Consider the following 57671-nt stretch of genomic DNA (forward strand, 5'->3'; position numbering starts at 1 on the left):
CATAACTAGCTGATTGATAGATATGTTTTAAAGCATATTTTTTAAAGGGAAAGGAAGGCAGGAAGGAAGGGGACACATTATATATATACGCGCGCGTACCGGAATATACTAAGTTCACCCCTTGACATAGACCACAGAACGGCCGGCACCACGCTTGCGAATCACGCCGGAATCGATAAATGTCTGCAAATCCCTCGAAGCCCGGCGGGCGGTGACATGGACAAGGCGGGAATATTCTGCACGAGTAATACAGACATTAGCCTCCAGAAAGTCCATCATGCTTTTTTCACGGGCAACCATGTCGCCCATTGCTTTCGGTTTATCCGGGAAAAAGCGTTTATCCGCACGTTCCAACTCCATCTTACCTGCCACATAACGTTTGAATTCGATGCCGGGACGGAATTTCACCGTGGACATCTTGACCGACTCCGCACGTACTTCTTTCTTATTCATCACCGGATGGGTACACTTCAGCGTGGTGCTGAAGAAGCCAAGTCCCTCTATCTCCACCGTATAGCCCTTTGCCAGCCAGTCTCCAAGCGTAGTGGTGATGGCTTGCACAATACCCACAACCATGGCGTGGGGCATATGTTCTTCACGAAAAACCCGTTCCATAAACTCTTTACCAGAAATGGTTCCCTTGGAACAGACACGGGCATGCAGCGACTTCGGTTCCTCGCCTTCGGGGACGGGCGTTTCATAAAGGTCATAATAAGCACTCATAAAATAATTTAAATTAATGGTTTATAGAGAATTGAGGGAAACTTGCAGCAAACTTGGGGAAGAAATGTTCTCGAAATCGGCAGAAGCTGGCAGTAAAGGTACTAATTATTTTTCTTGCCACAAGGATTTTACTTTCTTTCCACTGCCGTATTCTTTTCTTTCCACAGCTGTGGAAAGAAAAGAATACGGCAGTGGAAAGATTAGCATTTAGGATAGAAAAGGATAACTCCCAATGAGTCTGTCCTTAGTTCTTGGCAGGCAAAGAAACAGAAGCCTCCAATATCGGGGAGACAGACTCCCAAACCTGAGCATCGATACTCTGCATTCCTTGCACAGAAGGATGCCCCCATTGTTTATCAATGTCGTGCAAACGAATATTCTCGATGCCATAGTGCCGGCAAATTTCATCCATGGAATCAGTTACCTCTTCGGATAATTCTGAATTGGTAATATTATAAATCCTGGCCGCAGGATAGAGCTGCTTGAGAGATGCAAGCAGATAGCAAAAGGCAGGACGGAAGCTATACAAATCGGCTTTCGTCCAGCCATCATATTGGTATGCGCCAATGGGAGCACCTGCCCAACTGTCATTGGTACCGCCAAAAACAAGGATTATGTCGGGGGTGCCGAGGTTGTGAATACGGGTGATAAAAGAACGGTCGGAGTAATCGGCTTTCTCGTAACCGGTATGACAGACGGTGGAGCCGGAATAGGAATTGTTGCGTTCCAACTGAAAGCCGTGCTCATGGATGAAACGGTACCACCAGGTTTCCTCCACCTTTGTCACATCATTCTCTTTCTTTTCGCCGGGAACTCCATACCAGCAGAGATTGGCGGCAGGAGAGACATGACCGTAAAAAGTGGAATAGGAATCGCCAAGAATAGAAACTTTCTTTTGAGCAAACACCCCTGATATAAGGGTCAGGGAAAAAACAACCAGAAAAAACAAGGATTTGCAGTTCATAATAGATAGATTTTTATGTCGTATGCCGCAAAGTTATAAAGTTTGTTCCGGTTTGACGGCAAGAAACCGTAGTTTTTTTGCCATAGCCCGCTTATATGAAAGCCCCTCTACCATCGGATTCCCACAAAAAAAGGAAATGCCGGATTGATAGAGGGGCGAGAGAATGAAGATGAGAAAGAGTATATTTTACTCCCGCCCTCCACCAAGGGCTTGATAGAGGTTGATGATACCTTGTATTTCATCAAAGCGGTCGGCTACCTGTGTCAGTTGGGCAGAGAGTAGCCCCTGCTGGGCAGTGAGCACTTCCAAATAGGTGGAAGTGCCGTGTTGCATCAGTAACCGGGTGCTGCGGACGGTAGTTTCCAGTGAAGTTATCTGCCTTGCGCGGAGCTCCGTCTTTCCACGGGCTACCTGCACTTGGGTCAGAGCATTGTTCACTTCGCTACCGGCATTGAGCAAAGCTTGCTGAAAAGCGAGCCTGGCTTCTTCCTGCTGTGCTTTGGCTATCTTGAGCTGTGCCACGTTCAGCCCTTTGTTGAACAAGGGTTGTGTCAGCGAGCCGATGGCGGAGAAGAGTAGTTTTCCTGGATTGACAATCATGCTTCCTGCCGAGTTGGTCCAGCCAGCTGTACCGCTCAAGGTGATGGAGGGGTAGAAAGCAGAACGGGCGGCATTGGTGCTGTAGAAAGCGGATGCCAGCGAGAGTTCGGCACTTTTCACATCGGGACGGCGGGAAAGCAGTTGCAGAGGTACGCCCACCGCAAGTTCCTGCGGGAACTCCTGCCCCGCCAACCGGCCACGCTCAATGGTGCCCGGAACATCGTCCAACAGAATGGAGAGACTGTTCTCCACTTCCTTTACCTGCTGCCGGAGGTCGAGCAGCGAAGCTTCCACCTGACGACAGTTGGCTTCGGATTGCGAGACACTCGCCTCGTTCGTCATGCCTGCAGCCATCATGGCTCGCATGGTGCGTACACTTTCGCGCCAACTGGCGGCTGTTTCTTCGGAAATGCGGTATTGCTCGTCGAGCATCAGCAAGGTGTAGTACAGATTGGCCACATTAGCTATCAGCGAAGTGCTGACGGCTTGTTCGTACTCCAAGCTTTGAAGGTAGAGCGCTTTGGAACGGCGTTTGGCATTGGTCAACTTACCAAAAATATCGACTTCCCAACTTGCCGAGGCAATGCCGGAATAGGTCCACGAGCCTTTGGAATTGTCGAAACTGCTGACGCCACCCTGCGGAGTGAGCATAAACGAAGGCAGGTACGAAAGTTTGGCCGACATCAGCGTGGCTTCCGCCTCCTTGATACGTTGCCGGGCGGAAAGCAGGTCGGTGTTGCCTTGCAAGGCTTGCTCGATGAGCGACTGTAATTGCGGGTCCGTAAAAAGCTCGCGCCAGGAAAGGGAAGCGATGGAGGCAGTGTCTGATGCCACAAACAGACTCAGGCTATCCAGACTTTGCCCATCCAAATCGTGTCCATAAAGTCCATCGGTCGTGATGTCCTCCGGGCGCTGGTATTTGGTATAGATGCCGCAACTGGTCAGTACCAAGCCGACGACAGCTAATAATATGAATTGTTTCTTCATTATTTTTTTATGTTAGTTACGCGATAATGTACTAATGTGATTCTTCTATCTCCTTCCGGCTTACTTTCATCTCTTCCTCAATCTGCCAGTCGCTCGTCGGGACGGATTGGGCAGGACGAAGCCGCTCCTGCAACCACTGGAAACTGATGAACAAGACAGGAACAATGAACAGCAGCGCCAATGTGCCGATGAACATACCACCGACAACACCCGTACCCAATGAACGGTTACCGTTGGCTCCGACACCCGTGGCAACCACCAAGGGGAAAAGGCCGAAAATCATCGTCAGTACCGTCATCAGGATGGGACGGAAACGCGCCTTTGCCGCACTGACGGCAGAAGCAATCAGCCCCATTCCCGCTTTACGGCGCTCGGCGGCATACTCCGTCAACAGAATAGCAGTCTTTGCCAACAGACCTATCAGCATGATAAGTCCCGTCTGCAAATAGATATTATTCTCCAACCCGGCTATCCTGGCAAAAAGGAACGACCCCATCAGGCCCGCAGGAACGGCCAGGATAACGGCAAACGGAATCAGAAAGCTCTCGTAAAGCGCACTCAGAATCAAGTAAATCATCAAGATACAGATACCGAAGATGATGACTGTAGTACCACTCTGCTGGCTTTCCTCGCGGGTGATGCCACCAAAGTCATAGCCATATCCCTTCGGCAAGGCTATCTCCGCCGTTTCTTGTACGGCACGGATGGCGTCACCGGTACTGTATCCCTCAGCAGGCATGGCATTCACGGCAATGGAGTTGAACATGTTGAAGCGGCTCAAGGACTCGGCACCGTAGGAACGGGTCAGCGTAACGAACTGGCTCAACGGAGCCATCTCACCGTTGGACATGCGCACAAAGGCATTGTTCAGTGAAGCCTCATCCAAACGGAACTTCGGGTCGGCCTGAATCATTACCTTGTAAACTTTGGAGAAACGGTTGAAGTTGGAGACATATTGCCCGCCATAATAGCCCGACAGTGTGGACAACACCTGGTCGGGAGTAATCCCGGCACGTTTGCACTTGGAAGCATCCACCTCGACGGTCCACTGCGGATAGCGTACATCGAACGTGGAGTATGCCATCGAAATTTCCGGACGCTGGTTCAGTGCCGCCAGATACTGCTGGGTGGTCTGGAAGAAGGTGTTCATATCCCCTCCCTGCTTGTCCTGCACATTCAAGTCCAGCGCATTACCCATACCATAGCCCGGAATCATACCCGGAGCAATGGCAAAGACTGTAGCATCCTTAATATCCGCCGTGCGAGCGTATATCTGGTTGACGACTGCCTGCACCTGGTCTTCCTTTGCCGTACGCTCGTCCCAAGGTTTCAGCTTCACGATAATCATACCGAAAGAATTTCCCTGCCCGGACAGCAGACCATAACCGGCAACTTTCTGCAAGTGCAATTTCTGAGGAAGGTCTTCCAGACGCTTCTCCACGCGGTCTATAATGTCATTTGTCGTCTTGAGCGAGCTACCCGGAGCGGTGCTAACGTTGACAAACAACGTTCCTTGGTCCTCGTCGGGCACCAGTCCGGTCTTGGTGGTATTCATCAGGAATACCAGCAGCACCACCGAAAGTGCCAGCAACGACCATCCCAGCCAGCGGCGCTTGATGAACAGCAACACTATCTTCTTATACTTCTCGACCACCGCCTCGAAAGCCGTGTTGAATGCCTTGCGGAAGCGCGAAGCAAAATTATTCTTCTCCGTTCCGTCCTCATTGATATAAGGCTTCAGCAGCAAGGCACAAAGTGCGGGACTGAGTGTCAACGCATTAATCGCCGAAATACCAACGGCCACCGCCATCGTCAACCCAAACTGGGTATAGAACGTACCGGAAGTCCCTCCCATGAACGATACCGGAATAAACACCGCCATAAACACCAGTGAAGAAGTGATAACCGCGTTGCTGATGCCCTTCATCGCATCGATACTTGCCATATAGGAGGACTTATAGCCCACATCAAACCGTGCCTGCACCGCCTCCACCACGACAATGGCGTCATCCACCACCGTACCAATCACCAATACCAGCGCAAACAGCGTAATCAGGTTGATACTGAATCCGGCAACGGACATGAAAGCAAACGTACCAATCAGTGAAACAACGATACCTACCAGCGGAATCAGCGTAGAGCGGATGTCTTGCAAAAAGACATAAACCACCAGGATAACCAGGATAATAGCCTCAATCAGCGTTTTCACCACTTCGTGGATAGAGGCGAAGAGGAAATCGTTGCTGGACATCATCTGGGTAAGCTCCACGCCTTTCGGCAAGTCCTTGCGTGCTTCTTCAAGGAGCCGGTCAATCTGCCGGTTCACTTCCGTGGCATTGGAGCCCGCGGTCTGGAACACCATGCAGGAGATACCGGGATGTCCATCCATGGTACCTTTGTAGGCATAACTGTCCTTACCCAGCTCTATATCGGCGATGTCCTTCAGTTTCAGCACCTCGCCGTCTTCGGTAGAACGGATGACGATGTCGCCGAACTCCTCAGGAGTAATGAGGCGTCCCGTATATTTCATGGTATATTGATACGTCTCATCCGAGTTCTCACCAAACGACCCGGTGGCCGATTCGATATTCTGCTCTGCCAGCACAGCCGTCACATCCGAAGGTATCAGCTTGTACTGCGCCATGACATCCGGTTTCATCCAGATACGCATGCTGTAGTCACCACCCATAATCATCATATCGCCCACACCGGAGATACGGAGAATCTGCGGCTTCAGGTTGATACTGATATAGTTGGCAAGAAAGTTCTCGTCATAGCTGTCATCAGGGCTATATAAAGAGAACATCTGTAAGATACTGGTCTGCCGCTTGCTGGTGGTGACACCCACCTGGGTTACTTCGGCAGGAAGCTGCCCCGTAGCTTTGGACACACGGTTCTGCACATTGACCGCCGCCATGTCCGGGTCTGTACCCTGCTTGAAGTAAACAGTAATGGAAACCGACCCTGCATTGCTGGCGGTAGAAGTCATGTAAGTCATGTCCTCCACACCGTTGATGGCCTCTTCCAACGGAGCGATAACACTTTTCTGAAGGGTTTCCGCACTGGCACCATAGTAAGTGGTGCTCACCATGATGGTGGGCGGCGCAATGTCGGGATATTGCTCAACGGGCAAGGTGAACAATCCGATGATGCCCAGAATGACAATCGTAATGGAGATGACTGCCGAAAAAACGGGGCGTTCTATAAAAGTTCTGAGGTTCATATTCTATCGGTTAAAAATTATCATTCATTCGTTTTGGGTTGGACGGAGGTACCTTCACGCAGCAAACCCACGCCTTCGGCCACAATTGTGTCCCCCACTTTCAAGCCACTCTCTACGATATATTCCTGACCTCCATTCACACGGGTCACTTGCACGGGAACTGATTGCGCCTTGCCGTCAACTACCTTATATACATAGACCTTGTCCTGTACTTCGTAAGTGGCACTCTGGGGAACAACGATGCAGTTCTCTTTCCGTACCGGGATGATGACGTTGCCCGAACCGCCACTGGTCAGCAATCCCTCTTTATTGGGGAACACGGCACGCAGACTGACTGTACCCGTAGAGGTATCAATTACACCACTGATAGTTTCTATCTTACCTTCTTGCGGATAGACAGAACGGTCATTGAGCTGTAATTCGATAGAGTCCATCTCTGCCAGCGCCTTATCCTTGGAGCCGTAGCGGCGGGTGAGGTCAAGCAACTGATTCTCTGTCATGGAGAAATAGACATACATATTAGAATTATCGGATACGGTCGTCAGTGGTTTGGGCAAACTGGCGCTGACCAACGTCCCCACCCTATAAGGGAGCGTACCTACCATTCCATCTGCCGGACTCTTCACTTCTGTATAAGAGAGGTTATTGGCGGCATTCACCTGCTGCGCCTCGGCTTGGGCCAACTGGGCTTTCGCTGTCAGCAGGCTGTTGTAGGAAGTCTTTAAGTCAAACTCGGAAATCACCTTCTGGGCATAAAGCTCCTTCTTGCTGTCATATGTCAGTTGCGAAGTGGCCACGCCGGCACGGGCAGCTTCCACATTGGCTTCTGCTGTGCGCAAGGCTGCCAGATAGGGCACCTGGTCGATAATAAACAAGACTTGCCCCCGACGCACGGTCTGTCCTTCCTCCACACAAAGTTTGGTGAGTGTACCGGACACCTGCGGATAGATGTCAATGTCCTGCCGTCCGCGGATGGCTGCGGAATAAATTGTCTGCAGTTCTTTGTCGGTAGTCGAAATAGTCATCACCTGATATTCCGACTGGGGTTGCACGACAGGCGCGCTGCCGCAGGCTGCCAGTGTTGCACTACAGATGACGGTCATCATCTGTTTCATCATACTCTTTTTTGTTATCATACTTTTTATCTTAAAAAAATAATACGTCGGCTTTCTCTTTCATTTTTTAAGCCGGCAGCAAAGGTATGCCGTTTTTGAACAACCATTTGTTTCATTGAAGGTACACGACTGTTCATTTTCGGAACATGCCATTTAACAATCCAAAAAGAACTCGTACCTTTGTAACCGCAAATCATAAGCAATCTAACATATGAACCCATTACTGACTACCAAACAAGAAACGTTCAGAGCCGGAACAGACAAGCTGGAATTCTTCCGGGAACGTCTTCTGAAAATGAACAATGGAGCACTGATGTTCTGCACCCGTGGAGAAGCAAATATCACAATAGATTTAAGAAAATATCATATTGTACCCAATACGCACATTACGCTGCTTCCAAGTTCCATTATTTCACTGACAAGTGCGAGTAAAGATTTCCTGGTGGACTTCTTTGCCTATTCCGAGACAATGTTCAAGACGGCATGCTTCCGTTTAGAGCCGCCCTTCATACATTTTATAAAGGAGAATGCATGCTATACGCATACCGAAGACGAACCGGTTCGTGCTATCACAGGACTCATCACGGCAAGCAATGCCATCTACCGCGATTCTGAAAATCTGTATCGCGAAGCCATTGCACAAAACCTGCTGCAAATTTTCTTTCTCGACACCTACGACAAGGTTCAACGTTACTTTACGGAAGAGCAAATCAATGGCAGTAACCGGAAAGAAGAATTGTTCAAAAAGTTCATAAATCTGGTACATACGTACTGTACTACCCAGCGGGATGTCGCTTTTTATGCTGACCAACTCTGCATTTCGACCCGCTACCTATCTGCCATCACCAAACAAGTGGCAGAAGATTCTGCCAAAGAAATCATTGACGAAAACCTGATATTGGAACTGAAAATGGCACTGCAATCCACCGGCATGTCACTGAAAGAGATTGCCGACAAATATCGTTTTCCCGACCAGTCTTTCTTCGGACGATATTTCAAGAAACACACGGGAATGTCACCCAAGGAGTACAGAGCAAAGAAGAACTGAGGTATGAGCATGCATTTATCCCCTTCTCCTCTGCCTCTTTAGTATTTTTTTAGTATATTTGTCAGACACTAATTTAATCAGTTCAATACCATGAGAAAACTTACACACATGCTCCTTGCAGGCACTCTCATCCTGGCCTGCTCTTCATGCGGAGTAGAAACAACAGCCAACTATCAAGTCATTCCCCTGCCCCAGGAGGTTGCCTTGAGTCAGGAATCCCCCTTCAACCTGAATGACGGTACCATCATCGCCTACCCCGAACACAATGAACTTTTGAAACGCAATGCCGAGTTTTTGGCCGAATACATCAGCCAGTCCACCGGCCACACCCTCCAGACAGAAGCCCTTGCCCCGGGGAGCGAAGCGCCCAAAGGCGCCATCACATTGGGACTGGATCCGGCCATCAGCAACCGGGAAGGCTATGTGCTGACCGTCAAAGCCGACCGGGTGACCCTAAACGGACAGACCGAGAACGGGGTGTTCTACGGTATACAAACCCTGCGTAAATCAATCCCCGCCGAAACCAAAGCCACCTCTATCCTATTGCCTGCCGGCAGCATCCAGGATGAACCCCGCTTCAGCTACCGGGGCATGCACCTCGATGTGGGCCGCCACTTCTTTCCCATTGAGTTCGTAAAAAAATACATAGACTTGCTGGCACTTCACAATATGAATACCTTCCACTGGCACCTCACCGAAGACCAAGGCTGGAGAATAGAAATAAAGAAGTATCCCAAGCTGACGGAAATTGGCGCCTGGCGCGACCGTACCGTTATCGGCCGGAACACCGAAGAGTATGACAACACCCGGTATGGCGGTTTCTATACGCAGGAGCAAGCCAAAGAAATCGTAAAATATGCCGGGGAGCGCTATATCACGGTCATCCCCGAAGTAGACCTGCCCGGACACATGCTTGCCGCACTGGCCGCCTATCCCGAAATGGGATGTACCGGTGGACCGTATGAAGTGTGCCCACGTTGGGGCGTATTCGAAGATGTGCTGTGCATCGGCAACGAAAAGTCCATGCAGTTCCTCGAAGATGTCATGGCCGAAATCATTGACATATTCCCTTCCAAATACATCCACATCGGCGGTGACGAAGCTCCCCGCACCCGTTGGGAAAAGTGTCCCAAATGCCAGGCACGTATCAGAACCGAAAAATTGAAAGCCGACAAGAACCATACTGCCGAAGACCGTCTGCAGAGCTATTGTATGACACGTATCGAAAAGCTCCTCAATAGTAAAGGACGCCAGATTATCGGCTGGGATGAGATTCTGGAAGGCGACGTCGCCCCCAACGCAACTGTTATGTCATGGCGTGGCTCGGCAGGAGGAATCAAGGCGGCCCAACTGGGACACGACGTGATAATGACACCCAATGACTATTGCTACTTTGATTATTACCAAAGTGAGGATACCCGGCACGAACCATTTGCCATCGGAGGCTTTGTCCCATTGGAGAAAGTATACAGTCTGAATCCTACCGCCTCACTGACCGAAGAACAAGCCAAGCACATACTCGGCACACAAGCCAACCTTTGGACAGAATACATCCCGACCAGCGAACAGGTAGAGTATATGGTTCTCCCCCGTATGGCCGCCCTTGCCGAAGTACAATGGACACAACTGGAAAAGAAAGATTATACAAACTTCACTACCCGACTGGCCGGACTCATCGGCCTCTACCGGAGAGACGGGCTCAACTACCGGGAACCCTTCCGACAGCAGGCAGACTCCACAGCGACCGAGAAGAAGTAATCAGAACTGGAAATAGATAAACGGCTGTATCTCCGAACTTTTCATCTGAATGACCAGATAGATTACAGCAAGCATCAGTACCGCCTTTCCCAACAAGGGGAGGCGGATTACTGTTTTTGTGCAAGCACGTTCCCAACTGTCGGGCACAAAATGCAGCAGATAGCCCAATGCCATCAGTGCAAACACTTCCCAATAACCCTCTACCAGCTGCGGGAAGAGTTGCGGACGGAAAGTAGTGAATATCTGCTTCAGCATATCCATTGATGTGGAGAACTCCGCATTACGGAAGAATATCCAGCAGAAACAAACAAAATGGAAAGTGACAAGCACTCCGAAGAAGCGGTGGATGCCATGGCTCTCCGTCCCCTTCTTACGCCCGGTAAGCGTCATCCAGAACTTATGGGCTGCAAGCGCAACGCCATGCATCATTCCCCAAAGTACAAAATTCCACGAAGCGCCATGCCACAAGCCGCCCAGGAACATGGTAATGATGAGATTGGCATATTGGCGGATTTTCCCCTTCCGGTTGCCTCCCAAAGAAATATAAAGGTAATCGCGCAACCAGCTGGAAAGCGAAATATGCCACCGCCTCCAAAATTCCGTAATGGAAGCGGACTTATAAGGGGAATCGAAATTGATATTGAAATGGAAGCCCAGCAACAAGGCAATGCCGATAGCCATATCACTGTAACCGGAGAAGTCGCAATAAATCTGCAAGGCATAGCCATAAACACCTATCAGATTCTCCACCCCCGAATAAAGAGTAGGATTATCAAAAATACGCTCTACAAAGTTAACGCTGATATAGTCCGATATAACCGCTTTCTTGAAGAGCCCACTCACGATGAGGAAGATTCCACGTCCGAACATCTCATTGGAGACAAACAGCGGGCGGCGGATTTGCGGAATGAAATCACGGGCACGTACAATAGGACCCGCCACCAACTGGGGAAAGAAAGAAACATAAAAAGCATAATCCAACAAACTGGTCAGAGGCGTTATCTGGCGACGGTACACATCTATCGTATAGCTCAACGACTGAAAAGTGAAAAAAGAGATGCCCACCGGAAGGAAAATATCCATTGTCGTGAACGTGCCTCCCGTCAGCGAGGCAAAAGTTTCGCCCAGAAAATTGGTGTACTTGAAGTAACACAACAATCCCAAATTGATGAACAGACTCAACACAACCCATGCCTTACGTAGCCAGGGAATAGCCTCGCGTGCCATCAAGCGTGCAATGAAAAAGTCACAGACCGTCACCAGTCCAAGCAGGAAGAAATAAGTGCCACTACTTTTATAATAGAAGTAATAGGAAAACAAGGTGACAAACAGCAAACGCGCCGTCGTCCGGCGTTGCAACAACAGATAAACCAATATAAAAGCGACAAACAGCCAGAGGAAAATACCACTGCTGAATATCATCGGGGCTTGCGGGTCATAAGTGAAGACATCGCGCAAACGGTCCAAGTCTATATTCAATCCGGATAAAAATTCGTCAATATTCCACATAATCGTTATAAGCTTTTAACAAGGCCTGGTAGAACAGCTCGCCTTGCAGGCGGTAACCGTCCGGCAAATAGTGTACATGGTCCGGACGCATCAATCCGGCTTCCTGCCAGTTGAGGCAGGCACGGTGGGTACCGCCAAGTATTTCGTACATGTCCCATACCGCCAATCCGTTTTCATCGGCATAGCAGCGGATAGTCTGCACGGCAACGGCAGTACGCGGATTAATCTTATAGGTCCGACGACGGCGACGCTGCCGGAAACTCTCGTAAGAGCCCGGAGGAGTGGTCATCAACATCGGTACATTCGGCAGTTTCTCGCGAAGCATGCGTACAAGGTCGTCCATCTGGCGATAGTGCAGCATTGTATTGTAACGGCGGTTATGGCTTTCGTTCGTCCCGAAGGAAAGAATAAGCAGGTCGGGATGCAGAGCCGCAATATCAGCAATACGGTCCGGACGGGTGAAAGTAGTACAAAATGCACCGTTGATACCTACATCGGTATAAGAGACTGCCCCGAAAGTGTCCTGCATCAACGCACCGGTGGTACGGGGGAAGATATGGCCGCGTATATGGCTGTCGCCCACATGTACGATGCGAAGCGTATCAGCGGAAGCGCCCAGCCGAGACAGACGCAACTTCTCCCAGAAAGGATTAAGAATACCCAGACTGTCGGTAAGTACATTCTCCTTCATTTGCCGGAATGCGGCGGGAAAAGTTATCAAAGGGACAGACACCGTATCCGTACGTTGGGAATAGAGGCAGAGAGTATCACAATCCGCTCCACTGGCATGACACGAAAGGCTGCCTGGCAGTATGTCCTGTGCATGGAGCGGCCGTATCGCCGCAATCAGCACCAGCACCGCGCAGCAAATCGTACATCGTAAATCGTACAATCGTGAATCCTCCTTATGGCTCCTCTTCATAGTAGGCCCTCCTTCTGTCATACTGTTCCTTGCCATAAATCAAAGACTCATAAAGTAATCCCGCAAGATGCTTTCCACCACGGAAGTTGATGTGCGTATAATCATAATTGGCCAATGACGGCTTGGCATGCACCATGTCTGCCATACTGCCTTCCCCACCCATAGCCTCGAACATGTTCCAGAAAGCGACAGCCTCATCCGCCGCCAAATTCTGTTGATAACGAACCAGATTCTTGATGCCAGGCATGGTACGCAGCTCCCCTTCTTCGGTCTTATAGTCCCTATCGCCCACGCTGACTATGAGGATGGCTGCTTGCGGAAAGGCCTCCTTGAGATGCTGCACCGTTGTCTGCATGCCGGCAATGTACTTGTCGTAATTCCGTCCGCGCTCTGTAGCCACATTCAGTCCGTACTGCAGGATTATCAAATCGTAAGGACGCTGTTCATTGAACTCACGCATCATCCACACGGGAACAGAGCGGAGGGAAAGGCCGGAGCTGCCACGCAGTGAGAAGTTATCCAGCACAATGCCGGAAGTACCGTCCATGGCAAGGCCATAAAACAAGGTGGAGTCCGCACTTTCCACCGTCCAACGGACAGAACCGATATTTCCCTCTACCGTCATCTCCTGCAAATCATCAATCGGCTCAAAAGTCTCGGTAGTTGCTTCGCCACGATTGACGCGGACAGAAAGGGTGGTTGTGCCACGGTTATAGAAAAAAATACTGGCACGCTGGCAAGTATCCAGACGGGAGGCATAGTTCTTCTGCCCCCGCAGTTCCACATAAGCACCGGTATTCGGAATAAAGTAATGTCCGGAGACTCCCAGCTTGCTACGGTCAAAGAACACGGAGTCCATGACAGAATGACTCTGCCATCCGCTGAAGGAATGACGCACTGTAGGACGGAAGCCACTGGTCATGGACGTAATGGTGACAAAACCTACTCCGCAACCGCCATATTTCTGCTGAAGCATCTCGCGTAAATCAGCCGTCAGAATATCCGCTTCGATAAAGGAGTCGCCGAAGTAGGCGATACGAACCGGACGGGGTGCTTTGGCAAGCTCGTCGAGCGCCTGATAGAACCGCGTCATGCCACGCATGGTAGAATCGCTGTAATCTTCAATGCACGTCATGCCCGCACGGCAGGTGTCCACAAAGGCGGGCTTCACCTTCGGGGGCGGAGGCAGCAGGCTGTCCGGCTCACTCACCGGCTTGGAAGGACGACGCACGTCCCCCAAGATATCCACACGCCTCAGCACACGGCCACCCATCGTAATACTTGGCAACAGATGCATCAGCAACAATGCACCCCATACGATAAACGCCAACAGACCCGTATATTTCAATGAATTCTTTTCCATACCTAATGTGGCCGCAAAGATATAGATATAGGTTGAAAAAATCTCTCCGGACAAAAAAGAATTATCCCCAAAGAAACAAGATTTTTTCTCCAGGGATAACGGTTATAGACAGAGCAGACCCGATTAAATGGTCTGTTCGATATTCCAAACAAAAGCACGGAGTCCGAGTTGCTCGGTCTCCTTGTCCATCCGGTGGAGCGCTTCGAGCAACGGAGCCACCTTAGCCTCATCTATGATAGTGATGATGGCGGAACACATACTGGGCCAGGCATGGCTGCCATAGTGCGGTTCCCCCGTCTTACTGCCACGCCCCTGTACTTGCTGCCAATAGCTGAAGCCGCGGCAGTTGTGGCGGTCAAGCAATGCCATGATACGTTCAAAGAACGCTTGGTCGAATGTTATAAATACTGATTTCACGCTATATAATGTTTAGTGATTAATGTTTAATGATTAACGGATAATGATTAATCATTGTTTACGTGGTTTCGTCATCTTCTCCTTATGCAACTGGTAATAATCATTCAGCTCACGGTCTTTCTTAATCTTCTTACGCGTGCGGCGGATACCAACACCTGCAAACGAGCAATAGAGTACGGGGACAAGAATCAATGTCAGAATGGTAGATACCGTCAGACCGCCAATTACGGCAACACCCAACGGACGCCACATCTCGGCACCTTCACCCTGCCCTACAGCCATCGGCACCATACCGAGGATAGTGGTCAGTGTAGTCATTAATACCGGACGCAAACGGCTGCGGCCTGCCGTGACTACAGAGTGAAGCACCGCTTGACCACGTTCGCGGCAAAGCGTGATGTAGTCTATGAGTACGATACCGTTCTTCACCACAATACCAATCAACATGATTCCACCCAAAAGCGACATCACATTCAAATTGGTTCCCGTAAAGAATAATGCCATCAACACACCGCTGAATGCAAATGGAATGGAAAACATGATGATGAACGGATAACTCAAAGACTCAAACTGAGCTGCCATCACAATGAATACGAGAATAACAATCAATACAGCCAGCGTTCCCAAGTCGGAGAATGAATCCTGTTGGTCCTCATACGAACCCGAAATCTGGATAGAAACACCACTTGGTAGGTCCATCTTATCAATTATAGCATTACCATCGGCCACCACATCGCCCAAAGGTGCTCCCGAAATAACCGCAGATACAGTAACAATACGCTCACGGTCTTTACGTTCGATAGTAGGAGGAGCAGAACGCTCGACTACTTTGCCGAGGTCTTTCACGCGGATACCCTCACCGGAAGGCGTATAAATAAGGATGTTCTCCAAATCTTCAATCTTTGTACGGAATTCGGGAGCGTAACGCACACGGATGTCGTACTCGTCACCATCTTCGCGATAATAAGATGCCAAAGCACCATTTACACGATTACGCAGATAGTTGGAGGCAGTAGAAAGATTCAAGCCATGCAATGCCAGCTTCTCACGGTCAAAGTCCACCTGATATTCGGGCTGATAATCCTGACGGCTGATGTTCACTTCACTCACACCTTTCACCTGCAACAATTTCTCTTTCAGTTCGGCTGACACTTTGTCCGTAGCGGTGAAGTCGTAACCATAAACCTCAAAGTCGGCACTTGCCTGGGCGCTCATGCCGCCTGTGCTACCGCCCAGAATAACCTGCGCCTTGTCCAATTCGGGATACCCCTTCAAGTCCTCACGCATTTCGTCGCAAACGGTTTCCAGTGTCACGTCACGGTCTCCCGGACTCACCAGACTGATATTGAAACTAATGATATGACTACCGTTGTCCTGCATGGAAGCAAACGTATTGTCAGAGTCCGCCTGCCCCACAGTGTAGTTGCAAACTTTCATCATATCTCCGTAGCGCGTCATCCACTTGTTTGTCAGTTCCGAAGCCAATGCTTCCGCACGCTCCACACGGGCCCCGATGGGCAACTGAAGGTTGATACCGATGCGGCTATTGTCTGCTGCCGGGAAGAACTCGGTACCGATGTACTTGGCACAGAACAGACTTGCCACAAAGAATGCGGCACAGCCTGCCATAACCGTCAGACGATGGCGCACAGCCCAGTTCAACCGGTTCTGATACCACACGTCAAGACCGTCCAGCGCACGCTGAATCGGCGTATAGAGCGTAAGGAACATCTTACTCTGCTTTTTCTGCAAACGCAGAAGCTGCGCACACATCATCGGGGTGAATGACAAGGCTGAAACTGTGGAAACCGTCATAATCACACACATCATCCATCCCAACTGACGGAATAACACACCGGACATACCACTTACCATCGTCAATGGGAAGAATACCGCAATCATAGTCAGCGTAGATGCAATTACGGAGATGGCCACCTCGTTCGTGGCATGTATCGCTGCCTGCTTCGGTTCGGAACCCCGTTCAATATGGGTCGTTACATTCTCGAGTACCACAATGGCGTCGTCCACCACGTTACCAATAGCAATAGAGAGACAAGAGAGCGAGATGATATTCAGTGAACCGCCGTCGATGATACCCAGATAGATGAACGAGGCAACCAGTGACATCGGTATGGTGATACAGATGATGACCGTGGCACGCCAACGCCCCAAAAAAACGAACACCACCAAGATAACGAACAGCATAGCGTACATAATGGTTTCCTCCAAGCTGTCTATCGTATTCAAGATGTTATCGGAAGTATTGACAATGATCCCCAGCTTCACATCGCTCGGCAGTGACTTCTGCAACTGTGGCAACATATCAATTACCTTCTGCGAAATGGCTACAGAATTGGCACCCGATTGTTTCTGCACCACAATCATAGCGCCCTGCACACCGTTGCTATACGTCTTCTGTGCACGTTCCTCCACAGAGTCCACAACTTTTGCCACATCGCGCAGATAGACGGAAGCACCGTTGTGCGTACCTACCACGATGTTCTCCATCTCTTTGGGATCCTTGAACTCACCTTCCACACGCAGCGAATAGGTATTGCTACCCACATCAAACGTACCGCCCGGCGTATTCCGGTTTTCGGCACTGATAATAGAGCTGATAGTTTCTACAGAAAGGTTGTAGGCATCCAGTTTATTGGGGTCGCAATATACATTGACCTCACGCTTGGGGGCACCCGAAATGGACACCGTACCGACACCGGGCACACGCGCCAAGGGATTCGCCACGTTGTCATCCAATATTTTGTAAAGAGCCGGCTGGCTCTCCTCCGCCTGCACGGAGAGCAGCAGGATAGGAATCATGTCCGTACTGAACTTGAAGATGATGGGAGTTTCGACCTCATCGGGCAGCATGGAGCTCACCATGTCCAGTTTATCACGCACGTCGTTCGTCAGCACGTCTATGTCATACCCATACTCAAACTCCAGCGTAATCACGGAAATATTCTCCGACGAACGGGAAGTGATATGCTTCAAGTTGCTGACCGAATTCAGCACGTTTTCCAACGGACGGGTCACGTTATTCTCGATGTCCGAGGCACTGGCACCCTGATAGGTCGTCATCACCATAATGGTGTTGGTCTCGATGTCCGGATAAAGGTCTACCGGCAATTTCGACAGAGAGAACAGACCAAATATAGCCACTGCCAGGAAGCAGAGCGAGGTCATAATCGGTTTCTTAACCGCTCCTTCGTATAAACTCATAAGATTAATTCTTTAATTTGCCAATGTGCTAATATGCTAATTGGCTGCGCAATGTAGCTACATCGGCACATTAGCATATTATCACATTACCACATTACCATATTATTTTTCTACCTCGACTTCCACACCATCGGCTAATTTAGACTGCCCAGCAATAACAACTTGAGAGTTATTGTCTACACCGGAAATCAACTCATACTCCGTATCCATACGACGGCCAAGCTCTACCTTATTATAAGACACCTTGCCGTTCTTGTAGACATAGACATAGCGGTCGCCTGAACCGGCACGCTTCACAATGGCCAGGTCGGGAACAACCACGTGGTCCTGTGTTCCGAAGTTCAGCGTGGCGCGGGCAAACATTCCCGGACGTACGCGCTGGTCACGGTTGACAAGCTGTATCTCTACCGGGAAAGTACGGGTAGCCGGGTCGATGGTAGGATAAACAAGGCTGATTTTGCCTTCGAACTCCTCGTCACCATAGACATCCACTTTCACGGATACGGGAGCGCCCTTCTTCACTTTGGTAAAGTAGCCTTCGGATACGTTGATGTATAGTTTTACCGGAGTGATTTGCTCCACTACCAGTACCGGTTCTCCACCGCTATACATATCTCCGTTATCGTAATTGCGTGCCGTCACCACCCCGTTAATGGGACTGAGCAACGAGGTGTTCTCCAAGAGATTCTTATAGGAAGTCTCACGGATGTCGAGATTCATCTTGGCGGCATCCCACTCCGATTTGGAGGCACCGCCTACCTTATACAACTCGTCAATACGCTTGAACTCTATCTGCTGGTTGTCCAGCTGATATTTTATCTGCTTCAGATTGGCAGCATCCATGCTGACCAGCTTCTGGCCTTTCGACACGCGGTCGCCCACCTCCACAAAGATGCGGTCTATACGCACCGGAGAAGAGGGAGCAATATTGTTTTTTACTTCGGCTTCCACCGTAGCGGTGTATTCCTGAATCTGTTCCACGGGACGGGACGACACCTCGGCCAGTTTCACCCTCGGCTTTTCGTCCACCTTCTCAGCAGCAGCTTTATCACTACCTCCGCTACATGCCCCCAGCATGGCAACAACCAGCAGGGCCATCCATTGAAAACCTTTTTTCATATCGTTGTTCTTATTTCTATTCTTCATTCTTAGTTCTTAGTTCTTCATTCTTAGTTCTCTGCAATATAATCCTTTCCCAGCACTTGGTCAAGGTCAGCCTTCGCAACCAGATAATCATAGATGGACTGATTATAAGTCAGTTCGGCCTCCGTAAGCTGCACTTGTGATGTGTTCAGTTCCAACACCGTACCTTTGCCTACCTCATAGCGTTTACCGGCAATCTGCACAGCTTTCTGTGCCTGCATCACATTCTCGCGGTTGCTGACAACCTGCTCGGAACTGGCAGCCATGTTGTTCTGGTAGCTGGTAATCTGCATGTTCAGCTTTCGCTCTGTGTCCAGACGGTTCTGCTCCAACTGACGTATCTGAATACGGTTGGACTTGAGCTTGGTGAAATTGCTTGCCTTATACAAAGGAATACTCAGCGTAAACATCAGTGCGGAACTTCCGCTCCAATTATAATCGAGGATGTTCCAATCCTCGTTGTAGAGTGACTGGTACTGGTAAGAATAGTTCATACCCAAAGTAGGCATGAAGTTGGTACGGAGTGACTTGATGTTCTGATTGAGCATCTTCCGGTTCAAGTCCAACTGCTTCATCGTCGTATTATTGTTCAGATTGGCAGCGGGCTGATTCAGCTCATTGGCAAACAGCTCTGTCTCATAATTGCCGAGATTGTCGGCAATCTCTATATCCACATCGGCCGTTACCCCCATCAGTACCTTCAACTGCAACTTGGACAACGTCACGGCATTACCCGCCGAAATCACATTCGGCTTAATGCTGCGCATCTGCACCTCGGCACTGATTTTATCGAACTCACTGACGGCACCCTGCTGATACTTGGCATTGACAATGTTGTAGTTGTCTTCCGCCAGCTTATAGCTCTTCTGCAACACATCGTAAGAGTCTTGCGTCAGCATCAGCTGATAGTAACCCTTAGTTACCTGGTTCACCAAGTCCAGCTTAGAAGCCCGTGACTTTTCCACAGCCAGTTCAATGTCTGTCTTCGTCATCGACATGGCCTTATATACGCTAGGGGCGAATATGGGCAAACTTATATTCAGCACCCCGCTTACCGTATTCGAATTGTCCATACCCATCTTGAACGACTGTCCGCCAAGATTCATCTGTGCCGCACTGATGGTATGATTCCACGTACCGTCAATGCTTGCCTGCGGAAGCAAGTTCTGCCAGGTTTCCTTGTGAGTCACTTTCTTCAAAGCAATTTCTTCCTCCGCCACCTTTATGGTAGGATTGTCGCTTAAAGCAATCTCCAAGGCACGGTCAAGGGTCAGGGTCAGGGTATCCTTTGCCTCTTGTGCGCGCACATAGCCGCCGGCATACAGCACAGCAACTGCCAACAGTAGTGCTCTTCCTACCCAAAATCTCTGCATCTTCATAAATCAAAAATAGATTATTTATTAAAACTACTCCTTCGTTTCATCCGGCTTTACCTGATTCTTGCGATATTCGCAGATAAAGTCCTCCAGGACACGGGCGCCCTTCTCCGTAGAGATACCGCGCAAGAAAGTGAACATGATAGATTCGTACACTTCAAGGAAAGAATACTCATTGCAGATGTCCGAATTCATCAGCAAATCGAGCTGGTCGCGCACGAGCAGATTGATAATGGCGAAATTCACATCATCACGAAAAATGCCTTGCTTCACGCCCTCTTTGAAGAAGTTCACTGTATCTTCCGAGCTCCGGTTCCGGTTGTTCTTCATCAGCTGATAAGCCTTGGGATATTTCTTGATATCCTCAAAAAACTTCTTGTTCGTGGCATGAAAACGCTCTATGCTCCACTGATAACATCTCAACAAAACTTCCAATACGTTACTGGAAGTCTCTATTACTCCTTTCACAAAAATATCACCATCCTTCTGGGACTTCAGGATACATTCTTCCAACAAGGTTTCCTTGTCCGGAAAAACTTCGTAGAGAGTGCGCTTAGAGATACCCAAAGATGCGGCAATCTCATCCATCGTGATACTTTTTATTCCATTTGTTGTAAATAATTCTACGGCGGCCAGAATGATACGTTCCCTCAGTTCCACCCGTGATGTTGAATGCTTCGTGTGTTCGCCCATTTTTCTTCCCTTTCTAAACTAAAACTATTTTTATTCATTATCGGAATAAAACGGGACAAATATAGAAAGAAAACTCAATTCGCCAATTAAGTTTCCTTTCTTATTGTTAACAGATTAATAATTATTATGTTTCTGGCAGATTTATTGGGAAGTTCCTAATAATCAAACTTTGTCCGGTTGAGGAAAGCGACTGTCTTATGGATTTCCTTATACATCACGATGTCTTCCTTCACAAAAGGGACTTCCTTGCGATATTCGTGCAGGAAACGCTCCAGAACCGGAGAAGTCTTTGCCGGACGGCGGAAGTCGATGCCTTGAGCGGCATTCATCAGTTCGATGGCAAGGATATGCTCCAGATTGTCCATAATGCGATAAAGCTTAGTAGCTGCATTGGCACCCATGCTGACATGGTCTTCCTGCCCGTTGGAGGAAACGATGGAGTCGCTGCTGGCGGCATAGCAGTACATCTTATTCTGGCTTACCATAGACGCGGCAGCATATTGCGGAATCATGAAACCGGAGTTCAGACCGGGATTGGCCACAAGGAATTCCGGAAGTCCACGCAGCCCCATGATAAGCTGGGCGATGCGCCGCTCGGATATATTGCCCAGCTCTGCCAGGGCAATGCCGAGAAAGTCGTAGGAAATGGCAAGCGGCTGGCCGTGGAAGTTACCGCCCGAGATGATACGGTCCTCATCGGGGAAGATGGTGGGATTGTCCGTCACAGAATTGATTTCCGTCAGCAGGACGGAAGCCACGTAACGGATGGCGTCTTTCGTGGCCCCATGCACCTGAGGGATGCAACGGAACGAATAAGGGTCTTGTACATGCTGCTTGGGACGGGCTATCAGCTCGCTGCCTTCCAATAGTTTGCGGAAGTTGGCACCCGTTTCTATCTGGCCCTTGTGTGGACGAATCTGCTGGATACAGTCCATAAACGGATCTATACGCCCGTCGAAAGCTTCCAGGGAGAGGGCGGCAATCAAGTCGGCTTTCTTGGAGAGACGGAAGGCTTTGAGAAGAGCAAAGACACCGTTGGCACTCATAAACTGGGTGCCGTTGAGTAATGCCAATCCCTCTTTACTCATCAGCTTCACCGGTTCCCAACCGAACTCATCGAGCACACTGATAGCCTCGCGCTTCTTTCCTTTATAATAGACATCGCCCACACCGATAAGCGGCAGGAAGAGGTTGGCCAGAGGAGCCAGGTCACCGGAGGCGCCCAGTGAGCCACGGTCATAAACGATAGGCATCACGTCGTTATTGAAGAAATCGAGGATGCGCTGCACGGTGATGACCTGCACACCGCTATGCCCCAAAGAGAGAGCATGCGCCTTGAGCAACATCATCAGTTTGATGATGACCGGGCGTATCTCCTCGCCCACACTGCAAGCATGGCTCTTGATGAGATTTTCCTGCAAGGTGCCCAGCTCGTCCGACGAAATGCTCTTACTGCACAACGAGCCGAAACCGGTGGTAATGCCATACAAGGGTTCTTCCGACTCCGCAATCTTCTTGTCCAGATAATCGCGGCACTTCTGTATCCGCAGCTTGGCTTCCGGAGCCAGCTCCAGTTTCAGATTTTCATTGATGATACGTTCGATGAGGTCGAAGGTCAACTCACCGGAACCTACATAATAGACATTGTTCATACTTTCAGCTCTTGATTGATTTCGTCCAACAATTCCTTTTCTTTCGCACAAGCCAAGTGTTCCAATTCGTCGGCTTCACTTTGGAGCTTGGACACAAACTCCTTGTCCTTCAGCGAACCCAGGTTGATGCGTACATTCATCAGTGCGCCCAGCACAGCCGAACGGGCAGACATCATGGCCACACAAGCATCCGTAACGGCATTGCGGTTGCCCAGGCGAGCTACATCCATGATAACCGTCATCAGCTCATACGCATTGCGTGCCACCTGCATGGGAACAAGGGCGGCAAACTTGGTAGCCGCCTGGATGGCAGTACTGCGCGCCGCCTTTTCCTCATCCGTAGCTTTCGGCATCTTGAAGCAGGCAAACACCTTGTCGTAGGCTTCAGAGTCGCGGTCTATATCTTCTACAAAAGCCCCCTTTTGCTGCAAGGCAACTCCGGAGATATGGCGCATCAGCTCTTCGTGAAGTTCATAACCTTTCTTACCGATGGTGAGGTTAGCAACCATAGCGGCAAGAGCAGAAGCAATAGCACCGTTCAAAGCGGCAATACTACCGCCACCGGGGACGGGATCGCTACCCGCCACTTTATTCAAAAATTCCTTTACTGTCAAATCAACTAACATGATATTAAATATTAAAGATTAAGGATTAAGAGGGGATATCAGCACTTCTTAAAGTACAGGATAAAGCACTCCCCCCTTTATGGTGGTATTGACACAATTCATACCTACATAATAAGGTAAAAAGTGATAATTATCCGTATTGAGCACTACGAAGTCTCCTTTCTTGCCCACCTCGATACTACCAATGCTGTCCGCACGGTTCAGAGCGGCCGCACCGTTCAAGGTCAGAGCAGTGATGGCCTCTTCAATACTCATTTTCATATAAATGCACGCCAAGGCAAATGTCAGGGGGATGGAACCGGAGAAACAACTGCCCGGATTGAGGTCGGTGGCAAGGGCCACGGCACAACCAGCATCAATCATTTCGCGCCCACGAGCATAGGGTTCCTTCAAAGCAAAGGCTGTCAGCGGAAGAAGGGTCGCCACAACTCCCTTGTCGGCCATGGCGCGGATGTCCGCATCCGAAGCATGCAGCAGATGGTCGGCAGAGACGGCAGAAAGTTCAGCAGCCAGTCCGGCACCCCCTAATGGTACAATCTCGTCGGCATGGAGTTTCAAGACAAGTCCCATTTCCTTGGCTGCCAGCAAAAGGCGACGGGACTGCTCGATGGAGAAAACGCCCTGCTCACAGAAGACATCGCAGAACTCTGCCAAATTATTATGAACCACTACGGGCATCACTTCGCGGATAATGTAGTCCACGTACTCGTCCGTCTGTCCGTTGTATTCTGCAGGCACAGCATGTGCACCGAGAAAAGTGGAGACAACGTCTACACGCTTGTGCTCGTCATTATTAAGGCTACGCATCACCCGAAGCTGCAGGAGCTCGGTTTCCTTGTCCAGACCGTAGCCGCTCTTTCCCTCTACGGTAGTCACTCCCATAGCACTCATCTGCTTCAGAAAGCCCTCCGCCTTGCTGCGCAGCTGGATGAAATTACATGCACGGGTAGCTTTCACCGTACTCACGATGCCTCCTCCACGTTCCATGATGGACATGTAACTCTCTCCCTTCAAACGCCAGGAGAACTCCTCGGCACGCTCGCCACCAAACACAAAATGTGTGTGTGAGTCCACAAAGCCGGGTAGCAGACACTTGCCGCGGGCATTGTAATGCCAGTAGTGCTGATAATAGCCGTCACGCTCCTCTCCACGGTTGGGACCGACGTAGGTGATGACACCGTCGGTCACTTCCACCGTAGCATTGTCGATGATGCTCAGTTGCTCCATCTCCTTGCCGCAACGGGCAGAAAAGCCGAGGGGGGTCACTACACGGGTATTGAATATAATAAGGTTTTCTGTCATAAAGCCTCTCTCCTAACCCCTCCCCCGTAGGGAGGGGAATTAAGTTAGTACTATTTAATTCGGTTACATTCGTGCTTCTAAGACTTGCTCCATGGAGAAGTTCTCCAATCCCAGATAGTAGGACGCTGTATCTATCAAGGCCTCCATCGGCACCAGACCGATAATTTCACTGCCCACAATGCTGACGCCGTAGCGGCGGGCTTCCACACGCACCAGCTCGAAGGCACGGTAGAGGGCGGTGCGGGTATAGTCCGTCATGTTGATGGATACCTGCGTGATGCCGCGGTCCTTCAACTCCACTCCCATTGCCTTGCAATAACGCAGTCCTCCGCCGATGAAACGGATTTTCTTAGCGATGTCATGGGCTATCTCCAGACTGGGGGTATTGAGGTTGATGTTATAAGCCACCAAAGGCATGCGGGCACCGATAGCCACTGTGCCTGCGGTGGGATGACGTTCGGCCAGTCCGAAGTCGGGATGCCATTCCGGTTGCTTTATCTTCTCGGCCATACCTTCGAACTCCCCTTTACGGACAGCAGCCAAATTCTCCCGATGAGGGGCAGAAGCAGACTTTTCATATAAGAAGACGGGAAGATTGTAACGTTTTGCAACCTCCTTGCCCACTTCTTTGGAGAGGGCAACGGCTTCTTCCATCGTCACATTCCGGATGGGGATAAAAGGTACTACATCTACAGCACCCATACGAGGATGCTGTCCCTGATGGTGATTGAGGTCTATCAGCTCTACCGCCACGCCGATAGCTTCGAGTACAGCATCACGAAGCGGTTCCGGCTCGCCCACTACGGTCACCACAAGGCGGTTGTGGTCTTCATCGTTACTGTAATCCAACAGTTTCACACCTTGTTTGCCCCGAAAAGGAGCTACTATCTTATCTATCTTCTGCAAATCGCGCCCTTCGCTGAAATTGGGGACGCATTCCATAATCTTATTCATAATGCTCTTTAAAAAAAAATATATATACTCTGATTTTTCAGACGCAGATGACGCGGATTCTTTTTATCGGAATACAGAGACGTCGGGATTCTTTTGAAAGAAAAAATCCGCGTTATCCGCGTCTAAAAAATGAAATCATCACTTTACTTACTCCTTCACCACTTTCTGCACCAACTTCTCATCAGCCACATACGGCATCGTGATATAATAGCCGTCTGCATGCGTACGGTTAAACTCCTCGCTCGTCTCCATGGCATGCGGATTGCGTGCCCACGAACGGCGGGCCACACCACCCATCACATCCCACAACATAGCGGAACGCAGGATTTCGTCTACCCGCTCACTGCCGTCGCACACCATGCCGAAACCGCCGTTGATGGCTTTTCCGATACCTACGCCACCTCCATTGTGCAAGGCCACCAAGCTCATGCCACGCGCACAGTTTCCAGCAAAACACTGCACCGCCATATCTGCCATGACATTACTGCCGTCCTTGATATTGGATGTTTCACGGAATGGAGAGTCTGTACCGCTGACATCGTGATGGTCGCGTCCCAACATAATGGGGCCGACCTCTCCCTTACGCACCATTTCATTGAAGCGCAAAGCTATATTCATACGTCCCACGGCATCCTGATAAAGAATACGAGCCTGCGTGCCTACCACCAAGTTGTTTTTCTCCGCATCACGAATCCAATTATAGTTATCCAAATCTTGCCCGCGACGTGTAGGGTCGATACATTCCATCGCCGCACGGTCGGTCTTCACCAAGTCTTCATGTTTTCCACTGAGGCACACCCAGCGGAACGGACCATAACCATAATCAAACAGTTCCGGTCCCATTATGTCTTCCACATAGCTGGGAAAGATGAAGCCGTTCTTATCATCTCCGTCCCGAGCAATTTCGCTCACGCCGGCATCGTAGACGGCTTTCATGAAGGAGTTCCCATAATCGAAGAAGTACGCGCCGTGTTCCACCAGCCTTTTTATAGCCTTGAAATGACGCTCCAAGGAAGCATCCACCAGACACCGGAACTTCGACGGATTCTCGTGCAGCATATGGGTACGCTGCTCAAACGTCAGTCCGGCAGGACAGTAACCGCCCTCATAGGTGGCATGGCAGGAAGTCTGGTCGGAAAGTAAATCTATGTGCAACTGCTTCTGCACCGCATATTCCAGCAAATCGACGACATTGCCGTGATAGGCCACAGAAACCGGGCGACACTCGTCCATAGCTTGTCGAGCCAGCGAAAAGGCTTCTTCCAGAGAATCTGTAACGTGTCCCACCCAGCCCTGGGTATGGCGGGTTTCGATGCGGGAAGCATCCACCTCGGCAATGATTGCCGCCGCCCCTGCCATCTCGGCAGCTTTGGGCTGCGCACCGCTCATGCCTCCCAGACCGGAAGAAACAAACAAGCGTCCGCGCAAATCGCCATCTTGCGGAATGCCCAGTTTCAGACGGCCTGCATTCAGCAACGTATTGAACGTGCCGTGCACGATACCCTGCGGACCGATGTACATCCAGCCGCCGGCAGTCATCTGCCCGTAGTTGGCAACGCCCATCTGCATAGCGGTGTGCCAGTCCTTCTGATTATCATAGAGCCCCACCATCAGCGCATTGGTAATGATGACACGGGGCGCCTCGGGCTTGGACTTGAAAAGCCCCAACGGATGTCCGCTTTCGATGACCAGTGTCTGTTCGCGCGTCAACACTTCGAGGTACTGCTTGATGAGCCGGTATTGCATCCAGTTCTGGCAGACCTGTCCCGTCTCACCATAGGTAACTAATTCATACGGATAAAGGGCGATGTCGAAACAAAGATTATTGTCAATCATCACCTGGAATGCCTTGCCTTCAATGCAGTTCCCCTTGTATTCGTCGATGGGTTTCGCTTTGAGGTCGCCCTGCGGGCGGTAGCGGTAGCCATAGATACGTCCACGTGTACGCAGTTCTTCCATGAACTCCGGAGCGAGGGTTTCGTGCAGCTCTTTGGGGATGTAGCGCAAAGCGTTCTTCAATGCCGTAGCCGTCTGCGCAGGGGTAAGGGTGTAGCCACGGTCGGGTGCCCGCCGGATACCCTCGACAAAGGAAGGATAGGAAGGCAATGTTTTACTTAAGGTTATCTCCATGTCCTATAAAGATTAAGGATTTACAAAGTGTCAGCCCACGAAGGCTATATTTGCCGCAATATAGAAATAAATCCCGATATTCGCAATGGAATGCCAGGATTATTTATCTTTTAGTCAGAAACCGACCAAAACACTTCGCCCGCCCCCCGCTGTTTGTTACAACGCTTTTATCAGAGATTATCCCAGAACCTGCAAACATTTCAGATGTTTTTGCCTCCACACACTACATTTTATCAAAATAATCTCTATATTTGTGAAACTCTTCCAAAAAAAGACGAGATAAAATCATTAAAAGCCAAAAGAATATAACTATGAAAAACTTACTATCAAGTATCATCCTGACAATCGGCATGCTTAGCTGTGCTAGTTGCACAGACCTTATGAAGGACGACGGTTCCAGAGGATTTGCCAACGTGGCCACCATCGTGGGAGATGCAGAAAACGGTTTCTACTGCTACCAGAGACACTATGCCGGTCTGGTTGTTTCGCACAGCAAGGAACTTGCCGGCAAGGAACGGGGTTACTTCAACTTTTATTACACAGAAGACGACTGGACCACCTCTACCAATGGCATGAAATATATCGACAATGCGCAGGTCTATACAATAGAGGCATACGAAACAGTTCATCCCCTCACCCAGGAGGAAGCGGATGCCGGACACATCACCGGCAATGAAAATTGTACTATTCCCCAATCATTGTCTATAGATTATGCCTCTTACGGCTATGTGGATTTACAGGCCGGATTCTCCACCTTCAACCACATAAACGGCGAAATCCACAACGGAGAAGTGAATCTGGTATACGACGCAACCAAGCAGGAACCGGACACGCTCAGACTGCAACTTTGCTACAATCCGCGCATTCCCGACGGATGGACAAAAACAAGCCATCACTTCCGTACCGTATCATGCGATATCTCTTCTCTATCTTCTCTCCAACAATGGAGCGATTCGCTGACCCTCGTCATTGATGACGGAAGCAAAAAGAAGCATCTGAGAAGAATGAGCCGGAACGACTTCTTGAAACCCAGCCCCGAGACTAAATAACCAAAATCAAAGCATTTTTTTCTTTATTCAGTCTTCGTTGGTTTTGGCATACCTCAAGAGTAGCTCTCCTCTTTTAAGAGTCAGACTGTCCTGCGTCAGTTTTTCTATTGTCAGCGTATCCGTAAAAGAAATATTCTGGTGATTGCCGATGCTGGTACCTGAAAGTAACAACCGGTTTCCTACTTTTTTCCATGCCTCATATTTCAAGGTGGCCATGTTAATGGAAGAGGCGCTTCCGTCCCCATCAAGAACGAAACCTTGTTGCATACCGGACATTCCCGGAACCGGCTCCACCCAAGAGCCTTCAATGGAGGCATTGTTGCAAGCAGTCAAAGCAACCATGCCAAGAACAGCAGTTAAATCTCTCAATCTTTTCATGTCTCTTTTCTTTTTAAAACTATATTTCTAAACAAAGGAACTCTTGTATTTCCTCTATGTTCCTGCAAAAATAATGTTTTTACGGGAGCTTCCATATATTGAAGAGTCTTTTCACAAAACAAATTATGAATATTTATTTGGAAATTATTCAAGCTAGCATTACCTTTGCGCCGAAATTCAAAAAACGATATGAACCAGTCCTTAACTACAACATACAATACGCGCAATGCTGCATGGGGCAACAAGACCTTATGCGGCCATTTCATAGTGCACGTACATTGGTTCAGCGGATTCATTTAACTACCCTGCAATTTACATTTTACTATTTTGCACTTCCCTTACCGAGAAAAGGAGGGAGAAATGCCGTGTATGGGGTTTCCATTCGGAAAAACCGGACTAACCTATGTATTCACCAAAAAGAAGAAGAAAACTTATGTTTACAATTATATCTATCATGTTTATAGGAATCGGTATCGGATACCTGATGCGTAACGTACAGATGTTGCAAAAAGTGGAGAAAAGCGCCTCGCTCACCATCTTACTGCTGCTCTTTGTACTCGGCGTATCCATCGGTTCCAACCGTCTGATTGTTGACAATCTGGGAAGATTCGGGTGGCAGGCCGCCGTACTGGCCTCACTGAGCATTACGGGCAGTATGCTGGCCTCACTGATGGTGTTTCACCTATTTTTCAAGAAAGGAGAGAAGAGATGAAGGGAAGTTTGACGGTTGTTGCATTTTTCTGTGCCGGCTGCCTGATGGGAGTAGCCAATGATTTTCAGTTCGACCTGCACGACTTATCCATGTATGTGCTCTATGCATTGATGTTCCAGGTGGGCATCGGCATCGGGAGCAACAAGAAACTGAAGGAGCTGGTCAAGAGCCTGCGGCCCAAAATGCTTTTGGTGCCGATGGCCACCATTGTGGGAACGCTGTTGTTCTCCGCCTTCGCCAGTCTGCTGTTGAGCCAATGGAGTGTGTTCGACTGCATGGCGGTGGGTAGCGGATTTGCTTATTATTCGCTTTCCTCCATTCTGATTACGCAATTCAAGGAACCTTCCATAGGCCTGCAACTCGCCACGGAGCTGGGCACCATCGCCCTGCTTGCCAATATCTTCCGTGAAATGATGGCTTTGCTGGGTGCACCGCTCATCCGGAAATATTTCGGCAAACTGGCACCTATATCGGCGGCAGGGGTCAATTCGATGGATGTACTTCTACCCTCCATCACCCAATATTCCGGAAAGGACGTGATTCCTATCGCTATATTCCACGGAATATTAATTGATATGAGTGTACCGGTATTCGTATCCTTCTTCTGCAATCTGTAAACAGCAGGCCGAAAAGAGGGAGATAAGGCCTCATTGTATTCATACTGTAACAACGTGAACAACAGCGACTTCTCACTGCAAAGTGAGTGCATGCATTTTGCAGTGCCACTGCATACCGTTTGCAGCATCACTGCATACCTATTTGCAGTGATACTGCAACTGCTTTGCAGCGCGACTGCAACGGGTTTGCAGTGACGCTGCAAAAGGTGTGCAGTGACTTTGCAGCCGGTCACCAAGCTACCGCATACTCGTAGTGGTCGAACTTAGGCTTGGTGCCTATGCCTACCGCTTTGAATACCCGGGCTATCCGCTGCTGTTCTTCGGGAGAGATAGGGCGCTCGCCCTTGCGGCAATGATAGTAATAGCGTTCACAAGAGAAGCATCCCATCACGCGATGGCGCACGGTGAAAAGCAGCTTGGCGGGTACTTCGTCGAAAAGGCGTGTCATACCGCGGGCATAGTGCAGCTGCTCGCTGGAGCGGTAACAGGCACAGGTGGAGGACCCGGACAAGCTGCCGACATAAAAAGGATTCACCGCACGAACGGACTGTGGCTGGGGGCCTTCACTCTCGGACAACAGTTGTGCCGCTATCGCCCGCAGGCAGGAAGAGGCTTTGGGGCACTTTCCGTTACCCGCAAAGCAGTATTCGTACCCATCGGGCACGTCTTGCAATAATATCATCTTATTAATGATTAATGATTAGTGATTAATGGACGGAGTGCACGCAGATACTTGCCGATGACCTCTGCCGACTCGCTTGTTTCTTTCTCGAATTCGGCGTGCAGTGTCGGGTATCCGGCAAGCAATTGCATCATTCGCTCACGTCCCACGAACTCGGACTTTCCGGTTTCGGGATTCAGTTCGTAATAGACGCGGGCATGCACCAGTCCCGAAGCATTGATGGCGTCTCCCACTTCACCGCCCAATCGTGTGGCATCATCGGGAGTCATGGTACTGGTGGCTGCTTGTCCCACAGGCTGTGCACAGAAGTAAACCTTGCCGCCGAGCCACATGGCAGGTGCATACCACTGCCCGAAGCGATAACGCTTATAGCGCATCTTACGGCAATTGACATAAAGCGAGGTATCTACCCGTACAGCATAACAACGGGACTTCAAATAACGGCAAAGACCGGGATTGTCGTCTACCGTAATACGATAATCGGCACCGCCCATGAGGTAAATCTGGTTCTTTGTACGCTTCTCAATCTTCAGTGTGGTAACCGTATCGCCACGGTTCTCCACCAACTCTTTCAGATTGGAATACATTACCTGTTGCGCCCCCACCGGCAAAACCGCCAGCAACATCAGAACGCCTGACAACCAACTCTTCTTCATATCCCAACCTCCTCTTTTCTGAAACTTTGTTTTAGTGAGCGAAAGGTACATTTTTTATCGGAAGTAGACAAAAAATCGCGGAAAAAACAATTGGAAATGTATATCTTTGCCTTAAACTTAACATGTATGGAGCAAATAAATACGATAGATAAAATCAGCGCCGTCTACCGCAACACGGCAGAAGAGGCAAGACAAGAACTGAATAAAGTACAACAGAAGATTTACCGCATCGGCAGCCTGCGCCTGCTGCTATTTGTGGCAGGAGTAGTAGGAATTATCTATTTCTGGAGCGAGAGCTGGGGTATACTGGCCTGCATTGCCCTCATCACCCTACTGCCGTTCCTATTTTTAATGAAATACCACAACCGGCTGTTCCATCGCAAGGACTATCTAGAAAAGAAGATGGAAATCAACGAGCAGGAACTCGCCGCTCTGGATTACGATACGTCTTCTTTCGATGACGGCGAAGCATACATCGACCCCACCCATCTCTACACCTATGATTTGGATGTTTTCGGTCCGCATTCCCTTTTCCAGTACATCAACCGTACCTGCACACAGCCCGGGAAACACCGCCTCGCCCACTGGCTGGGGAAACATCTCGAGAGAAAGGAAGAAATCATCCGCCGACAAGAAGCCGTCAGTGAACTGGCTCCGGAACTGAAATTCCGTCAGCGCTTCCGTATCCTCGGCCTGCTGTACAAAGGAAAAGCCGCCGATGAAACAGAACTGTGCCAATGGGCGGAAAGTCCGAGCATCTTCCGGAGCCGGAAATTACTGCGCCTCCTGCCGGTACTGGTGACGGGAGCCAACCTCATCTGCCTCGCACTCGTCATGGCAGGAATTCTGTCCGCAAGTATCTACGGCATCATCTGGACCTGCTTCGTCATCGCCGGCTTCGGCTTCACTGGCAAAGTCACCAAGATGCAGGCCATCTATGGCAAAAAACTGCAAATTCTCTCCACCTACGCCGCCCTGCTCCACCTCATGGAAAAGCAGCCTGCACAAGCCACCCTGCTCAAAGAGATAAAACAACAGATTGGCGGAGAAAAACGGAAAGCCTCCCACTCCATCAGCAGGCTGAACAAGCTCATGGATGAACTCGACCAACGCAACAATGTCTTTATGTACGTCATTCTGAACGGCCTCTTCTTCTGGGAGCTGCGTCAAATCATGCGCATTGAAACCTGGAAAGAGCAATATGCCGCTGAACTGCCCGGGTGGCTCGATGCCATCGGACAAATGGATGCGCTCAACTCACTGGCAACATTTGCCTATAATCATCCGGACTATATTTACCCAAAGATAGTTCAAGCGGAAAGAAAGGGGAAAGGAAACCTGAATAAAGAAGAAGAAAGCAATTCTGAAACGGAAGCACCCATCAATGCCCCTTCCTCCTTCCGTCTCCGTGCCGAAGCCCTGGGCCATCCGCTGATGAACCGAGACCGCTGTGTCCGCAATGACATCGACATGGTGAAACGACCGTTTTTCATCATCGTCACCGGCGCCAACATGGCAGGGAAAAGCACCTATCTGCGTACGGTGGGCATCAATTACCTCCTTGCCTGCATCGGCGCCCCCGTCTGTGCCCGCCAAATGGAAATATGCCCGGCCCGGCTCATCACTAGCCTGCGTACCTCGGATTCACTGAACGACAACGAGTCCTACTTCTTTGCCGAACTCAAACGTCTGAAACTCATCATAGACAAGCTGCAGGCTGGTGAGGAGCTTTTCATCATCCTCGACGAAATTCTGAAAGGTACCAACTCCATGGACAAGCAGAAAGGCTCCTTTGCCCTTATCAAGCAATTCATGACTTTGCAGGCCAATGGCATCATTGCCACCCACGACCTACTGCTGGGAACACTCATCGACCTCTTCCCCGATGACATCCGCAACTATCGCTTCGAAGCAGACATTACAGACAATGAACTGACATTCTCCTACCGCTTGCGCCCAGGCATCGCCCAGAATATGAACGCCTGCTTCCTGATGAAAAAAATGGGGATTGCCGTTGCCGACTAATCCCCACCACAGTTAAAGTCAAGTCTAACTCTTTGACTGATTATGCTGTTTTACATTTCTCCAGGAAAGTAGATACTGCAACCGCATCGCTACCCGTATAGTAGCGTACGGAAGTTACCGGAGTATACGTGTAAGGCACAAACTGATACAACTGTACAGCCGCAAATTTATTGTCCTGCGAAATCATGACATCCATGCGCACATTTCCACTGCCGCTACTTTTTATTTCAGTCTCGCCATTCAGCTGTTCATTCTCAATCATATCTGTAAGTTTGCCCAAATATTTCAAATCGAAGAAAACACTGCGTTCCTTGGTCACACTGCCCGTCGGCAAATAGACCACTTCCTTCGATTTCCAAAACAGACGGAACACGCCAAGCAAGACGAATGCCGTACCCAGCACCATCAAAGCCATGCTGAGAGTGGAAGATTTATCACTCACCTCAAAAATGGATGCAAAAATAAAAACACCGACCAGCAGCATAGCTACTGAAAAGATAAGTCCTGAAACACTGGTACGCTTTACAATATCGGGATGTGAAGACGCAAAAAGAGTTGCGTCAATAGTTTGAGTTGCCATAATTATAATATGTTTTAATGAATTTATTAGAAATAGAAAATACAGTATTTCCCTGCAAAAACACATAGTCTGACCATACACAAGGGAAAAAGGAAGATTCAATAAAACACTAAATGAGAATACGCCTTAGCGTGAAAATGTAATATTCGCACACCGGCTGGCAACGATAATAGGCAGTGGCATCATAGAGTTTCTCACGATGCAGAGACAAAACAGCCGCTCGCTGGGCCAGTTTGTCAATCCAGTCCTTTAAAGAAAATATATATTCCGTGGTAGAAATGCGCTGTATACGGGAGTACGTCAGCGAATGTAATTGTCCACCCATGCCCGCCAGCTCTGCATCCGGCAGATAAGGCAATTGAGGCATCGCAATATAGGCATCAGTCTGCTCATGTACGGCAATAGTATTCTCACTCACAACATTCCCACCACTCGCCGCTTTATTGGCAAATGTATCGCTTACAGTCTGCCATAAAGCCAATGCAAGCACCATGAATCCTATGAATCTTAAGAATTTAGCCATATCTATGTGCAAATATAACAGTTTCTTTCAGGAATTTGTTTAATGCACACATCTTTTAATGTTTCTTGGATGATTTATAGGAAATAAAAAGCCGCTCCAAACAAATTGGAACGGCTTCTATATATAAAAAGAATAGTTGAATTATTCAGCTTTAGCTTCCTCAGCAGCAGGAGCTTCTGCAACTGGTGCAGCAGTTTCTGCAGCAGGAGTAGCTTCAGTAGCAGCAGCTTTCTTTGAACGGCGGGTACGAGTAGCCTTCTTGGCAACCTTTTCCTTAGCCATGTTTTCGTTGTAGTCAACGAGTTCAATGAAGCACATTTCAGCGTTGTCACCCAAACGGTTACCAGTCTTGATAATACGAGTGTAACCACCCGGACGATCAGCAATCTTCACAGAGATTTCTTTAAACAATTCAGTTACAGCATACTTGTCTTGCAAATTGCTAAATACAACACGACGGGAATTAGTCGTATCGTCTTTAGCCTTTGTAATCAAAGGCTCAACAAACTTCTTCAAAGCTTTAGCCTTTGCAACGGTCGTAGTGATTCTTTTGTGCTTAATCAAAGAACACGCCATATTAGCCAACATAGCGTTTCTATGAGAGGCAGTACGACCCAAATGGTTGAATTTCTTATTATGTCTCATTTTTTATTCTTTATCTAATTTATATTTAGAAATATCAGTTCCAAACGACAGATTCAGACTTTCCAGCAAATCATCAAGCTCGGTAAGCGATTTCTTTCCGAAGTTTCTGAATTTCAGCAAATCCGTCTTGTTGAATTGTACCAAGTCACCAAGAGTCTCTACATCTGCAGCCTTCAGACAGTTGAGGGCACGTACAGAGAGATCCATATCAACGAGCTTAGTCTTCAGCAACTGACGCATGTGCAATACTTCTTCATCAAACTCTTCATTGCCGTCAACATCATTTGTTTCCAGCGTGATCTTCTCGTCAGAGAAAAGCATGAAGTGATAAATCAGAATCTTTGCAGCTTCTTTCAGGGCTTCTTTCGGATGAATGGAACCGTCGGTAGTAATCTCAAGTACCAGTTTCTCGTAGTCGGTCTTCTGCTCTACACGGAAGTTCTCTACCTGATACTTCACATTACGTATCGGAGTATAAATAGAATCGATAGGAATTACGTTCACATCGGTGCAATATTCGCGGTTTTCGTCAGCAGGAACATAACCACGACCTTTGTTGATCGTAATATCTATCTGCATAGTCGACTTTGAATCTAAATGACAAATAACTAATTCAGGATTTAACACTTCAAATCCAGTCAAATACTTACCTATGTCACCTGCTTTAAATTCACTTGAATTCTCGACTGTAATACTTACTTTCTCACTCTCGAATTCTTCAACTACTTGCTTGAATCTCACTTGTTTCAGATTCAAGATAATGTTAGTAACATCCTCTTTTGCCCCCGGAACACTGGAAAATTCATGCTCAACACCGTCTATCTTGATAGTAGTGATAGCAAAACCTTCCAATGAAGAAAGCAGGATGCGGCGCAGTGCATTACCCACGGTAATACCGAAACCGGGCTCCAACGGACGAAATTCGAATTTTCCGAATCTAGAGTCCGCTTCCAACATTAATACTTTATCAGGTTTTTGAAATGCTAATATCGCCATGAAATTAATTATTATTTAGAATACAATTCTACGATCAAATGCTCTTTAATGTTTTCAGGAATGTCTGCTCTTTCAGGTACATGCAGCAATTTGCCTACCTTAGAGTTATCATCCCATTCCAACCAAGGATATTTGCTATGGTTAAAGCCAGCCAGTGAATTAGCGATAACTTCCAATGATTTGGATCTTTCACGAACACCGATCACCTGACCCGGTTTCACTGCATAAGAAGGAATATTCACAACCTCACCGTCTACAGTAATGTGCTTGTGGCTCACCAACTGACGAGCAGCTGCGCGAGTAGGAGCAATACCCAAACGGAATACGATATTGTCAAGGCGACCTTCCAACAATTGGAGAAGGATTTCACCAGTAATACCTTTAGCAGTCTCAGCCTTCTCAAACAAGTTGCGGAATTGTTTTTCCAAAACGCCATAAGTATATTTGGCTTTCTGTTTCTCACGAAGTTGAACACCGTATTCAGAAGTCTTTCTCTTTCTGGAATTACCGTGCTGTCCGGGAGGATAGTTCTTCTTTGACAATACTTTATCTGCTCCAAAGATACCTTCACCGAATTTACGGGCTATTCTTGATTTTGGTCCAGTATATCTAGCCATTTCTTTTAAATATTTAATTGTTTATTCATGAACTTGGGTTTGTTGCAGCCGCGATTGCAGAGAGAAAGTTTACAATCCAATAACAAAATCAAGTCTCACTTCTATTAAAGGTAAATTTTAAACTCTACGTCTTTTCGGAGGACGACAACCGTTGTGCGGAAGCGGAGTTACGTCAATGATTTCAGTAACCTCGATACCTGCACCGTGGATAGTTCTAATAGCAGACTCACGTCCGTTACCCGGGCCCTTCACATATGCTTTTACCTTTCTCAAGCCAAGATCGTATGCTATCTTAGCACAATCTTGAGCAGCCATCTGTGCTGCGTAGGGAGTGTTCTTCTTTGAACCTCTAAAACCCATCTTTCCGGCAGAAGACCAAGAAATGATCTGACCTTCGCTGTTTGCCAGAGAAACAATAATGTTGTTAAAAGATGAATGAACATGCAACTGTCCATTAGCATCAACCTTCACATTTCTCTTTTTTGCTGCAACTGTTTTTTTTGCCATATCAACAATTATTATTTAGTAGCTTTTTTCTTATTAGCAACGGTTTTCTTTCTACCCTTACGAGTACGGGCATTGTTCTTTGTGCTCTGACCTCTTACTGGAAGACCAATACGATGACGAACACCACGATAACAACCGATATCCATTAAACGCTTAATGTTCAATTGAACTTCAGAACGAAGATCACCTTCAACCTTATACTCTGCACCAATGATCTCACGAATCTTGGCAGCCTGATCATCCGTCCAGTCTTTTACTTTCAGGTCTCTGTCAACACCTGCTTTATCCAAAATTTTTGCTGAACTACTACGACCTATACCATATACATAGGTCAACGCAACTTCACCTCTCTTGTTTTGAGGCAAATCGACACCAACTATTCTTATAGCCATATACTAAATTATTTTTTTTGCAAAAATAATAATATTATCCTTGACGTTGTTTATACTTAGGATTTTTCTTGTTAATAACATACAAACGGCCATTACGTCTAACGATCTTACACTCTGGCGTACGTTTCTTTAAGGATGCTCTTACTTTCATATCTTAATTTTATTTATATCTAAATACAATTCTTCCTTTCGATAAATCGTAAGGAGACATTTCGACTCTTACTTTATCCCCTGGCAGGATTTTGATGTAATGCATCCGCATCTTACCGGAAATATGTGCAGTAATCTCATGTCCGTTTTCTAATTCAACACGAAACATTGCATTAGACAATGCTTCAACTATAACTCCATCTTGTTCTATTGCAGATTGCTTTGCCATATTAATTTCTTAAATTGCTTTATCTCCTAATACTTCTTCAATGAACTCGAATGATGACAATATATCAGCTTCACCAGTGCCGACTGCTATCGTATGTTCAAAATGAGCTGCACACTTGCGGTCTTTTGTCCTCACCGTCCAGCCATCACGCTCCATGAGTATTTGTCGGTTACCTAAAGTTATCATCGGTTCAATGGCAATGCACAAGCCTTTCTTCAGCATTGTCCCATAACCACGCTTTCCGTAATTGGGAACCTGAGGATCTTCATGCATTTCCTTGCCTATTCCGTGACCCACAAACTCACGCACCACACCATAAGAATTAGATTCGCAGTGCTGCTGTATCGCATAACCGATATCACCCAACCGCTTGCCGTGAACGGCATTCTGTATCCCTATGTACAATGCTTCTTTAGTAACCTTCAGTAATTTGCGGACTTCTTCGTCAACTTCACCTACACAAAACGTATAGGCTGAGTCGCCACAAAAGCCATTCATGTAAGTACCACAATCAACAGACACGATATCACCATCTTTCAGTACCACATCATCTCCCGGAATACCATGTACCACCTGGTCATTTACAGATGTGCAAATAGAAGCTGGAAACGGATCGCCATATTGATTAGGAAAACCTTTAAAGGTTGGAACAGCACCATTGTCTCTGATGAACTCTTCCGCCACCCTATCCAGCTCTTTTGTTGTCACTCCGGGCTTTATAACCTTAGCTATCTCAGCCAACGTCTTTCCAACAAGCAAATTACTCTTGCGGAGCAGCTCTATTTCATCTTCTGTTTTAAGAAATATCATTCTTCAAAAAAGATTAATATGCAGCTACATTACCACTGCGGCCTTTAATACGTCCGGATTTCAGCAAACCGTCATAGTGTCTCATCAACAAATGACTTTCTACCTGCTGGAGAGTATCAAGCACCACACCCACAAGGATTAACAAAGATGTACCGCCAAAGAATTGAGCAAACTCAGCTTTCACACCGAATATACCGGCAAACGCAGGCATAATGGCAACCAAGGCCAAGAAGAAAGAACCAGGCAAAGTAATACGCGACATAATCACGTCAATATACTCAGCAGTTTGCTTTCCTGGCTTGATACCCGGAATAAAACCATTGTTTCTCTTCATATCTTCAGCCATCTGAGTCGGGTTAATAGTAATTGCAGTATAGAAATACGTAAACAATATAATCAACACTGCAAAAATCAAATTATACCAAAAGCTTGTATGATCAGTCAATGCACGTACGAAACCACTTGCATCATTTACATTTGAGAACCCAACAAGAGTGATAGGAATAAACATGATAGCCTGAGCAAAAATGATAGGCATCACGTTAGCAGCATTCACCTTCAAAGGAATATACTGTCTAGCACCGCCATATTGCTTGTTACCCACGATCTTCTTCGCATATTGTACAGGAATCTTTCTAGTTCCCTGCACCAAAAGAATAGCGAATGCAATAACAACCAGCAGAACAACAAGCTCAATCAAGAACATTACCAGACCACCAGTCTTGTCCGTCATACGGGAAATCAATTCCTGGAATAAGGACTGTGGCAGACGGGCGATGATACCAATCATGATAATCAGCGAAATACCATTACCGATACCCTTATCCGTAATTCTCTCACCAAGCCACAAAATAAACATACTTCCAGCCGCTAAAATAATGGTAGAAGTAAACATAAACAGAGTCCAATCTAATGAAGCATTTAAAGAAGGACCAGCCTGCATCTTAAGATTGAGCAAATAAGAAGGAGCCTGAACCAAAAGAATAAGAATCGTCAGATAACGAGTATATTGATTCATTTTTCTTCTACCACTCTCACCTTCGCGCTGCAATTTCTGGAAATACGGAACCGCAATACCCAGCAACTGAATCACAATGGAGGCAGAGATGTACGGCATGATACCCAATGCAAAAATAGAGGCATTGGAAAATGCTCCTCCGGAAAACATATTTAACAAGGCTAAAAGACCTTCGCTTGTCTGTTGATGCAATTGTGTCAGCATTGACGGATTGATACCCGGCAAAACGACATACGAACCAAAACGGTAGATTGCCACAAACAATATGGTAATGAGGATCCGTTGTCTCAGATCCTCAATTTTCCATATATTCTTTAATGTTTCAATAGCTTTTCTCATTGAATTAGAGTTTTACTACTTGTCCACCAGCAGCTTCGATGGCAGCAACAGCAGTCTTAGAAAATGCATGTGCTTGTACATCCAACTTAGCAGTCAAAGTTCCGTTACCTAATACTTTTACCAACTGGCTTGCAGAAATGAAACCAGCAGCAATGAAGTCACTGATACCTACAGTCTGCAAGTTCTTTGCTTCAGCCAATTTCTGAATTGTATCCAAGTTGATAGCCTTATACTCTACACGATTGATATTTTTAAAGCCAAACTTAGGTACACGACGTTGAAGAGGCATCTGACCACCTTCAAAACCGATTTTCTTAGAGTATCCAGATCTTGATTTAGCTCCTTTATGACCTCTAGTAGAAGTACCTCCCAAGCCAGAACCCGGACCACGTCCAATTCTCTTTCTTGTTTTAGTAGATCCCTCTGCAGGTTTTAAATTACTTAAGTTCATATTGTAATTCGTTTTATATTCAACAAATAATTACTTAACAATGGTAACCAAGTGTTTAACCTTATCCACCATTCCAAGAATTGAAGGAGTGCATTCGTGTTCAACCACACGATTCAACTTATGAAGTCCCAGTGCATCGAGAGTTCTCTTCTGATCAGCAGGAGCACCAATTCTACTTTTAACTTGTTTAATCTTTATAGTCGACATATTCTTCCTCCTTATCCTCTAAATACTTTTTCCATACTAACTCCTCTGTTCTGGGCAACCATACGAGCATCGCGCATTTCACTCAATGCCAAGATAGTAGCCTTTACCAAGTTGTGCGGGTTGGAAGAACCTTTTGACTTAGCCAAAACGTCTGTTACACCAACACTTTCCAATACGGCACGCATTGCACCGCCAGCAACAACACCAGTACCGTGAGAAGCCGGTTTAATAAATACTTCAGCGCCACCGAACTTTGCAGACTGTTCGTGAGGAACTGTACCTTTCAGTACAGGCACTCTTGTCAGGTTTTTCTTTGCAGATTCAACACCTTTGGCAATAGCAGCGGTTACTTCACCAGCTTTACCAAGGCCCCAACCGATGATGCCTTCTTCGTTTCCTACTACCACAATAGCAGAGAAACTAAAAGTTCTACCACCTTTGGTTACTTTGGTTACACGATTAATAGCAACCAATCTGTCTTTCAGCTCTATATCGTTTGTAATCTTAACTCTATTATTAAGTCCTGCCATAATGATTAAAATTTAAGTCCACCGTTACGGGCAGCATCAGCCACCTCTTTTACTCTCCCATGATACAAGTAACCATTACGGTCGAAAACAACAGTAGTAATACCTGCTTCCTGAGCTTTTTTCGCAATCAGTTCACCTACTTTAGCAGCTTGTTCCTTCTTAGGCATTTTTTCAGTCATACCCAACGAAGAAGCGGCAGCCAATGTCTTACCGGACAAGTCATCGATAATCTGAACATAGATTTGCTTGTTACTTCTAAATACACTCATACGCGGGCATTCAGTAGTACCTGAAATTTTGTTGCGTACTCTATATTTGATCTTAATTCGTCTTTCTATTTTTGTTGTCATAATAATATCAATTTAAATGATTATTTAGCACCAGCTGATTTACCAGACTTTCTACGAATTTCTTCGCCAACAAACTTAATACCCTTACCCTTATACGGTTCAGGCTTACGGAAAGAACGTATTTTAGAGCAAACTTGACCAAGTAACTGCTTGTCGCAAGATTCCAATATAATCAAAGGATTCTTGTTTCTTTCAGACTTAGTCTCAACTTTAACTTCAGGAGGCAACTGTATAAAGATACTGTGAGTATAACCTAAAGCCAGTTCAATGATATTTCCCTGGTTAGAGGCACGGTAACCTACACCGACAAGTTCCAATTCTTTCTTATATCCTTCTGATACACCAACAACCATGTTGTGCACCAATGAACGGTATAATCCATGGAATGCATGCTTTTGCTTGGGGTTATCCAGCATTGCATTTTCATTCTCAGCCAAAACAACATGACCGTCTTCGATGGTAACATTGATAGCAGGATTTACATATTGGCTCATTTCGCCTTTGGGTCCCTTAACGGTAACCACGTCATCTTTCAGAGTAACTGTTACTCCAGCGGGAACACTAATGGGTAATTTTCCTATTCTTGACATTGCTAATTCCTCCTATTAATATACATAACACAAAACTTCACCACCAATCTTCAGTTCAGCGGCTTCTTTGTTGGTCATTACACCCTTGGAAGTAGATATTATAGCAATACCCAAACCATTAATAACACGCGGCATGTCTTTATAACCGGTATATTGACGCAAACCCGGAGAAGAGATTCTCTCCAGCTTCTTGATTGCGTTAACCTTGTTTACCGGATCATACTTCAAGGCAACTTTGATTGTACCTTGAGGACCATCTTCTACAAACTTATAATTAAGAATGTAGCCCTTTTCAAAAAGAATCTTAGTGATTTCTTTTTTCAAATTAGAAGCCGGAACTTCCACAACTCTGTGCTTCGCTTGAATAGCGTTCCGCAACCTCGTCAAATAATCTGCTATTGGATCAGTCATATAAAAAATAAATTAAATTAATCAGGCCTACCCTGACAATATTTAAAAACAATAATTACCAGCTTGCTTTCTTTACACCGGGAATAAGACCGTTAGAAGCCATCTCACGGAACTGGATTCTGGAGATGCCAAACTGACGGATATATCCTTTGGGACGACCTGTCAGCTTGCAACGGTTGTGCATGCGAATCGGGTTAGAATTTTTAGGCAAATCCTGCAATTTCTGTGCAGCTTCAAAAGCTTCAGCAGGATCACCGGTTCTAACGATTTGCTTCAACGCAGCTCTTTTCTCGGCATATCTGGCTACTAATTTAGCACGCTTTACTTCGCGTGCTTTCATTGATTCCTTTGCCATATTATCAATCTTTTTTAGCGTTTTTAAACGGTAAACCGAATTCTTTCAACAAGGCATACCCTTCTTCATCTGTTTGCGCAGAGGTTACAAAGGTAATATTCATTCCGAGAATTCTAGTAATACTATCGATATTAATTTCAGGGAAAATGATTTGTTCCTGAATACCAAGGGTATAGTTACCCTTACCATCGAACTTACTTTCAATACCCTTGAAGTCGCGGATACGAGGCAGAGCTACACGAACCAACTTTTCAAGGAATTCGTACATTCTCTCACGACGCAGAGTTACCATAACGCCAATCGGCATTTTCTTACGCAACTTAAAGTTTGCAATATCCTTACGAGAAATGGTTGCCACGGCTTTCTGGCCAGTGATAGTAGTCATTTCATTAATTGCCACTTCAATAATCTTCTTGTCGGCAACAGCCATACCCAGACCCTGATTGATAACAATCTTCTTAAGTACGGGTATCTGCATAGAAGAAGAATACTGGAACTGTGATTTCAATGCAGGCGCAATACGCTCTGCATATTCTTTCTTAAGGCTAGCAGTATTACTCATTACTTAATCTCCTCTCCTGATTTTTTAGAATAACGCACTAAAGTGCCTTCAGCACTTACTTTTCTACCAACACGCGTTGCTTTGCCAGTCTTTGGATCAACGGGGTTCAAGTTTGACAAGTGGATAGAAGCTTCTTGCTTCACAATACCACCTTGCGGGTTCTTAGCATTCGGTTTTGTGCTCTTAGACACCATGTTGATACCTTCAACGATTGCGCGGTTTTTATCAACAAGAACCTTCAATACACGACCAGTCTTACCCTTGTCTTCACCGGAGTTTACATAAACTGTATCGCCTTTTTTAATATGTAATTTACTCATTACTCAAATCTTTTACAATATTAAAGTACTTCAGGAGCGAGTGACACAACTTTCATGTTAGTAGCACGAAGTTCACGAGCTACCGGACCGAAAATACGACTACCTCTAATTTCACCTGCATTGTTCAACAACACGCAAGCATTATCATCAAAACGTATGTAAGAGCCATCAGCACGACGGATTTCTTTCTTAGTACGTACGATCAAAGCTTTAGACACTGCACCTTTTTTAATATCACTTGAAGGGATAACGCTCTTAACAGAAACGACAATCACGTCCCCTACTGAAGCATAGCGACGACCTGTACCACCCAAAACGCGGATACAGAGAGCCTCTTTTGCCCCACTATTATCACATACTGTAAGTCTGGATTCTACTTGTATCATAATTACTTAGCTCTTTCAATTATTTCTACCAATCTCCATCTCTTAGTCTTGCTCAAAGGACGAGTTTCCATGATGTGTACAGTATCGCCGATATTGCACTCATTCTTTTCATCATGAGCATGGTACTTCTTCGTCTTGCTAACGAACTTACCATATATGGGGTGTTTCTCCTTAAACTTAGCTGCTACTGTAATGGTCTTATCCATCTTGTTGCTCAGCACAACCCCAGTTCTTTCTTTTCTTAAATTTCTTGCTTCCATCAAGCTCATCATTTATTGTTAAGTTCTCTTTGGCGTAATTCAGTCTTCATACGCGCAATAGTCCTGCGTAATTGTTTGATCTGAGCAGGATTATCCAAAGGAGAAATAGAATGATTTAAAATCACTTGGTTGTAATTAGCTACTTCTGCTTCAACTCTTTCTACCAAGTCACTGGTAGGCATCTCTTTAATTTCTGCTGTTTTCATACTTCTTACGCATTTTGATTTTGAATATCATAATCACGTCTAACCACAAACTTAGTTGTGATAGGAAGCTTCTGTGCAGCCAAGCGCAAAGCTTCTTTAGCGATTTCATAAGATACTCCTTCGGCTTCGATAATAATTCTACCCGGTGTAACAGGCGCTACGAATCCTTCCGGCGCACCCTTACCCTTACCCATACGCACATCAGCAGGCTTTCTGGTGATAGGTTTGTCGGGGAAAATACGAATCCAAATCTGTCCTTGACGTTGCATATATCTTGTCACTGCAATACGCGCAGCTTCAATCTGACGGCCTGTAATCCATTTCGTTTCCAAGGCCTTAATACCAAAAGATCCGAAAGCCAACTGGTTTCCTCTTTGGGCATTACCCTTTTGACGGCCTTTTTGTTGTCTTCTGAATTTTGTTTTTTTCGGTTGTAACATAATTCCTAAAAATCAAATTCGTTAGCGATTATTTTTCTTTCTTTTGAAGTTCTTTCCGCCATTGTTTCCGCTATTGCTTCCACGACCACTTTCCTTGCTTTGCGTAAAGTTCGGAGCCAACTCCTTCTTACCATAAACTTCACCTCTACAAATCCAAACTTTAATGCCGAGAAGACCAACCTTAGTCAATGCTTCTGCATGACAATAGTCGATATCTGCTCTGAAAGTGTGCAACGGAGTTCTTCCTTCCTTATACATTTCAGAACGGGCCATTTCTGCACCATTCAAACGTCCTGAAATCTGAATCTTGATACCTTCCGCACCCATACGCATTGTATTGGCAATAGCCATCTTGATGGCACGACGGTAGGCTATTTTGCCTTCAACCTGACGGGCAATGTTGTTAGCCACGATAACAGCATCCAACTCTGGTCTCTTAACTTCGAAGATATTAATCTGAATATCCTTATCAGTAACCTTCTTCAACTCCTCTTTCAACTTGTCAACTTCTTGGCCACCTTTGCCGATAATGATACCCGGACGTGCAGTACAAACGGTAATAGTCACGAGTTTCAGTGTACGTTCAATTACAATTCTTGACACACTAGCCTTTGCCAGACGAGCGTTCAAATATTTACGAATCTTGCTATCTTCCAGCAGAGAATCGCCGTAATTCTTTCCACCATACCAATTGGAATCCCATCCTCTGATAATTCCTAAACGGTTGCTTATTGGATTAACTTTTTGTCCCATTTACCTTAATTTTGATCTTCGTTATTACTTTTAGAACCAACGAACAACGTTACGTGGTTTGAACGTTTACGAATTCTGTAACCTCTACCCTGCGGAGCCGGTCTCATTCTTTTGAGTGTAGCACCACCATCAACAAAAATCTTGGTTACGAACAGCTCGCCACTTTCAGCTTTACGTTCGTTTTTCTGCTCCCAGTTAGCAATTGCAGAGCGCAGCAACTTTTCCACTCTTGCGGCAGCCTCTTTTGAAGAGAACTTCAAAACGCCGAGTGCTCTGTTCACCTCCATCCCGCGAATCATGTCAGCCACGAGACGCATTTTACGGGGGGAAGTAGGAACATTTTGCAATTTCGCAAAATACATGGTCTTAAGGGCTTCTTTTCTTTTTTCAGCCGATATTTTTTTTCTTGCTCCCATTATATTATTACTTTATTATTTCAGATAAATCCTGTTTTATTTTTTCTTGTTACCAGCGTGTCCTCTGAAAGTACGAGTTGGAGCAAATTCGCCCAACTTGTGTCCTACCATATTTTCGGTAACATAAACAGGAATAAATTTATTTCCGTTGTGAACTGCAACAGTATGGCCTACGAAATCAGGCGAAATCATTGAAGCTCTGGCCCAGGTCTTAACTACCACTTTCTTGCCCGATTCATTCATGGCAAGCACTTTCTTCTCAAGCTTAACGTTAATATACGGACCTTTTTTTAATGAACGACTCATAATTTACTCAATTAATCAGATTACTTCTTTCTTCTCTCAATAATATACTTAGACGATTGTTTCTTCGGAGCTCTTGTCTTAAGACCCTTAGCGTACAATCCCTTACGAGATCTCGGGTGTCCTCCTGAAGCACGTCCTTCACCACCACCCATCGGGTGATCAACCGGGTTCATAACAACACCACGGTTACGCGGACGACGTCCTAACCAACGAGAACGTCCAGCTTTACCTGAACTTTCCAATCCATGATCTGAGTTACCTACACTACCAATAGTAGCCTTACAAGTACTGAGGATCTGACGAACCTCACCTGAAGGCAACTTGATAACGCAGTACTTACCTTCTCTAGAAGTCAACTGAGCGAAGTTACCAGCCGAGCGAACCAAGGCAGCGCCTTGTCCCGGACGTAATTCGATGTTGTGAATTACAGTACCGACCGGAATATTCTGAAGCGGAAGTGCGTTTCCGATTTCCGGAGCGGCAGTCTCACCTGACATCAAAGTCGTACCAACTTGCAATCCATTGGGAGCAATAATATATCTTTTTTCTCCATCTGCATAAAACAACAAAGCGATACGAGCCGAACGATTCGGATCGTATTCAATTGTTTTAACCACTGCAGGCACACCGTCTTTATTTCTCTTGAAATCTACGATACGAATAATCTTCTTACTACCGCCACCGATGTAGCGCATAGTCATCTTACCTTCGTTGTTACGACCACCTGAAGATTTCTTACCAAATACAAGAGACTTTTCTGGTACCCGTGCAGTAATCTCTTCGTAAGTACCAATAATTTTATGTCTTTGCCCCGGTGTTGTGGGCTTAAATTTACGTACTGCCATTTTTATTAAATATTGCTATAAAAATCAATAGTATCTCCTTCTTTCAACGTAACGATAGCCTTCTTGAACGCATTCGTACGTCCGTTGATGATACCGGCACGAGTATAGCGGCTCTTGTTTTTGCCGGCATACTTCATTGTATTCACATCAACTACTGTAACGTTGTAAAGGGCTTCAACTTCCTTCTTAATTTCCAGTTTATTAGCTTCAGGACGCACGATAAAGCCGAAACGATTATTCGTCTTATCAGTAATTGCAGTCATCTTCTCTGTCACTAACGGTTTAATAATAATTCCCATTATTTAAGCCTCCTTTTTACATTAAGATATTGTCGATAGCAGAAAGTGCACTTTCAGCAAACACAACGACCCCAGCGTCCAATACTCTGTAAGTATTTAACCCTGAGATAGTCTGCACATTAGCACCCTTCACATTACGAGCCGACAAATATACGTTTTTATTTGCTTCTGGTAAAATCACAAGCAGCTTTTTGTCAGAAACTTTAAGATTTTTTGTCATTGCAACAAAATCTTTAGTCTTCGGAGCTTCAAAAGAGAAGTCTTCTACTACTACAACTGCGTTGTTCTGAGCCTTGTATGACAAAGCTGACTTACGAGCCAGAGCCTTTACTTTTTTGTTTAATTTGAAGTAGTAATCTCTCGGTTTCGGACCGAATACGCGTCCACCACCAACAAGTACCGGTGAGTTCATGTCACCACGACGTGCACCACCACCACCTTTCTGGCGACCGATTTTACGAGTAGAACCACTGATTTCGCTTCTTTCCTTTGACTTGTGTGTACCCTGACGCTGGTTAGCCATAAACTGTTTAACATCCAAGTAGATAGCGTGGTCGTTGGGCTCAATTCCGAAGATAGACTCGTTTAACGTAATCTTTCTCCCAGTGTCTTCACCTTTAATGTTATATACGTTAACTTCCATTATTTCTCAATTATTACGATTGAACCTTTGCAACCAGGAACAGATCCCTTAATCAAAAGAAGATTGTGCTCCGCGATTACCTTTAATACCTGCAGGTTTTGAACAGTTACTCTGTCGCCACCAAGCTGTCCGCCCATGCGCATTCCTTTGAATACTTTTGCAGGGTAAGAACAAGCACCGATAGAACCCGGCTTACGAGCGCGGTTGTGCTGACCGTGAGTAGTCTGGCCTACACCACCAAAACCATGGCGTTTTACTACACCCTGGAAACCTTTACCCTTAGAAGTACCTACAACGTCAACAAAAGTTGCGTCATTGAACAGTTCTACGGTAACAGTGTCACCCAGATTCAACTCTGTTTCAAATTCTTTGAACTCAGCCAAGTGTTTCTTGGGAGTTACTCCAGCTTTCTTAAAGTGGCCCATCAAAGGCTTTGTAGTGTGCTTCTCCTTCTTGTCCTGGAAGCCCAGCTGAACAGCTTCATAACCGTCCTTTTCTACAGTTTTCACTTGAGTAACAACACAAGGACCTGCTTCGATAACAGTGCATGGTACATTCTTACCCTCGGCACTGAAAACGGATGTCATTCCGATTTTTTTTCCTAATAATCCTGGCATTTCACTTAATTTTTAATACTTACACTTTGATTTCTACTTCCACACCACTCGGTAACTCCAACTTCATCAGAGCATCTACTGTCTTAGCTGTTGAGCTATAGATGTCAATCAGTCTCTTGTAAGAAGAGAGTTCGAATTGTTCACGCGACTTCTTGTTAACGAAAGTCGAACGGTTCACGGTAAAGATACGCTTGTGCGTAGGAAGAGGAATCGGACCGCTAACGATGGCGCCCGTTGTCTTCACCGTTCTTACAATCTTCTCAGCTGACTTGTCAACCAAGTTGTGGTCGTAAGATTTCAGTTTGATTCTAATTTTTTGACTCATTACTGTCTTTAGTTATTAAATAGTTATATAAGATGAAGTTCCGCAGGCTAAGAGTCATTCGCTAGCCTACGGGACTTCAAGTTTTTTTAGATTAAGTCAGCACGACCTTTTACTTCCTCCAATACTGCCTTGGCAATAGAGTTGGAAACCTGGGCGTGGTGAGAGTATACCATTGAAGAGGTTGCACGACCAGAAGTGATGGTACGCAATGCTGTTACGTAACCGAACATTTCTGCCAGCGGAACCATTGCCTTCACGATACGTGCACCGGAACGGCTGGATTCCATACCTTCCACCTGGCCACGACGCTTGTTCAAGTCACCGATAACGTCACCCATGTTTTCTTCCGGAGTAACAACTTCCAGTTTCATGATAGGCTCCATCAATACCGGACCTGCCTTGGCACAAGCATTCTTATATGCCTGGATAGCACAGATTTCGAAAGACAACTGGTCTGAGTCAACCGGGTGGAAAGAGCCGTCAATCAAGGTTACTTTCAATGAATCCAACGGATAACCTGCCAATACACCATTCTTCATGGCAGTAGTGAAGCCTTTCTGTACAGACGGGATAAATTCCTTAGGAATGTTACCACCCTTCACTTCGTCGACGAATTGCAATCCGCCTTCCTTGAAGTCTTCATCAACCGGGCCGATGTTCACGATAATATCAGCAAACTTACCACGACCACCGGACTGCTTCTTGTAAACTTCACGCAAGTTGACTGTCTTAGTGATAGCTTCCTTATAGTTAACTTGAGGCTTACCTTGGTTACATTCAACCTTGAACTCACGTTTCAGACGGTCGATGATAATATCCAAGTGAAGCTCACCCATACCAGAGATAACTGTCTGACCAGTCTGTTCGTCAGTCTTAACTGTAAACGTCGGATCTTCTTCAGCCAGCTTAGCCAAGCCATTTGACAGTTTATCCATATCCTTCTGAGTCTTAGGCTCAACTGCGATACCAATTACCGGTTCCGGGAAGTCCATAGACTCCAATACAATCGGTGCAGTTTCGTCACACAATGTATCACCAGTATGTATATCCTTGAAACCTACGCCAGCACCAATATCACCAGCACCGATAACTTCTACCGGATTCTGCTTGTTTGAGTGCATCTGGAACAGACGGGATACGCGTTCTTTCTTACCAGAACGAGAGTTATAGATATAAGAACCAGCCTCAATCTTACCGGAATAAACGCGGAAGAAAGTCAAACGACCTACATACGGGTCTGTTGCAATCTTAAATGCCAAAGCAGAAGTCTTTTCGTCTTCGCTCGGTTTACGGTCTTCTTCAGCACCAGTTTCGGGGTTTGTACCGATAACGTTCTCTGTATCCAGCGGAGAAGGCAAGAATGCACACACGTAATCGAGCAATGTCTGTACACCTTTGTTCTTGAATGAAGAACCGCAAAGCATCGGAACGACAGCCATTTGCACTGTTGCGTTACGGAGAGCTCTCAAAACCTCTTCTTCTGTAATGGTAGAAGGATCATCGAAATATTTCTCCATCAAAGCATCGTCAAACTCAGCCACTTTTTCGAGCATCTTATCTCTCCATTCATTAGCTTCGTCTACCAGATTTGCAGGAATTTCTTCTACTGTATAGTCAGCACCCATTGTTTCATCATGCCAATAGATAGCTTTCATTTTGATAAGGTCTACCAGACCTTTGAAAGATTCCTCAGCACCGATAGGAATGACGATAGGACACGGATTAGCACCCAAAACGTCCTTCATCTGGCGGACTACCTCAAAGAAGTCAGCACCCGAACGGTCCATCTTATTAACGTAAGCGATACGCGGTACGTTATATTTATCAGCCTGGCGCCAAACTGTCTCAGATTGCGGTTCAACACCACCTACTGCACAATAAGCAGCAACGGCACCATCAAGAATACGCAAAGAGCGTTCTACCTCAGCGGTAAAGTCAACGTGCCCCGGAGTGTCAATCAAGTTAATTTTATAAGTATCACCGGCATATTTCCAACGAGTGGTAGTAGCAGCAGAAGTGATAGTGATACCACGTTCTTGTTCTTGCTCCATCCAGTCCATTGTAGCGGCACCATCGTGTACCTCACCGATTTTGTGGGTCAAACCCGTGTAAAACAAAATACGTTCAGAAGTCGTTGTCTTTCCGGCATCGATGTGGGCCATGATACCGATATTACGTGTCAAATGTAAATCATGCTTTGCCATTTTCTAATTCCCTTACTTTAAGTTTTTTTAATCTTCTAATTGGTTAGTCTCTTATAGTATTAGAATCTGAAATGAGCAAATGCACGGTTAGCTTCTGCCATTCTATGCATATCTTCTTTACGTTTGTAAGCACCGCCCTGTTCATTGAAAGCATCCATGATTTCGGCAGCCAGCTTATCAGCCATTGATTTACCGCCACGCTTACGTGCAAAGATAATCAAGTTCTTCATGGAAATTGATTCCTTACGGTCAGCACGGATTTCTGTAGGAACCTGGAAAGTAGCACCACCCACACGGCGAGACTTAACTTCCACTTGAGGAGTCACATTATCCAGAGCTTTTTTCCAGATTTCAAGAGCGGATTTCTCTTCGTTCTGCATTTTGTTCTTCACTGTTTCCAACGCAGCATAGAAGATTTCATAAGAAGTGTTCTTCTTTCCATCGTACATCAAGTGATTCACGAACTTGGAAACTTTTACATCATTGAACACGGGATCCGGAAGGATAACGCGTTTTTTTGGTTTTGCTTTTCTCATTTGTCTGAAAGAATAATGTTTTTCGTTCTTGGTTGTTTACTTCTGTCTTCTTCAACTCTCCCTCCGGAGAATTTACTCAACCTTTAGCATTTCCAACAAACTAAAACGTAAGTTATTACTTTAAATTTTCCTATTTTGGGAATCAGGCCACCAGATTATTTCTTCTTAGCAGGAGCTGCTTGACCCGGTTTCGGACGTTTTGCGCCGTATTTGGAACGTCTTTGTGTACGACCTGCAACACCTGCAGTATCCAAAGTACCACGTACGATGTGATAACGCACACCCGGAAGGTCTTTTACACGACCACCACGTACCAACACGATAGAGTGTTCCTGCAAGTTGTGACCTTCTCCCGGAATATAAGAGTTCACCTCTTTACCATTGGTCAAACGTACACGAGCTACTTTACGCATAGCTGAATTCGGCTTCTTCGGAGTGGTTGTATACACTCTCACGCAAACGCCACGTCTTTGAGGACAAGAGTCCAAGGCTGGAGACTTTGATTTCTCCACCAGCACTTCGCGTCCTTTTCTTACTAATTGCTGAATTGTAGGCATTTTAATTGTTTTTAGTTATATATTATTGTTTATATTAATTCAAAACTATACACTTTTGGGCTGCAAAGATACTAATAAGTTTTGAATAATCAATGCACTACAAGTTTTTTTTTGATTTTACGCTTCACCCTTGATGTTGGGAAGAGGCGGAAATGTTTGTTCGTCCGGCATGCGAATCAGTCCGAAAGCGCGTTCATATTTCCCAATATTCTCTTCGAGTGCACGCAGCAAACGCTTGGCATGTTCGGGTGCCAAAACTATGCGCGATTGCACGCCAGCCTTTGGCATTCCAGGCATCACGCGGATAAAGTCGAGAATAAATTCCGAACTGGAATGAGTTATAATAGCCAAATTGGCATATGTACCTTGCGCCACTTCTTCCTTCAATTCTATCTGGAGTTGACCGTTGTTGTTTTCTTGATTTTCCATGTTGCACAATTGTTTTTAAAATGTTCTTAAAAGATAGACCAAAAGTACTCTTTTTTTTCGGATGATATACATTTAAGTTCAAAAAGACACATAATAATCCGTTCTGAAAAAGGAGCAAGCCACTGCAACCGTTTTGCAGTAGCACTGTAACAAACATACAGAAGCATTGCAGTACAGAAGGAAGAGGCAAAGATAAAACAGAGAGGGAATACTCCTTCTTATAGGATATTCCCTCTCTATTTTATAGAATTATATTGACGTTGTAAGGCTATCCCTCTACTTTCTCGTCTACAGCATAATCAAGTACCGTCTTCTTGTTGGCAAGCATACGGTCGTACTCTTCTTTGGAGCCAACGATAATCTTCTCGAACTCGCGTTGTCCGGTACCGGCAGGAATCAGGTGACCGCAAATTACGTTCTCCTTCATACCTTCCAGACGGTCCACCTTTCCGTTGATGGCAGCCTCGTTCAGTACCTTCGTCGTTTCCTGGAAGGAAGCAGCCGACATGAAGCTTGAAGTCTGCAATGCAGCACGGGTGATACCTTGAAGAATCTGAGTAGAAGTCGCAGGTACAGCGTCGCGCACTTCCACGGGTTTCAAGTCGCGGCGTTTCAACATGGAGTTCTCGTCACGCAGCTTGCGGGCCGTCACAATCTGGCCAGCCTGCAGACTCTGGGAATCTCCAGCATCCACTACCACCTTCTTTCCCCAGATACGGTCATTCTCTTCCATGAATTCCATCTTGTCAACAACTTGCTGTTCCAGGAAGCGGGTATCACCTGGCTCGTCGATTTCCACCTTGCGCATCATCTGACGAACGATGATTTCAAAGTGCTTATCATTAATCTTCACACCCTGCAGACGGTAAACGTCCTGAACCTCGTTCACAATATATTCCTGCACGGCCGTAGGACCTTTGATAGCCAGGATGTCCGCAGGTGTGATAGCACCGTCAGACAACGGAGTACCGGCGCGTACATAGTCGTTCTCCTGAACCAGAATCTGCTTGGACAACGGTACGAGGTACTTCTTCACTTCACCGGTCTTGGAAGTAACGATGATTTCGCGATTACCGCGTTTCACCTTACCCATGGTAACCTCACCGTCGATTTCTGAAACCACAGCGGGATTAGACGGGTTACGTGCCTCGAACAACTCAGTGACACGGGGAAGACCACCCGTGATATCACCCGCTTTACCTACGGCACGCGGAATCTTCACGATAACTTCACCGGCCTTTACCTTCTGACCGTCTTCAACCACTACGTGGCCACCTACTGGCAAGTTGTATGTACGGATCAGTTCGCCGTCTTCTGTCATGATGTGTGCGGTAGGCACCTTCGTCTTATCCTTAGACTCAATGATGATGATTTCGCGCAAACCGGTAGATTCATCAGACTCTACCTTATAAGTCACGTTTTCAATAACACCTTCAAATTCAATCTTACCGGTAGCTTCGGTAATGATAACCGCGTTGAACGGGTCCCAACGGGCAATCATCTTGCCTTTCTCTACCATTTCACCATCGGCTGCATAGAGCGTAGAACCGTAGGGTACATTATGAGTGGAAAGCACAATACCCGTGTTGACATCCACGAAACGCACTTCGGCCAAACGGCCTACCACTACCTTTGCCGGTTCGCCTGCTTCGTCGATAACGTCTACCGTACGGAGTTCTTCGAATTCCAGACGGGCAGGATTCTTGGCCACGATGCTTGCGTTGGCAGCAATATTGGCTGCCGTACCACCGGCATGGAATGTACGCAGTGTCAACTGTGTACCCGGCTCACCGATAGACTGTGCAGCGATTACGCCGACTGCCTCGCCCTTCTGAACCATACGGCTGGAAGCCAGGTTACGTCCGTAACACTTGGCACAAACACCTTTCTTGGATTCGCAGGTCAATACAGAACGGATTTCAACGCTCTCGATTGGAGAGTCTTCAATGCGTTGTGCAATGTCCTCGGTAATTTCCTCACCGCCGGCCACAATCAGTTCGCCGGTTGTAGGATGAACAATATCATGTACGGATACACGACCCAGGATACGTTCATACAGAGTGGCAATGGTTTCATCATTGTTCTTCAGTGCCGTACAAACCAATCCGCGGAGCGTGCCGCAGTCTTCTTCATTAATAATCACATCATGCGATACGTCAACCAGACGACGGGTCAGGTATCCGGCATCGGCCGTCTTCAAAGCGGTATCAGCAAGACCCTTACGGGCACCGTGGGTAGAGATAAAGTACTCCAACACGGACAGACCTTCCTTAAAGTTAGAAAGAATCGGGTTTTCGATAATCTGACCGCCTTCGGCACCTGCTTTCTGGGGCTTCGCCATCAAACCACGCATACCGGAGAGCTGACGAATCTGTTCCTTAGAACCACGGGCACCGGAATCCAGCATCATGTATACAGAGTTGAAACCCTGGTCGTCGCTTGAAATGGTTTTCATCAGGATGTTGGACAACTCAGAGTTCACGTGCGTCCAGATATCGATTACCTGGTTGTAACGCTCGTTGTTCGTGATGAAACCCATGTTATAGTTATTGATTACCTGCTCTACTTCATCATAACCTTTCTGTACTAATGCTTCCTTCTCTTCCGGGATAATGATATCGCCCAAGTTGAACGACAAACCACCCTTGAAGGCCATGTAATAACCGAGGTTCTTGATTCCGTCGAGGAAGTCGGCTGCCTTGGCAACACCGCACACCTTGATTACGTGACTGATGATGTCTCGGAGTGACTTCTTGGAGATAATCGTATTGATATATCCTGCTTCTGCCGGAACAATTTCGTTGACAATGACACGGCCCACGGAGGTATCGTGCATCATCTTGTCCACAATGTTACCATTCTCGTCAACGTCTTTCACTATTACGCTTACCGGAGCATGGATGTCGCACTTACCTTCATTGTAGGCAATCAGCGCTTCCTCAGGACCGTAGAATGTCAGGCCTTCACCCTTGGCACCCTTGCGCAGCTTCGTAATATAGTACAGACCAAGTACCATATCCTGAGCAGGCACAGTGATAGGAGCACCGTTGGCAGGGTTCAATATATTGTGTGACTGGAGCATTAGCATCTGTGCTTCCAGAATCGCTTCGTTGCTCAACGGCAAGTGCACGGCCATCTGGTCACCGTCGAAGTCGGCATTGAACGCCGTACATGCCAACGGGTGCAGCTGGATTGCCTTACCTTCAATCATTTTAGGCTGGAATGCCTGGATACCCAGACGGTGAAGTGTCGGGGCACGGTTCAACAGCACCGGATGCCCCTTCATCACGTGTTCCAAAATGTCCCAGATAACGGGTTCCTTGCGGTCTACAATCTTCTTGGCGCTCTTTACCGTCTTCACGATACCACGCTCAATGAGCTTACGAATGATGAACGGCTTGTAAAGCTCGGCTGCCATCAGTTTAGGGATACCGCATTCGCCCATCTTCAGCTCCGGACCTACAACGATTACAGAACGTGCGGAATAGTCGACACGCTTACCCAACAAGTTCTGACGGAAACGTCCTTGCTTACCCTTCAAACTGTCGGAAAGTGACTTCAACGGACGGTTAGCGTCGGTCTTCACTGCACTCGATTTACGGGAGTTATCAAACAGAGAGTCGACAGCTTCCTGCAACATACGTTTTTCATTACGCAAAATCACTTCAGGAGCTTTGATTTCAATCAATCTCTTCAGACGGTTGTTACGGATGATGACACGACGGTAAAGGTCATTCAAGTCAGAAGTTGCGAAACGGCCGCCATCCAATGGGACCAACGGACGAAGTTCGGGTGGAATAACCGGTACAATGCGTACAATCATCCACTCGGGCTTGTTGCGTCCGCGTGATGCACGGAACGACTCAACTACCTGAAGACGTTTCAGAGCTTCGGTCTTGCGTTGCTGTGAAGCATCGCTTCCGGCACGGTTACGCAGTTCGTAAGACAAAGAGTCAAGGTCGAGGCGTGACAGCAAATCGTAGATAGCTTCCGCGCCCATCTTGGCAATGAACTTATTGGG

Annotated in this window: 65 protein-coding genes (1 of these 65 cut by a window edge); 7 read left to right on the plus strand and 58 right to left on the minus strand. The window is 46.8% G+C overall.

Features of this window, described 5'->3' with window-relative positions; all coding sequences use genetic code 11:
* Positions 1–114: 114 nt before the first annotated feature.
* Positions 115–723, minus strand: a complete 609-nt coding sequence (locus DW096_RS15780) for an HU family DNA-binding protein (protein ID WP_005825608.1) — start codon at positions 721–723, stop codon at positions 115–117.
* A gap of 16 nt (positions 724–739) precedes the next feature.
* Here DW096_RS15780 and DW096_RS15785 point away from each other — a divergent pair, with 16 nt between their 5' ends.
* Complete coding sequence (locus DW096_RS15785; protein WP_005825610.1) at positions 740–934, plus strand: hypothetical protein; 195 nt, start codon at positions 740–742, stop codon at positions 932–934.
* A gap of 33 nt (positions 935–967) precedes the next feature.
* On the opposite strand, the gene DW096_RS15790 is transcribed toward DW096_RS15785, so the two are convergent.
* From DW096_RS15790 to DW096_RS15805, 4 genes are all read right to left on the minus strand, one after another.
* Positions 968–1687, minus strand: coding sequence for an SGNH/GDSL hydrolase family protein (locus tag DW096_RS15790; RefSeq protein ID WP_005825612.1), 720 nt, complete (start codon positions 1685–1687; stop codon positions 968–970).
* Positions 1688–1873: 186 nt separating this feature from the next.
* Positions 1874–3274: a TolC family protein gene (locus tag DW096_RS15795; RefSeq protein ID WP_005825616.1), complete on the minus strand. Its 1401-nt coding sequence runs from the start codon at positions 3272–3274 to the stop codon at positions 1874–1876.
* 31 nt (positions 3275–3305) lie between these two features.
* On the minus strand, positions 3306–6497 hold the full coding sequence (locus DW096_RS15800) for an efflux RND transporter permease subunit (protein WP_005825618.1): 3192 nt from the start codon (positions 6495–6497) through the stop codon (positions 3306–3308).
* Positions 6498–6517: 20 nt separating this feature from the next.
* The gene (locus tag DW096_RS15805) at positions 6518–7633 is read right to left on the minus strand and encodes an efflux RND transporter periplasmic adaptor subunit (protein WP_005825620.1); all 1116 of its coding nucleotides are present in this window, start codon (positions 7631–7633) and stop codon (positions 6518–6520) included.
* Positions 7634–7823: 190 nt separating this feature from the next.
* On the opposite strand from DW096_RS15805, the gene DW096_RS15815 reads away from it, so the two are divergent.
* A complete protein-coding gene (locus tag DW096_RS15815; RefSeq protein WP_016271980.1) occupies positions 7824–8660 on the plus strand; it encodes an AraC family transcriptional regulator in 837 nt (278 codons plus the stop codon).
* A gap of 90 nt (positions 8661–8750) precedes the next feature.
* Positions 8751–10418 carry a beta-N-acetylhexosaminidase gene (locus DW096_RS15820; protein WP_005825626.1) on the plus strand — a complete coding sequence of 556 codons (1668 nt, stop codon included), beginning with the start codon at positions 8751–8753 and terminating at the stop codon, positions 10416–10418.
* Here DW096_RS15820 and DW096_RS15825 read toward each other — a convergent pair whose 3' ends face one another.
* From DW096_RS15825 to DW096_RS15885, 13 genes are all read right to left on the minus strand, one after another.
* On the minus strand, positions 10419–11927 hold the full coding sequence (locus tag DW096_RS15825; protein ID WP_005825628.1) for an MBOAT family protein: 1509 nt from the start codon (positions 11925–11927) through the stop codon (positions 10419–10421). It abuts the gene before it with no gap.
* Entirely contained in the window at positions 11914–12885 is a 972-nt protein-coding gene (locus DW096_RS15830; protein WP_227212898.1) for an SGNH/GDSL hydrolase family protein, read from the minus strand. Before DW096_RS15830 ends, DW096_RS15825 begins: the two co-directional genes overlap by 14 nt.
* Entirely contained in the window at positions 12833–14212 is a 1380-nt protein-coding gene (locus tag DW096_RS15835; protein ID WP_005825636.1) for an SGNH/GDSL hydrolase family protein, read from the minus strand. Before DW096_RS15835 ends, DW096_RS15830 begins: the two co-directional genes overlap by 53 nt.
* 123 nt (positions 14213–14335) lie before the next feature.
* Complete coding sequence (locus tag DW096_RS15840) at positions 14336–14629, minus strand: PG0541 family transporter-associated protein (RefSeq protein ID WP_005825638.1); 294 nt, start codon at positions 14627–14629, stop codon at positions 14336–14338.
* 51 nt (positions 14630–14680) lie between these two features.
* Positions 14681–17851 carry an efflux RND transporter permease subunit gene (locus DW096_RS15845; RefSeq protein WP_005825640.1) on the minus strand — a complete coding sequence of 1057 codons (3171 nt, stop codon included), beginning with the start codon at positions 17849–17851 and terminating at the stop codon, positions 14681–14683.
* A 102-nt stretch (positions 17852–17953) separates the two neighbouring features.
* Positions 17954–18970, minus strand: coding sequence for an efflux RND transporter periplasmic adaptor subunit (locus tag DW096_RS15850; protein ID WP_117963540.1), 1017 nt, complete (start codon positions 18968–18970; stop codon positions 17954–17956).
* Positions 18971–19020: 50 nt separating this feature from the next.
* Complete coding sequence (locus DW096_RS15855; protein ID WP_044467780.1) at positions 19021–20373, minus strand: TolC family protein; 1353 nt, start codon at positions 20371–20373, stop codon at positions 19021–19023.
* A 27-nt stretch (positions 20374–20400) separates the two neighbouring features.
* Positions 20401–21063, minus strand: a complete 663-nt coding sequence (locus tag DW096_RS15860; protein WP_005825647.1) for a TetR/AcrR family transcriptional regulator — start codon at positions 21061–21063, stop codon at positions 20401–20403.
* 155 nt (positions 21064–21218) lie between these two features.
* Positions 21219–22715 carry a histidine ammonia-lyase gene (hutH, locus tag DW096_RS15865; protein ID WP_005825651.1) on the minus strand — a complete coding sequence of 499 codons (1497 nt, stop codon included), beginning with the start codon at positions 22713–22715 and terminating at the stop codon, positions 21219–21221.
* Positions 22712–23341: a cyclodeaminase/cyclohydrolase family protein gene (locus DW096_RS15870; RefSeq protein ID WP_005825652.1), complete on the minus strand. Its 630-nt coding sequence runs from the start codon at positions 23339–23341 to the stop codon at positions 22712–22714. Before DW096_RS15870 ends, hutH begins: the two co-directional genes overlap by 4 nt.
* A gap of 48 nt (positions 23342–23389) precedes the next feature.
* Positions 23390–24643 carry an imidazolonepropionase gene (hutI, locus tag DW096_RS15875; RefSeq protein ID WP_118930941.1) on the minus strand — a complete coding sequence of 418 codons (1254 nt, stop codon included), beginning with the start codon at positions 24641–24643 and terminating at the stop codon, positions 23390–23392.
* A 63-nt stretch (positions 24644–24706) separates the two neighbouring features.
* Complete coding sequence (gene ftcD / locus DW096_RS15880) at positions 24707–25597, minus strand: glutamate formimidoyltransferase (protein ID WP_005833514.1); 891 nt, start codon at positions 25595–25597, stop codon at positions 24707–24709.
* A gap of 147 nt (positions 25598–25744) precedes the next feature.
* Positions 25745–27727 carry a urocanate hydratase gene (locus DW096_RS15885; protein WP_120028816.1) on the minus strand — a complete coding sequence of 661 codons (1983 nt, stop codon included), beginning with the start codon at positions 27725–27727 and terminating at the stop codon, positions 25745–25747.
* 311 nt (positions 27728–28038) lie between these two features.
* On the opposite strand from DW096_RS15885, the gene DW096_RS15890 reads away from it, so the two are divergent.
* Positions 28039–28776: a hypothetical protein gene (locus DW096_RS15890; protein ID WP_016271991.1), complete on the plus strand. Its 738-nt coding sequence runs from the start codon at positions 28039–28041 to the stop codon at positions 28774–28776.
* A 27-nt stretch (positions 28777–28803) separates the two neighbouring features.
* Here the strand turns inward: DW096_RS15890 and DW096_RS15895 are convergent, their stop codons facing one another.
* Positions 28804–29154: a lipocalin family protein gene (locus DW096_RS15895; protein WP_005825659.1), complete on the minus strand. Its 351-nt coding sequence runs from the start codon at positions 29152–29154 to the stop codon at positions 28804–28806.
* A gap of 433 nt (positions 29155–29587) precedes the next feature.
* Between DW096_RS15895 and DW096_RS15905 the strand changes: the two genes are divergently transcribed.
* On the plus strand, positions 29588–29866 hold the full coding sequence (locus DW096_RS15905; protein WP_005825664.1) for a LysO family transporter: 279 nt from the start codon (positions 29588–29590) through the stop codon (positions 29864–29866).
* Positions 29863–30483, plus strand: coding sequence for a lysine exporter LysO family protein (locus DW096_RS15910; protein ID WP_005825665.1), 621 nt, complete (start codon positions 29863–29865; stop codon positions 30481–30483). Before DW096_RS15905 ends, DW096_RS15910 begins: the two co-directional genes overlap by 4 nt.
* Positions 30484–30712: 229 nt before the next feature.
* Here the strand turns inward: DW096_RS15910 and DW096_RS15915 are convergent, their stop codons facing one another.
* A complete protein-coding gene (locus DW096_RS15915; protein WP_117963536.1) occupies positions 30713–31165 on the minus strand; it encodes a DUF6078 family protein in 453 nt (150 codons plus the stop codon).
* A gap of 11 nt (positions 31166–31176) precedes the next feature.
* On the minus strand, positions 31177–31821 hold the full coding sequence (locus DW096_RS15920) for a DUF6563 family protein (protein ID WP_034529315.1): 645 nt from the start codon (positions 31819–31821) through the stop codon (positions 31177–31179).
* Between the two features lie 126 nt (positions 31822–31947).
* Here DW096_RS15920 and DW096_RS15925 point away from each other — a divergent pair, with 126 nt between their 5' ends.
* Positions 31948–33846: a MutS family DNA mismatch repair protein gene (locus DW096_RS15925; RefSeq protein ID WP_117963539.1), complete on the plus strand. Its 1899-nt coding sequence runs from the start codon at positions 31948–31950 to the stop codon at positions 33844–33846.
* Between the two features lie 40 nt (positions 33847–33886).
* Here DW096_RS15925 and DW096_RS15930 read toward each other — a convergent pair whose 3' ends face one another.
* From DW096_RS15930 to rpoC, 37 genes are all read right to left on the minus strand, one after another.
* Entirely contained in the window at positions 33887–34426 is a 540-nt protein-coding gene (locus tag DW096_RS15930) for a hypothetical protein (protein WP_117963535.1), read from the minus strand.
* Between the two features lie 109 nt (positions 34427–34535).
* Entirely contained in the window at positions 34536–34949 is a 414-nt protein-coding gene (locus DW096_RS15935) for a hypothetical protein (protein WP_005825677.1), read from the minus strand.
* Positions 34950–35090: 141 nt separating this feature from the next.
* On the minus strand, positions 35091–35594 hold the full coding sequence (gene rplQ / locus DW096_RS15940) for a 50S ribosomal protein L17 (protein ID WP_005825680.1): 504 nt from the start codon (positions 35592–35594) through the stop codon (positions 35091–35093).
* A gap of 3 nt (positions 35595–35597) precedes the next feature.
* Complete coding sequence (locus DW096_RS15945) at positions 35598–36590, minus strand: DNA-directed RNA polymerase subunit alpha (protein ID WP_005825683.1); 993 nt, start codon at positions 36588–36590, stop codon at positions 35598–35600.
* Positions 36591–36601: 11 nt separating this feature from the next.
* Positions 36602–37207, minus strand: coding sequence for a 30S ribosomal protein S4 (gene rpsD, locus DW096_RS15950; RefSeq protein WP_005825685.1), 606 nt, complete (start codon positions 37205–37207; stop codon positions 36602–36604).
* Positions 37208–37324: 117 nt separating this feature from the next.
* A complete protein-coding gene (gene rpsK / locus DW096_RS15955) occupies positions 37325–37714 on the minus strand; it encodes a 30S ribosomal protein S11 (protein WP_002558049.1) in 390 nt (129 codons plus the stop codon).
* A gap of 11 nt (positions 37715–37725) precedes the next feature.
* On the minus strand, positions 37726–38106 hold the full coding sequence (gene rpsM, locus DW096_RS15960) for a 30S ribosomal protein S13 (protein WP_004291218.1): 381 nt from the start codon (positions 38104–38106) through the stop codon (positions 37726–37728).
* Positions 38107–38140: 34 nt separating this feature from the next.
* Complete coding sequence (gene ykgO / locus DW096_RS15965) at positions 38141–38257, minus strand: type B 50S ribosomal protein L36 (protein ID WP_002558051.1); 117 nt, start codon at positions 38255–38257, stop codon at positions 38141–38143.
* A 9-nt stretch (positions 38258–38266) separates the two neighbouring features.
* Positions 38267–38485, minus strand: a complete 219-nt coding sequence (gene infA, locus DW096_RS15970; protein WP_002558052.1) for a translation initiation factor IF-1 — start codon at positions 38483–38485, stop codon at positions 38267–38269.
* Positions 38486–38494: 9 nt separating this feature from the next.
* Positions 38495–39295 carry a type I methionyl aminopeptidase gene (map, locus tag DW096_RS15975; protein WP_005825687.1) on the minus strand — a complete coding sequence of 267 codons (801 nt, stop codon included), beginning with the start codon at positions 39293–39295 and terminating at the stop codon, positions 38495–38497.
* A gap of 13 nt (positions 39296–39308) precedes the next feature.
* Positions 39309–40652 (minus strand): preprotein translocase subunit SecY, encoded by a 1344-nt coding sequence (gene secY, locus DW096_RS15980; RefSeq protein ID WP_005825690.1) that lies wholly within the window; start codon positions 40650–40652, stop codon positions 39309–39311.
* A 4-nt stretch (positions 40653–40656) separates the two neighbouring features.
* The gene (gene rplO / locus DW096_RS15985; RefSeq protein ID WP_005825692.1) at positions 40657–41103 is read right to left on the minus strand and encodes a 50S ribosomal protein L15; all 447 of its coding nucleotides are present in this window, start codon (positions 41101–41103) and stop codon (positions 40657–40659) included.
* 30 nt (positions 41104–41133) lie between these two features.
* Complete coding sequence (gene rpmD, locus DW096_RS15990) at positions 41134–41310, minus strand: 50S ribosomal protein L30 (RefSeq protein ID WP_004291222.1); 177 nt, start codon at positions 41308–41310, stop codon at positions 41134–41136.
* Positions 41311–41321: 11 nt separating this feature from the next.
* The gene (gene rpsE / locus DW096_RS15995) at positions 41322–41840 is read right to left on the minus strand and encodes a 30S ribosomal protein S5 (protein WP_005825693.1); all 519 of its coding nucleotides are present in this window, start codon (positions 41838–41840) and stop codon (positions 41322–41324) included.
* 5 nt (positions 41841–41845) lie between these two features.
* The gene (gene rplR, locus DW096_RS16000) at positions 41846–42190 is read right to left on the minus strand and encodes a 50S ribosomal protein L18 (protein ID WP_005656518.1); all 345 of its coding nucleotides are present in this window, start codon (positions 42188–42190) and stop codon (positions 41846–41848) included.
* A 20-nt stretch (positions 42191–42210) separates the two neighbouring features.
* The gene (rplF, locus tag DW096_RS16005) at positions 42211–42780 is read right to left on the minus strand and encodes a 50S ribosomal protein L6 (protein WP_009037301.1); all 570 of its coding nucleotides are present in this window, start codon (positions 42778–42780) and stop codon (positions 42211–42213) included.
* Positions 42781–42795: 15 nt separating this feature from the next.
* Positions 42796–43191, minus strand: coding sequence for a 30S ribosomal protein S8 (gene rpsH / locus DW096_RS16010; RefSeq protein WP_004291226.1), 396 nt, complete (start codon positions 43189–43191; stop codon positions 42796–42798).
* A gap of 55 nt (positions 43192–43246) precedes the next feature.
* Complete coding sequence (gene rpsN / locus DW096_RS16015) at positions 43247–43546, minus strand: 30S ribosomal protein S14 (protein WP_005825697.1); 300 nt, start codon at positions 43544–43546, stop codon at positions 43247–43249.
* A gap of 4 nt (positions 43547–43550) precedes the next feature.
* The gene (rplE, locus tag DW096_RS16020; RefSeq protein WP_005825698.1) at positions 43551–44108 is read right to left on the minus strand and encodes a 50S ribosomal protein L5; all 558 of its coding nucleotides are present in this window, start codon (positions 44106–44108) and stop codon (positions 43551–43553) included.
* The gene (gene rplX / locus DW096_RS16025) at positions 44108–44428 is read right to left on the minus strand and encodes a 50S ribosomal protein L24 (RefSeq protein WP_005825699.1); all 321 of its coding nucleotides are present in this window, start codon (positions 44426–44428) and stop codon (positions 44108–44110) included. Before rplX ends, rplE begins: the two co-directional genes overlap by 1 nt.
* Positions 44429–44448: 20 nt before the next feature.
* The gene (gene rplN / locus DW096_RS16030) at positions 44449–44814 is read right to left on the minus strand and encodes a 50S ribosomal protein L14 (protein WP_005825700.1); all 366 of its coding nucleotides are present in this window, start codon (positions 44812–44814) and stop codon (positions 44449–44451) included.
* 2 nt (positions 44815–44816) lie between these two features.
* Positions 44817–45086, minus strand: a complete 270-nt coding sequence (rpsQ, locus tag DW096_RS16035; protein WP_005825701.1) for a 30S ribosomal protein S17 — start codon at positions 45084–45086, stop codon at positions 44817–44819.
* Positions 45083–45280: a 50S ribosomal protein L29 gene (rpmC, locus tag DW096_RS16040; RefSeq protein ID WP_005825702.1), complete on the minus strand. Its 198-nt coding sequence runs from the start codon at positions 45278–45280 to the stop codon at positions 45083–45085. Before rpmC ends, rpsQ begins: the two co-directional genes overlap by 4 nt.
* 5 nt (positions 45281–45285) lie before the next feature.
* Entirely contained in the window at positions 45286–45720 is a 435-nt protein-coding gene (gene rplP, locus DW096_RS16045; protein WP_004291234.1) for a 50S ribosomal protein L16, read from the minus strand.
* 21 nt (positions 45721–45741) lie between these two features.
* Positions 45742–46473, minus strand: coding sequence for a 30S ribosomal protein S3 (gene rpsC, locus DW096_RS16050; protein ID WP_004291235.1), 732 nt, complete (start codon positions 46471–46473; stop codon positions 45742–45744).
* Between the two features lie 5 nt (positions 46474–46478).
* Complete coding sequence (rplV, locus tag DW096_RS16055; RefSeq protein WP_004291236.1) at positions 46479–46889, minus strand: 50S ribosomal protein L22; 411 nt, start codon at positions 46887–46889, stop codon at positions 46479–46481.
* Positions 46890–46925: 36 nt separating this feature from the next.
* On the minus strand, positions 46926–47195 hold the full coding sequence (rpsS, locus tag DW096_RS16060; protein ID WP_002558070.1) for a 30S ribosomal protein S19: 270 nt from the start codon (positions 47193–47195) through the stop codon (positions 46926–46928).
* Between the two features lie 20 nt (positions 47196–47215).
* Positions 47216–48040 (minus strand): 50S ribosomal protein L2, encoded by an 825-nt coding sequence (gene rplB, locus DW096_RS16065; RefSeq protein WP_005825705.1) that lies wholly within the window; start codon positions 48038–48040, stop codon positions 47216–47218.
* Positions 48041–48045: 5 nt separating this feature from the next.
* Positions 48046–48339 (minus strand): 50S ribosomal protein L23, encoded by a 294-nt coding sequence (rplW, locus tag DW096_RS16070; RefSeq protein WP_005825706.1) that lies wholly within the window; start codon positions 48337–48339, stop codon positions 48046–48048.
* 16 nt (positions 48340–48355) lie between these two features.
* Complete coding sequence (gene rplD, locus DW096_RS16075) at positions 48356–48982, minus strand: 50S ribosomal protein L4 (RefSeq protein ID WP_005825707.1); 627 nt, start codon at positions 48980–48982, stop codon at positions 48356–48358.
* On the minus strand, positions 48982–49599 hold the full coding sequence (rplC, locus tag DW096_RS16080; protein WP_005825708.1) for a 50S ribosomal protein L3: 618 nt from the start codon (positions 49597–49599) through the stop codon (positions 48982–48984). The genes rplD and rplC overlap by 1 nt, the downstream gene beginning before the upstream one ends.
* Positions 49600–49618: 19 nt before the next feature.
* Complete coding sequence (rpsJ, locus tag DW096_RS16085) at positions 49619–49924, minus strand: 30S ribosomal protein S10 (RefSeq protein ID WP_004291244.1); 306 nt, start codon at positions 49922–49924, stop codon at positions 49619–49621.
* Positions 49925–50010: 86 nt separating this feature from the next.
* Positions 50011–52128 (minus strand): elongation factor G, encoded by a 2118-nt coding sequence (gene fusA / locus DW096_RS16090; protein ID WP_117866807.1) that lies wholly within the window; start codon positions 52126–52128, stop codon positions 50011–50013.
* A gap of 59 nt (positions 52129–52187) precedes the next feature.
* Positions 52188–52664 carry a 30S ribosomal protein S7 gene (rpsG, locus tag DW096_RS16095; RefSeq protein ID WP_005825710.1) on the minus strand — a complete coding sequence of 159 codons (477 nt, stop codon included), beginning with the start codon at positions 52662–52664 and terminating at the stop codon, positions 52188–52190.
* Positions 52665–52819: 155 nt separating this feature from the next.
* On the minus strand, positions 52820–53221 hold the full coding sequence (gene rpsL, locus DW096_RS16100) for a 30S ribosomal protein S12 (RefSeq protein WP_005825712.1): 402 nt from the start codon (positions 53219–53221) through the stop codon (positions 52820–52822).
* 117 nt (positions 53222–53338) lie between these two features.
* On the minus strand, positions 53339–53650 hold the full coding sequence (locus tag DW096_RS16105; RefSeq protein WP_005825714.1) for a DUF3467 domain-containing protein: 312 nt from the start codon (positions 53648–53650) through the stop codon (positions 53339–53341).
* Positions 53651–53918: 268 nt separating this feature from the next.
* A protein-coding gene (gene rpoC / locus DW096_RS16110) for a DNA-directed RNA polymerase subunit beta' (RefSeq protein WP_008661873.1) crosses the window boundary here: on the minus strand, positions 53919–57671 show its 3' portion. 543 nt of this gene lie beyond the right edge of the window; only the last 3753 of its 4296 coding nucleotides appear in the window; its start codon lies beyond the right edge, outside the window; the stop codon is at positions 53919–53921.

It is taken from the genome of Bacteroides sp. AM07-18, from assembly GCF_003602695.1.
Taxonomy (GTDB): Bacteria; Bacteroidota; Bacteroidia; order Bacteroidales; family Bacteroidaceae; genus Bacteroides; species Bacteroides uniformis.

Bases quoted from the DNA above. Each gene is read 5' to 3' on its own strand.
- DW096_RS15945 (WP_005825683.1), bottom strand. From the start codon at position 36,590: ATGGCGATATTAGCATTTCAAAAACCTGATAAAGTATTAATGTTGGAA.
- rplO (WP_005825692.1), bottom strand. From the start codon at position 41,103: ATGAACTTAAGTAATTTAAAACCTGCAGAGGGATCTACTAAAACAAGA.
- rpsM (WP_004291218.1), bottom strand. From the start codon at position 38,106: ATGGCTATAAGAATAGTTGGTGTCGATTTGCCTCAAAACAAGAGAGGT.
- rpsH (WP_004291226.1), bottom strand. From the start codon at position 43,191: ATGACTGATCCAATAGCAGATTATTTGACGAGGTTGCGGAACGCTATT.
- rplP (WP_004291234.1), bottom strand. From the start codon at position 45,720: ATGTTACAACCGAAAAAAACAAAATTCAGAAGACAACAAAAAGGCCGT.
- rpsK (WP_002558049.1), bottom strand. From the start codon at position 37,714: ATGGCAAAAAAAACAGTTGCAGCAAAAAAGAGAAATGTGAAGGTTGAT.
- DW096_RS15825 (WP_005825628.1), bottom strand. From the start codon at position 11,927: ATGTGGAATATTGACGAATTTTTATCCGGATTGAATATAGACTTGGAC.
- rplV (WP_004291236.1), bottom strand. From the start codon at position 46,889: ATGGGAGCAAGAAAAAAAATATCGGCTGAAAAAAGAAAAGAAGCCCTT.
- DW096_RS15905 (WP_005825664.1), top strand. From the start codon at position 29,588: ATGTTTACAATTATATCTATCATGTTTATAGGAATCGGTATCGGATAC.
- rpmD (WP_004291222.1), bottom strand. From the start codon at position 41,310: ATGTCGACTATAAAGATTAAACAAGTTAAAAGTAGAATTGGTGCTCCT.
- hutH (WP_005825651.1), bottom strand. From the start codon at position 22,715: ATGAACAATGTCTATTATGTAGGTTCCGGTGAGTTGACCTTCGACCTC.
- DW096_RS15785 (WP_005825610.1), top strand. From the start codon at position 740: ATGGTTTATAGAGAATTGAGGGAAACTTGCAGCAAACTTGGGGAAGAA.
- rpsN (WP_005825697.1), bottom strand. From the start codon at position 43,546: ATGGCAAAGGAATCAATGAAAGCACGCGAAGTAAAGCGTGCTAAATTA.
- rpsG (WP_005825710.1), bottom strand. From the start codon at position 52,664: ATGAGAAAAGCAAAACCAAAAAAACGCGTTATCCTTCCGGATCCCGTG.
- rpsQ (WP_005825701.1), bottom strand. From the start codon at position 45,086: ATGATGAGCTTGATGGAAGCAAGAAATTTAAGAAAAGAAAGAACTGGG.
- DW096_RS16105 (WP_005825714.1), bottom strand. From the start codon at position 53,650: ATGGAAAATCAAGAAAACAACAACGGTCAACTCCAGATAGAATTGAAG.
- DW096_RS15795 (WP_005825616.1), bottom strand. From the start codon at position 3,274: ATGAAGAAACAATTCATATTATTAGCTGTCGTCGGCTTGGTACTGACC.
- DW096_RS15790 (WP_005825612.1), bottom strand. From the start codon at position 1,687: ATGAACTGCAAATCCTTGTTTTTTCTGGTTGTTTTTTCCCTGACCCTT.
- rplR (WP_005656518.1), bottom strand. From the start codon at position 42,190: ATGACAACAAAAATAGAAAGACGAATTAAGATCAAATATAGAGTACGC.
- DW096_RS15935 (WP_005825677.1), bottom strand. From the start codon at position 34,949: ATGGCTAAATTCTTAAGATTCATAGGATTCATGGTGCTTGCATTGGCT.
- rplX (WP_005825699.1), bottom strand. From the start codon at position 44,428: ATGAGTAAATTACATATTAAAAAAGGCGATACAGTTTATGTAAACTCC.
- map (WP_005825687.1), bottom strand. From the start codon at position 39,295: ATGATATTTCTTAAAACAGAAGATGAAATAGAGCTGCTCCGCAAGAGT.
- fusA (WP_117866807.1), bottom strand. From the start codon at position 52,128: ATGGCAAAGCATGATTTACATTTGACACGTAATATCGGTATCATGGCC.
- DW096_RS15855 (WP_044467780.1), bottom strand. From the start codon at position 20,373: ATGAAGATGCAGAGATTTTGGGTAGGAAGAGCACTACTGTTGGCAGTT.
- infA (WP_002558052.1), bottom strand. From the start codon at position 38,485: ATGGCAAAGCAATCTGCAATAGAACAAGATGGAGTTATAGTTGAAGCA.
- DW096_RS15920 (WP_034529315.1), bottom strand. From the start codon at position 31,821: ATGAAGAAGAGTTGGTTGTCAGGCGTTCTGATGTTGCTGGCGGTTTTG.
- ftcD (WP_005833514.1), bottom strand. From the start codon at position 25,597: ATGAATAAGATTATGGAATGCGTCCCCAATTTCAGCGAAGGGCGCGAT.
- rplC (WP_005825708.1), bottom strand. From the start codon at position 49,599: ATGCCAGGATTATTAGGAAAAAAAATCGGAATGACATCCGTTTTCAGT.
- DW096_RS15915 (WP_117963536.1), bottom strand. From the start codon at position 31,165: ATGATATTATTGCAAGACGTGCCCGATGGGTACGAATACTGCTTTGCG.
- rplE (WP_005825698.1), bottom strand. From the start codon at position 44,108: ATGAGTAATACTGCTAGCCTTAAGAAAGAATATGCAGAGCGTATTGCG.
- DW096_RS15820 (WP_005825626.1), top strand. From the start codon at position 8,751: ATGAGAAAACTTACACACATGCTCCTTGCAGGCACTCTCATCCTGGCC.
- rplQ (WP_005825680.1), bottom strand. From the start codon at position 35,594: ATGAGACATAATAAGAAATTCAACCATTTGGGTCGTACTGCCTCTCAT.
- hutI (WP_118930941.1), bottom strand. From the start codon at position 24,643: ATGACAGAAAACCTTATTATATTCAATACCCGTGTAGTGACCCCCCTC.
- DW096_RS15835 (WP_005825636.1), bottom strand. From the start codon at position 14,212: ATGGAAAAGAATTCATTGAAATATACGGGTCTGTTGGCGTTTATCGTA.
- DW096_RS15910 (WP_005825665.1), top strand. From the start codon at position 29,863: ATGAAGGGAAGTTTGACGGTTGTTGCATTTTTCTGTGCCGGCTGCCTG.
- DW096_RS15895 (WP_005825659.1), bottom strand. From the start codon at position 29,154: ATGAAAAGATTGAGAGATTTAACTGCTGTTCTTGGCATGGTTGCTTTG.
- rpsC (WP_004291235.1), bottom strand. From the start codon at position 46,473: ATGGGACAAAAAGTTAATCCAATAAGCAACCGTTTAGGAATTATCAGA.
- rplD (WP_005825707.1), bottom strand. From the start codon at position 48,982: ATGGAAGTTAACGTATATAACATTAAAGGTGAAGACACTGGGAGAAAG.
- DW096_RS15845 (WP_005825640.1), bottom strand. From the start codon at position 17,851: ATGAGTTTATACGAAGGAGCGGTTAAGAAACCGATTATGACCTCGCTC.
- rplN (WP_005825700.1), bottom strand. From the start codon at position 44,814: ATGATACAAGTAGAATCCAGACTTACAGTATGTGATAATAGTGGGGCA.
- rpmC (WP_005825702.1), bottom strand. From the start codon at position 45,280: ATGAAAACAGCAGAAATTAAAGAGATGCCTACCAGTGACTTGGTAGAA.
- rpsE (WP_005825693.1), bottom strand. From the start codon at position 41,840: ATGGCAGGACTTAATAATAGAGTTAAGATTACAAACGATATAGAGCTG.
- DW096_RS15815 (WP_016271980.1), top strand. From the start codon at position 7,824: ATGAACCCATTACTGACTACCAAACAAGAAACGTTCAGAGCCGGAACA.
- ykgO (WP_002558051.1), bottom strand. From the start codon at position 38,257: ATGAAAGTAAGAGCATCCTTAAAGAAACGTACGCCAGAGTGTAAGATC.
- DW096_RS15885 (WP_120028816.1), bottom strand. From the start codon at position 27,727: ATGGAGATAACCTTAAGTAAAACATTGCCTTCCTATCCTTCCTTTGTC.
- rplB (WP_005825705.1), bottom strand. From the start codon at position 48,040: ATGGCAGTACGTAAATTTAAGCCCACAACACCGGGGCAAAGACATAAA.
- rpsL (WP_005825712.1), bottom strand. From the start codon at position 53,221: ATGCCTACAATTCAGCAATTAGTAAGAAAAGGACGCGAAGTGCTGGTG.
- DW096_RS15925 (WP_117963539.1), top strand. From the start codon at position 31,948: ATGGAGCAAATAAATACGATAGATAAAATCAGCGCCGTCTACCGCAAC.
- DW096_RS15800 (WP_005825618.1), bottom strand. From the start codon at position 6,497: ATGAACCTCAGAACTTTTATAGAACGCCCCGTTTTTTCGGCAGTCATC.
- DW096_RS15860 (WP_005825647.1), bottom strand. From the start codon at position 21,063: ATGGGCGAACACACGAAGCATTCAACATCACGGGTGGAACTGAGGGAA.
- DW096_RS15930 (WP_117963535.1), bottom strand. From the start codon at position 34,426: ATGGCAACTCAAACTATTGACGCAACTCTTTTTGCGTCTTCACATCCC.
- rpsJ (WP_004291244.1), bottom strand. From the start codon at position 49,924: ATGAGTCAAAAAATTAGAATCAAACTGAAATCTTACGACCACAACTTG.
- secY (WP_005825690.1), bottom strand. From the start codon at position 40,652: ATGAGAAAAGCTATTGAAACATTAAAGAATATATGGAAAATTGAGGAT.
- rplW (WP_005825706.1), bottom strand. From the start codon at position 48,339: ATGGGAATTATTATTAAACCGTTAGTGACAGAGAAGATGACTGCAATT.
- DW096_RS15780 (WP_005825608.1), bottom strand. From the start codon at position 723: ATGAGTGCTTATTATGACCTTTATGAAACGCCCGTCCCCGAAGGCGAG.
- rpsD (WP_005825685.1), bottom strand. From the start codon at position 37,207: ATGGCTAGATATACTGGACCAAAATCAAGAATAGCCCGTAAATTCGGT.
- DW096_RS15870 (WP_005825652.1), bottom strand. From the start codon at position 23,341: ATGTTAGTTGATTTGACAGTAAAGGAATTTTTGAATAAAGTGGCGGGT.
- DW096_RS15830 (WP_227212898.1), bottom strand. From the start codon at position 12,885: ATGGCAAGGAACAGTATGACAGAAGGAGGGCCTACTATGAAGAGGAGC.
- DW096_RS15805 (WP_005825620.1), bottom strand. From the start codon at position 7,633: ATGATAACAAAAAAGAGTATGATGAAACAGATGATGACCGTCATCTGT.
- DW096_RS15890 (WP_016271991.1), top strand. From the start codon at position 28,039: ATGAAAAACTTACTATCAAGTATCATCCTGACAATCGGCATGCTTAGC.
- rplF (WP_009037301.1), bottom strand. From the start codon at position 42,780: ATGTCAAGAATAGGAAAATTACCCATTAGTGTTCCCGCTGGAGTAACA.
- rpsS (WP_002558070.1), bottom strand. From the start codon at position 47,195: ATGAGTCGTTCATTAAAAAAAGGTCCGTATATTAACGTTAAGCTTGAG.
- DW096_RS15850 (WP_117963540.1), bottom strand. From the start codon at position 18,970: ATGAAAAAAGGTTTTCAATGGATGGCCCTGCTGGTTGTTGCCATGCTG.